The organism is Undibacterium paludis (assembly GCF_022568815.1).
Taxonomy (GTDB): domain Bacteria; phylum Pseudomonadota; class Gammaproteobacteria; order Burkholderiales; family Burkholderiaceae_D; genus Undibacterium.
Window position 1 is genome coordinate 1 of sequence record NZ_JAKZHX010000025.1, and the last position, 42586, is coordinate 42586.

Below are 42586 nucleotides of genomic sequence, written 5' to 3' on the forward strand. Positions count from 1 at the left end.
GAGCTACGGAAACTACTTCCGCAACCCCCATATTTAACGAGTAGGTTTTACATCTTCACCCAGCCTGCGATAGACCTTTTTCGTGATTTCCTGCTCAGTGTGGTCAAGTAATTTACTTGCATCACTAATATCTGCAATTTCCGTTGCAGCTTTGGCGCGCATATCCCTGAATTGAAAATTTGATATCCGGGTGGATAAAGCTGCATTCCCATCTGCTTCAAGCGAACAGCAAACACTGTAGATAAAGACGAATTGGAAGTGGTAAACGGCTACCGTGCTCTTGATACCAGAGGTAAAGCAGGCGTTCTTGCACTGATTGGTGGAATGGCTCCAGTCGAGCCAAAACAAAAAAATGTTTTTCATGGTGGCGTAGGCCAAATTGTCGAGCGCGATGTAACGACGCCTCGGACCTGTTAGTTTGCGCTGGATTATGACCCGGCATTTGCATCCAATTCTGACCCACTCGTTTTAATGTCTTTTAAGGGTTAGGTTGAGGCTAGTTTGGTCTTTTTTTCCTTTACGGTTATTTGGTGTTCGTTTGCTAGCTGAATTGACCCGGTCAGTTTGATCCACCTTCCACTTCCTGGCGAAGGCAGCCATTCGGTCATACGACCCCTCGAATCCCAAATCTTTCAGATCCAAGTGAAGCTGTTTTAAGCTGCGTCGCTGCTTCCGATTTTTACTTGCTTCGGTTTTAAGCCAGCTCGAAAGCTGCAATGCATATTTGTCGATCGCACTGGTTGTTTGTCGCTCAGCATAGGCAGGCTCTGTCACTTAAGAGCGCAGATAGCGTCGAACTGTGTTGCGAGAGATGCCAAGTCGTCTGGAGATCTCCCGTAATGGAATCTGGTCATGAATGTGCCAGCGTCGAATAATACCTAGTAATGCCACGTCAATCACTCCTGCTCCCTACTCATCAAGATAAGTAGGATTGTGTGCTAAACGTGGGTCAATTTTAGATGTAATTTATCCAGCAAAGTGGGTCAATTTTCAGTGCAAATCAACAAGCAATGGTGCCAAAGCGGAGCAGGTTGTCTAAGCGGCGGGAGGGGGCGGCAAGGGTGTAGTCCATGCCGTCTATGGTGACGTGACCGGGCTAGCCAGTCACGCGGGGAGGGGTTGCATAGGGCTTAGTAACTCAGAGGCGTTTACGCGTGCGCGAGGGGGTGTGAGATATTTTATTAAACATGCGTGCGAATAGGCTGAGCGACTCGCACCTACGTGGACTAACAATTTACAGAGAGTTAATTCAAGTTTTACATATTTTCTTTTACAGAATTAAAAAATCTTAGAGCAGTTGACAGCGTAGATAGATCTTCATCGTTAATTCCGGTGGGATCAAAATGCATTACATCATTACGAATCAGCCGAACCTCTTCAAGCGTTTCAATGAAAATTTTCCTGCTAATATTTTGCTTAAAATATTGAGCCCATTTCTCGGTATTTTCGAGCAGACGTTTGTATTCACCAAAAGTAAGATGGTCAACACTCTTAATGTCGCGTGTGGTGTCAATAGGATCTTTCGCATTTTTAATTTCTTCAATCGGATAATATTTTTCGATAATCATTCGAAGAATCGCTTCAATTTGGCCAATTTTCAAAAATGCTTCACTCATTTCGCTAAATTGTATTCCCAGATCAGCAGCAGTAATTATTCCACTAACAGTCTTGTCATGCTTGCGTACCAAAACACACTCTTGATTAATAATTGTCGAAATTGTGTCGAAAAGCGTTGCATTAAACAACACCTCTGCATGAGGAAGCATGCACTCGTCAACCTTTGTTGGCAATGTTCCATGCTTCAATACCCAACTTGTAATGGATTGCCAATTAACCATACCAAATACTCGACGCTCGTCTGCCATGATAGGTAATTGGGAAAAATTATGTTTAATCATCAGCGAGGTTGCATCAAAGATTGACGCACCAGGCGATACCCTGATTGGGGATCTGTTCGCGGCTTCGAGTAGACCAACCTTTAGAATATGTGCATCACGATCTATTGCAACTATATCCGCAACTGCTTCTGAGACGTTTGCTGATACTGGATTTTCATCAATTTTTTGCAACATTACAGTGCCACTGATGTGAGCATCTCGAAAATCGGGTAGCGTACGCAAATGAAGTTTATCTAACGCATCCTGAATTAGTCGTTCGGAATTCCCTCTGCGGCGAACATAACCAGACCACTTTACTAAGTCTCGGACAGATATCCAAATTCCTGCAGAGTTGCCGCCTTCTATCCCAGAGGCCAGAGAGGATAAGTTAGTCTCAAGCCTATTTGCCGACATTAAATTTTCTTGATTTGGAAGAGTCGACTCATCCACACTTGGGGATGGCACCGAACTATCGCTAGAAAACGCGACATCTGACATTTTACGTACTCCTTAATGAGCAAATTTTTGATTTACGACAGCGTTAGATTTTACAATCACGGATTGTTGCATGTGAGGCATTCGTCATTCAGCAAATGCACAGCCCGGGTAGATGCGATTAGTGTAACTTAATTGCACCGACGTACAGCCGTTTTCGACTATTGAAAGCGCTCAATGCAGCAACTGCCCTGGCAAAGGGGAGCCCAGCAGCACGCACCATTCTGTCAATTCTTCAAGCAAGCATTGCCGTTTGACGGGGTGGGTGGTGGTTTTTAGTTTTTCTGTGGCGGCCTGGTGGGCGGCTTCTACGCGCTGGCGTTCTTTGGTGGTCAGGGGGGGGGTTGGCATGGTTGTGTCCTGCTTAATTTTTCAATGAATAACCTTGCGCGTCGAATACATGGCACTTGACGGGTTTTTTGCGCAAGATGCTGCTCACGTCTGTTGCTTCGATGAAGACAGGGTCTTTGCTTTCTTTGATGGATTTGCGCAATACGGCCAGGTCAGGCATGCGGAACTTGTGCTGCTCGGCCAGTTCTGCGACTTCGGGCAGGTTGATGGCGATGCGGCTGGCAAGGCGGCTGTGGTCGAGGATGATGCCTAATTTTCCAGTTGTCTGACGATATCCCAAAACTGATTGACGCTAGTGGGCTGCCTGTGCCCGGGTAGTGGGATCAGTTTGGCTGGTTCAGCAGGCAAGAGTGGAGGTGGGCACGGCGGGAAGGCGAAGTGGTCAAGGTCTGGCACGTTGTGACCGATTTGGTCAGCAATAAAGCGCAGTTGCTCAAAAAGGCCAGCACGTATGGCCGGGCTCTCGGTCTTTTCAATTTCGCGCATACGGTCGCGGCATTGCTGCTGCATGGTGAGTACGTCACGCATTTTGAGCCGTATGGAGCTGTTGCCAGTAAGTTGCGGCATGGGTTCACGCGGGGCGAGTATCGGGATTTGCACAATGCCATCCTTTTTATCCTCTTTAGTCCAATGGTTCCACAGCACGTCGTCGCACTCGTTTTGATAAAGGATGATTTTGTCTTTGAGATCTGGTGTCACTTTATTGGGGCTGATGGTCATTAACCAGGACGCAATTTTTTCGGATATCCTTGAAAGCGGTGACGTTTGAGGAGCTTCTAAAGAAAGCCGAAGAGGATAAACTAATCCCCGTCCGTATTGATTTGAGAAAACCATTGGGAAAATAAAGGACCAGGGCGCTGGCATAATGCCCTGGATAATAAGAACATTGCAGACGCTATTTTTGATCGCCTTATTCATAGTTGCCATGCTTTAAAACTCGAGGGTGAGTCGTTGAGACGAAAAGCTAAGAAACTCGGTAGCTAAAGCTTCAATCCATACAGTTTGGTATTAAACAGGCTTGGGACAGTGGCGCAACCATACGGTGTATGGCTGCGCCATTTTCATTTTTGTATCCAACCGATCACAGCCTGCCAAAATCTCGTTGCATGCACCCTAATTTCATTCTTGATTTATAGATATTTGTTTTTTTTATTTTTATTTTGATGAGTATTGAAAAATTTTATTTCTTTTTTGAGAATTAATCGCAATTAGCCTAAACCTTTCCACAAATCCGTGGATGTATTGTTCAGTTAAAAATAAGTGCAGTTGATGCGTCCTGATCTCGAAGTTTGCTTTTGTAGCAAGCATGAGGCGGGGCGGTATTCCCGGATAATAAAGGATAGGTAAACATGGTAGCGATAGTCAATGGACAAGGTTTAGGCGCAAATCTGAATGTATTTACAGGTCTGGGGCAAAAGAGCCAGTTAAACCGCTCCGTCGTCGGAGGGAATGCTCAGCGCATCTATGTCAATGGCAAGAGCGGTAATCTGGTTGTACAAAACCAGGACCTGCAATTATTCGATCATGGTCTCGACCTTGGCGTGCTACGCACCTACAACAGCAACGGGCAATTCACCGACGACAATGGCGACAACTGGCTGGTCGGCTTCTATGCCAAACGCCTTGATGTAGTCGGGCAGTTGGGTAAGGCTGGCAGCAGTGTCATCAGAACAGAAGCAGATGGTGCACGGGTCAGCTTTTCGTGGGATGAACTGCAACAGAAATACACTGGTCAAAGAGAAGGCGAACATCAAAGTGAAATCATCCTTGATGGTGGCCAGTTGGTTTGGAGTCAGCAAGGCTCGGGTCTGTCGGAGTCCTATGATATTGGGAGTGGCCGCCTGCTTGCCACCATAGACCCGCTTGCCTACCGCGTCAGCTATGAATACGACAGCAAAGGTCTGCTCGCCAAAGCTATCTCGGACAATGGTGTTTCCACCAGCTATCACTATGATGGCAACAATCTCAGCGACATCCAGACCCACTCTCTGGATGCAGCAGGTCAATGGCAAGAGCAAACCAGTGTGCATTACAGCTACGATACTCAAAACCGCCTGTCCGCAGTTACATTGACCAGCAATTCCCCGCAAAGTAGTGTCTACGCCACTCGCTACACCTACGATGGTGACAGCAAGCGCCTCGCGAGCATCAGCCAGGATGACGGTAGTCAACTCAGCTTCACCTACCAGGAAATCGCCGGAGAATACCGCATCACGCAAATTGAAGATGCTCAGCAGCAAGTCACCCGTTTTGCCTACGATTTTGGTAATGGCATTACCACGGTAGAAGACAGCCAGCATCAAAATACCGTATTGAGCTACCGCACCGATGGCAAACTGATTGCCATAGAACAGCCTCTGGAAGGGCAGGGTAGCACCCGCACGGAATTGCAATACGATGACCAGGGTAATCTGCTTAAGGTGATGGGTGATGGCAGCCTGGTCAGTGAAATGCACTATGACGCGCAGGGCAGGCAAACCTCAGGTCTGGATGCTGATGGCAATAGCCTCACTCGCACCTTTGACAGTCTTGGGCAGTTACGTAGCGAAACCATTCATCTGAGCAAAGGCACTGATGATCCATCACAAGCTGCGGAAGACGGCACCACACGTTATTACTATGCTGCCGCAGCTTCCGGCCGTGGCGAAATACTCCGCTTCATCATCGATGCAGCAGGCCATGTCACAGAATATCGCTACAATGCCCAGGGCCAGCGTAGCAGTGCAATTGCTTACACGACGCAGACGCTTGACGTCGCCACTCTGACTGGTGATGAAACAGCTGATGCCATCGACAGTCTTGTGCAAGAACTTGTTCATCTCAAAGGCGCAGATAGCCAGCCAGCATACCGCACAGACATCCTGCGTACTGACCTCAGCTATGACGCGTATGGGCAATTGGCTGGTGTCATTCACTATTCACAGGTGCAAAACGATGCCAGCTTTAGTGGTGCCACAGAAGGCCAGGCAGAGACACGCTATGTCTATGATGCAGAAGGGCGCCTGCTCACCAAAGTTGATCTTGCCAGCGCCCGGCAAACCACTTACTCCCATGATGAGCAGGGACGCGTACTGAGCGTAACAGAAGGTCCACTGGACAGCACCTTCAACCAGCATGATCAAAACCTCAGGCGTTTTAGCATTACCAGTTCTGCAGGGGGGCAGACCAGTCAGATTTACGACAATGATGGTAATCTCGTCAGTGCCGCCAGCCTTGCCGGCGCAATCACTCTACCTGGTGTGCAGGATATTCAGGGTAGCATAGCCCAGCCAGGCGAACAGGATAACTACCAGTTTGTGGTCAAAGAGCGCTCACGCTTTTTCTTTGATGGCGTGCAAGGGGACAAAATTCAATGGAAACTCGACAATGGCGCAAGCACGCTGTTTTCTGACAGAGCGATGGGCGCGACGACAGATCCTTTCCTGGATCTGGATGCGGGTACCTATCACCTGACTGTCAGTGGCCAGCAAGGCCAGACGGGTAATTACAACTTCCGCTTGCTGGGAGAAGCAGCCGCAATTGCTGTGACAGAAAATACAGAAGTGACAGGCAATCTGCAGACAGCTAACCAGGCAGAATTGTATGCGATTGAAGTGCAAGCAGGAGATCGTCTGTACTTTAGTCATGGTACAGTTGTGCCCGGCAATAACTGGAACTGGCGGATTTTTGGGCCAGATGCCATTCTGTTAGGCAGTGGCGCTTCGTGGTCAGATAGTGGGACGCTGATTGCTACCAAACCGGGCAAATACTGGATCAGTATAGAAGCAGCAACGCCAGGCAGCGCAGCAGTGTCATATGCTTTCACCATGTTCAGGCAAACACCCGCGCTTATTCCGGCGAACCTTGCCCAGACCTATCATGTCGCATTGCCCGTACCAGGTGCTGCGACTAATTTCGACTTTGATGTGAGTCAGCCATCATGGTTGAAGTGGGATCAACTGTCCTCTGCTGCAAATATCAATTGGCGCCTGCTTAATGCAAAAGGGCAAGTGCTCTCCAGCGGCAATTCCGCTAGCCTTAATGAAACCAGCCTTGCCCCGTTGAATGTACTTGCAGGACGCTACCGTCTCGAATTTTCTGCTGCAGATAACAATACTGGCGCACTCGACTTCCGCATGCTGGCGATTGCCGAGTCGGCGCCTGTCAGTCTCATCGATGGGCAAACTGTCACTATTGGGTCCGCATCAGGACATGAAGACAATGTCTATCACTTCCATGCTGATGGCAAGACCAGTCTGAACCTGAGCACGCAATTCGACAAAGACAATGCGCGCGGTCAGTATCAGATTACTGATGGCACCGGCTACATCGTTCAACATGGTGAACTGGGGAATGGCGCTTTTGCCAACCTCAGCTTGCCACAAGGTGGAGACTATTATTTGTGGCTTGGTGGTGCACTGAGCAATACAGCCGGATTTGCTGGCACTATGCATGTGCAAAGCTGGAATGTTCAAACGATAGACAGCGGCGAACTGGCCGCTAACGGCATGAGTGAAATCAAGGGCGATATCACTGTGCCCGGACAAGTCATCAAGAATAACTTCCACGTTAGCCAGTCTGGTACCTGGGTGTTTGAAACTGGCAGCAATTTGCCAGAGGCCCAATGGGAATTGAGTGGTCCGAATGGTGTAGTGCTCAATGCGCGTGATCTCAATGCTACCAAGGCAGCAGATGGTATCGCCACCTACCTCACTGCAGGTGATTATCAACTGACATTGAATGCAGGCAAGAACACAGGCGCATATTCCCTGCGTACTACAGCGTTTGCCAGTGCAGCCCCTTTGGTCGGTGCTCAAGCTCTGGCTTTGCCTGAATTGGCGATCGGTGAATCTATACTCTTGCGTACAACTTCTGCACCACAAGACCGTTTTGAGTATCAGCTCGACACCCAAAATGGGGAATTCAACGTCCAGGTTTTTGACCAGTTTGGCCAATACCGCTACAGCAACAATGGTGCAACCGGGCAGTTTACGCAAGCAGCGGCTCAAGGCGATCTTTATATTCGTATTACCCGCGTGGCCGCAGGGCAGGGTGGTGTGCAATTCACCAGCGTGCGCACGCCGGCCAATATAGCTACACCGGCATCAGGTACTCCTATCAGCCTTGGGCAGGCAGTGAGCGTCAGTGCTGCACCGCAAAGCAAGGCCACCTATAGCTTTGACTTAGCGCAAGATGGGTTGTTGTTTTTTGAATATCCATTCGGAGGTGTTAATGATGTCACAGTGACCAGTGCATTGCAGAGTTTTAGCCTGTATGTTCCTATATCAGGAAACAACGGTGCTCCTGTCTGCCTGGGATGGGCACCGGCAGGTCACTATAAAGTCAGTTTCGGTCGCTTTGCCGTCCAAGACTACTCGTTTACCGTAAAGACCGCCCAGTCTGCGCTTCAAGCGCTGCCGGATCAAGTCACGACAGGTACGCTGGCAGCCAATCAAGGCGCTGCTTTATATCGCTTTGATGCCCAGGCTGGTAAAGACTATGCATTGGACAGTCTGGTGAATGACGGGCTTTTGGGATATGAGGTATTCGATAGTTACGGGCATCGCCTCGATAGTGGCACCACCTATACATTGAAGAAACAAAGCTGGTCAGTCAACACTGATCAAAGCTGCTATGTACTTTTGTATAGAGATCCAGAATATCTGGGTAACGCGCAAGACTTCAATTTCAATATTGTCTCTTCTGCCTCGGTCGGCAAGACAGCGATAGGCATGCTCAACGAAGGTGCCGCAGTGAATATCCCTGTTGTCGCACTTGGTGGTGGCAGGAGCCGCCTCATTGATGTTGAAGTTGAGCATGATGGCTGGTGGATAGTGAGCGACCTGGCTGCCAAGGCTGATGGGCAGGAAGGCGTCTGGTCGCTTGACCCGTCTGATGTCAATAGTGTTAATTCTGGCAAGGCATCTGGTCGATATTCGCAAAATTCCACGCCAGTTTACCTGACTGCTGGAAAGCACCAGTTTCTGGTGCAAAACACAGGAGGTATGCCAGACCAGCCAGGTAGAGGAGGCTTCTTTGACTTTAGCCTGGATTTGCGCAAGACAAATACGGTCCTCCTTACTGACAATACAGATACCAGTCTGGGTGCGCTCAGTGAATTGGGCATGGCCCTACTTGAAGCGAATGCAACACCGTCAGACAAGATCATATTGCGTATTCACTCTGCCGATGGGCAACATGCCTACGCGGTGCAAGCCTATGACCGCTTGGGACAGTACCTCAATACTATTTCTGAATTTGATGAAGTCACGGGCGATCAAAAGCTTACTATTACGCAAAGCAATGTGACTGGCTCTGTCTTTATCGCCCTCACAAAACAGATTGATGCCAGTCCGGCAGCATCGTTGACCGTCAATGCGCAGGTTACCGCACTGGATTCGACAGCGCAGCCTCAAGGCCAGGTGCAAGCGGGGCAGTGGACGGTACCAGACATTGATGACGCGAATGGTCGCTATAGCAGCGTCTACAATATCATTGTGGCTGAAGATGGCCTGGTATTTTTGGAGCTCGATAGCCCGACTCCGCCGACTGCCGAAGATTATTACAGCATCAGCCTGACAGGGGTAGATGGACAATATCTGGGCCAATCAAACGGCGCCTATCGCGTTCCTGCCGGAGATTATGCAGTCCATATTCAGCAATATAGCGCAAAGATAGACCGCTTCCGGGTCACCACACTGCATGCAAGCTCTGCCTTGCCAGCGAGCGTACCGACACCTTTACACTTGAATGCCAATCAGACTGATACCCTGTTTTATCAGGATTTGAACGCAGGTGATAATTGGCAGGCTGTGTTTGAACCGGCCAATAGCAATGTGCATTATGAACTCTTCAATACCGAAGGTAACTCCATAGCGGGGGGACAGTATGGTCCTGCAAGTGCCCATATTGAAAAAACAGGACGTTACCTGATAAGGATATCAAATACTGGCCCAGCTGTTGACCTCAGTATCAATGCTGGTCCTGCGATACAAAATATCATACCTGCTGTTGTGCTCAATGTGCTTGCAGACCAGGCCAACAATATTGATGCGGCCTTCAATCTCAATCAGACACAGACATACACTTTTGATATTCCCCAAAGTGGTCCCTGGCTCATATCGACCCTGGCACAAAATTACGGCATCAGTGCCAGATTATCGGGCAGCAACGGCGTCAAACTGGATTTGTATGATTTGTTGAGCAACGGCCCCACTTCTGATAATCCTGTGTTTTTAGAAAAGGGCACCTACACCCTGGTACTCAATAACACCGCTGAACCGGCGGCACATGCCAATATCCGCCTGACGTCTTTGGCAAAACTGGCTGCCATCACCAGTGGAGCGGGTATCGATCTACAGCAAATGCAGGTAGGTGAAACGGCCTGGTATCGTTTGTCAGCCGTGGCTGGGAGTGATGTACTGGCAGGTATCAGCAAGGATGGAACTAGTTATATTCCATCTTCTGACTACTATGTCACTGCCATCAATTTCTTTGATCAAAATGGCTACGTCAATTACCTGTATAACGGATCCAGGCCATTCAGTGTCGGCAAAGCCATGCCGGTCGATGGTGATTTTTACGTCAAGGTCTTGCGCACTTCAAACACAGGTGAGCATTCGACACTGCTGTTATCGGCGGCAGTTAATACAGAAGCCGACCCAACTGCAAAAGCAATACAGGTCGATGCGCCGCAGGACTGGCAGGCGGCTACAAGCCCCCGCTATGATTTTGATCTGACGCAGGATGGCTGGGTCTCGCTGGAATGGCAAGAAGGTAATTACCAGGACTGGACCTTGACCGGGCCTCGTGGCACCGAAGCTCAGGGTCATATAGCACAACAATTTCAAGGCAATCAAAATGACAATGGCCGCTCCGGTGTCTGGAAAGCGCCTGTCAAATGGCTGACAGCAGGGCATTATCAACTCAGTCTTGCCAATGGAAGCGGCGATGCAAAATTTACCGTGGTCAGCGACCAGCAGGTACAGCACATCAGCACTGGTAGCAGTGTTGCGGTCGATCTGCCCGCGGACCAGAACTATGCCTTGTTTGACCTGGACCTGACAGCCAATAATGAAACAGTCTTGCTGGGTCTGGCCGGTGCAGCGGCTGGTAATCATTACCGCATGTATGATGGCAGTGGCAATCTGGTACTGGAAGGTGATCCGGCTTACAACAAGCCTCAGTCATTTACGCCCGTTCATGGCGGACGCTATGTACTGCAAATAGCACGTAATTCTTTTGAAGTTGCAGGTGGTAGCAGCCTGCGATTTGAAGTCAGTCAAGTTTCCCGTGATCCTCTGCCTTTGCCGCTTGGGCAAGTCATCACAAGCCAGTTTGTGAATAACTACCAGAGTATCGATTACTCCTTTAGCGCTGCGGAGGCAGCTGAATTTACACTGTCCAGCCTGACTGGCGGCAGCAGCTATGTTCTCTTTGATGGTTTTGGCCATGCGGTTAGCAACCTCAATGCCAACGCAAATTATAATGGCCAGTACGCCTATAGTCTGCGCGCCGGACAATACACTTTGCGCGTGACCAGCAATGGCTACGCAACGGATTGGCCAGCCGGTTTTTCTTTTGCGACCAAGCTCCTGCAAAACTCTGGGATGCTGGGCCTGGGCGAGACGCAAACCATCAACTGGGATAAGGGTAATCCGGACCAGACGATCAGCATAGCTGGTGTCGCAGGCAAGACTTACTGGATCGATGCAGTCACGCCATTTCAATACGGCACTCAGATACTTTACAAAGTACTCAATTCCAAGGGGCAAACTGTATCCAGTGGTAACGTCAGCCATTATTACCAGCCACCCAACCTTGCTCCAGAAACCGGCATCGCTTTCCAGGCACCGGCAGATGATACCTACAGCATACACATGTATGCCAACGGCTTGAATGGCAGTGTTGACTTCAGGCTGGCAGAAGGTAAAGTCGAGCAGAACAACTACAGCCTGGGCAGCGTACTCTCTACTTCGCTGAATATACCTGCAGACCAGCAAAACTATAGTTTCAGCCTCAGCGAAGCTACCACAGTCTGGTTTGATATCAGCGGTGGTGCTTATAACCTCAGTCTGCAAAGAAGCGATATTGCAGCCAGCATTTTTGCGTTGGACAATAGTACTACTGTCGCACAAAAAGCAGCTTACCGTTTGGAGGCAGGCAGCTATCGCCTGCAAATCGCACCTAACCAGGACGCACCAGGCAGCATCCGCATTGCCACCTCATTGTTCAGTAATGTGCCGGAACTGTCTCTTGGCGAGACCATACCTGTCACGGTAGAGCACAGTAATCAATCCACCGCAATGCGCCTGCATGGCAGTGCTGGCCAAAAACTGCTGATAGATACCCGGCGCCTGACTGATGTAAGCTATGGTCAGCACTGGGAAATTTTCAATGCACAGGGTAAGTCGCTCATCAATGGAACCGAGTATTACGGCGCTGACCAGTCGGTCAGATTCACCTTGCCAGAGGATGGTGATTACCTGTTCGTACTGACAGGTATTTACGATAGCGATACTGCCGCGAGAAGCAGCAGCATCTATGTTGGCAATTACAGCGAAAACACGCTCGATATCAAGCCAGGTGACATGGTCAGTGCTGCCATCGCCAAACCAGGCGATATTAATCACTATCAATTGAACCTGGAACACGACACCACGATCGTGCTGGATACGCTAGGGGGTAATGTCGACCTGGCTATTTATGGTGCACAAGGTCGCTTGCTGAACACTAGTCTCAGCAATAGTGCGGCCTACTCCACAGTGGTCTTGTCGGCGGGGCACTATACGATAGACGTCAACGCTTATGGTGCCAGAACGGCTGATTACCAATTCCGTCTGTTGTCTCTGAAGGATGCTGCTTCCGGGCCAGGTACCCCCGGTAACATAACGGGTGAACTTGGTGCAGGGCGTCAGGTCAGCTTGTTCAAGCTCGATACGGTGGCGGGACAGCAATATAACCTCGATATCACTACACCAAATTCGTATGATCAATACTTTGTCTACGATGTCGTTGATCAGTTCGGGCGCAAGATAGTCAGTGCGGCGCGCACCTATAATGAATCCATCAGTTTCATTGCGCCGGATGTTGGTGCTGCCTATCTGGTGGCGAAACAAGGCAGTGATGCCAGGATCGCGCAACCCATCGCATTTACACTGAAGCAACCGCTTAGTACCGCAGCTGAGCTGGTCTGGAATGCCAGGACTGTGACATCAGTCGCTACCCGTGAGGATCAAGCTCGTTATCACTTCCATCAGGATGCGGCTGGCTGGGTAGAGTTGACTGATATCATCGCCCCTTCAAGTGCAGTCCTGATAGAAATTACGGGGCCTGACGGTAAGGCCATCAAATCTGCCGTGCTGGACGGCTCAGGAAAAGGCAGGCTGAATGCCTACCTGAACGCTGGTGAGTATACGGTCCACGTGAGTGGCAGAAGTGATGGTGTGGATGGCAATGTCCAATTCACGGCAAGACAGGTGCCGGCTGCACAAAGTTTTGAAAGGAATGCTAATACACCACAAGTACTTGCGTTGTCGGATGGGAGTGACAGTTTGTCATTATGGGCACTCAAGATCGCCAGTGGTGATCAGTTGCAATTGTCTGCACAAAGCTGGTCAGGTCTTGGCCACTTGCAGATCATTGCCAGCGATGGCAGTGTACTGAAAGACTGGAATCCAGCCAGCGGCAATCTTGACCTGACGGTCGCAGCAGGTGGAGCTTACCTGATCAGGATAGAGCGTGATAGTCTGGCCAATGTTGCCAGCAATGCCTTCAATATCATAGCGACTGTTACCGGGGCGCAGACACCAGAAGTGCCCACTTCCGTTTTTGCAGCGGCGGGAACGATTGATGGTAATACCAGCCTGGATTTCCCTTTTGAATTGAGCGAAGCGGGTCTCTGGTATTTGGATCGCAATACTCAGCCTGACAGCAATGCCTATTACAACCAGACGGCGCGCATTACCGATGCCAATGGCGTTTCCTTTGCTGTTGACGCGTATGGTCAGGCGCAGTATTTAAAAGCAGGGCGTTATACCCTCAGCCTCAAGCAAAACTATGCCCCAGGCGCCTATGACTTTGCCTTGCGTCAGCTCGATGGCAGTCAAATACCGTATTTGTCAAGTGACCAGACTGTCAGTACGGCGCTCGGCAGCTTTGCCACCGTCGCCTACAAAATGGATGTCCAGGCAGGTGACAATCTGCGTTTCCATGCGCTGACAGGGACAGGTAATTACACTTCACGCACCTGGCGTCTGGTGAATGGTTTTGGACAAGTCCTGCAACAAGGCAGCACTAGCGGTGATTCAGTGGCGTTCGCGGTCAACAAGACAGAGCAAGTGTATCTGTTGCTGGAAAATTCCGGCATGACCAGCAATATTGCCGATAGCAGCATTTCTTTCCAGTTCAGCCATGTGCAAGCGGCGGCGGAAGAGGTTGTGCAACTCGGTCAAACCGTGACGGGTGTATTGAATGCGGGCAGTCCAAGCCGCAGCTATTCCTTCACACTCAATGAAGCGAAAACCATACAATTTGACCGCCTCAACAATATTACCGGTGGTAATGTTTATATCCGCATTCTTGGGCCGTATGATGACGGCGCGCTGCTACAGCAAAACCTGCCTGCTTCTGACAGCAACACGTACTACGCCAATATCCTGACTCTGCAGCCTGGCCGCTATTCCATCACTATTTCCGATACGCTCGATAGCAGCAGCAATTTCGGTTTCAGCTTGCGCGACCTGTCTGCAGCCACACCGCTGGCGAATGCCGAGGTAGTGGAAGGGCGCCTGCCACCTTCTGGCGAAATGAGCTTGTACAGCATAGACGCCAAGGCTGGAGACCGCTTGTATGTTGCATTCCAAAACCTGCTGCCGCGCAGCTATTCTTACGATGCCATCAAAGGAAGCTGGCGGTACAACTATACTGCCAATATTCGCCTGATTGATCCTTATGGACGCATGGTGGCCAATAATGATCTGGCCGATACCGAACTGGTGGCCAGCGTTTCTGGCAGATACACCATAGAAATTGAAGACCAGGACCGTAATGACGACCCTGTTCCCTACACCCTGGCGGTGTATGTCAATCCTAAAACAGATCCACGCACCATAGAGCTTGGTAACGCTGTAGAAGGCATTGATCTGCAGGTCAGCGCGATCAGCGTGGCAGTCGCCAATGCGGGCGACACCCTGCAGTCTGGTAATGAAATCACCATCAACTGGCTCACAAAAAATCAGGGCAATAAACCGACGACAGGCAACTTCAATGAACACATCGTCATCCGCAATGCACTGACTCATAATATCATCCTCCAGGCGGATGTTCCCTATCTGGAAGCTGCATCAGGCAATGGTCAACTGCAACCAGGTGGCACAATAGCAAGAAGCGTCAAGGTCCGCCTGCCTGCCGGGCCTTCTGGTGCCGGTGAGCTTGAAATCACCATTGAAACGAATGCCGACAATGCCCAGGCCGAGACAGGTAATGCAGCTCAGAATGATCTGGCGGTAGCCCGTTTCACCAGCGAATTGGCAGCGTATCCTAACCTGCAGGTCAAAGACCTGAGCATGAGCCCCGCCACCAACTGGCAAGCTGGCGACCATGTGCAAATACAATGGAATACCGCCAATGCTGGTACTGCGGCAGCCAAAGGCACCTGGAATGAGCGTGTAGAACTGATCAATTTGACGACCGGTGCTGTGGTTGCCGATGTTCTCAAGACTTTCAGTGCCCAGGATATTGCCAACGGCGCAGCCGCTGCGCGCACCGCAGAAATCATCTGGCCGAATGGCATCAATGCGATTGGGCGTTTCCGTTTGCGCGTGACTATCGATACCGCCAATCAAATTGCCGAATATGATGCGACAGGTTCCCTGAAGGCCGATAACGTCAAAGAGCTGCCCATTGTTGCTGGCCCTGATTTACAAACACGCCATATTGGCCTGCTGGAGACAGATGCACACGATGGTGATACCGTCACTATCGTGTGGGAAGATGTCAATTCCGGTAGCGTCGCTGCCCCTTCCTCTTATCAGGACAGGGTCATCGTCCGCCAACATAATTCCGATGGTACACAGGGTGCCATCATTATGGACACTGCGGTCAGTTTCCCAGGTGATGCTGGCCAGGCCCTGGCTGCAGGCGCTACCCGCACCCGCTCAGTCAAATTGAATTTGCCAACCGGAATGGCTGGTAGCGGCACATTTGATGTCACTGTAATTGCTGACAGCAACACCTCAGGTGCAGGCAGTATTTTTGAAACCAATATATCGGGTGATGCAGAAACCAACAACATCAGCAGCGGACAGATCACGATTGCGCAGCATAGCTACGCCAATCTCAATGTAAGCAGCTTGCTGGTTCCAGGCAACGTCAATTCTGGTGACGACGTACTGATTACCTGGACTGTCAACAATAGTGGCGATGCAGCCGCCATTGGAAACTGGATAGATCGCATCATCCTTACAGGTGATGGTAGCGCGGGCAGTGCAGGCAATACCAGTGAAATCGTGCTGGCCAATGTGAAACGTACAAGTGCTCTCGATGCCAAGGGCAGCTATACCCAGTCTGCCACTGTGCATATCCCGGCGCGCATGTCCGGCAATTACCGTTTTGCGGTGATTACGGATGTTAACCGTATCGTTGCAGAACCAGATACACGCGCTGACAATCTTCGCCTGTCTGACATTATCAGCATTACTCCAACATATACGGACCTGCAGCCTGTCATCACCAAGGCACCAACAGAAACGCATGCTGGCACCAGTGCGCGCATAGAATGGAAAGTCAGTAACCAGGGTAATCTGGCAACGGATGTTTCGCGCTGGGTAGACCAGGTCTATCTGTCCACTAGCCCCGTCCTCGGAAGTGATGCTATTTCTCTTGGCTCTGTTACCCACGTTGGTGCGCTGGGTATACATGATGACTATACCGCTACGCTGGACTTTAGCTTGCCAGAGAGTTTGACCGGCAACTACTATTTCTTTGTTAAAACCGATGCCTTTGGCAATTCCTATGAGTTGGGTCATACCGACAACAATATTTCTGCCGGGCTTTATCCTGTCACCGTTCTGGCGCAGCCAAAACCGAATCTGGTCGTCAACAAGATCACGACGCAGCCGCAATGGCAGATCGGCAATACCGTTGAACTGAATTACAGTATAAAAAATACTGGTAATGCGCCGCTGTCATCCTGGACGCAGGAACAATTCCGTCTGGTGAACCTGGCTCATCCTGAACAGGTCATTTACCTGGCAGGTGTGGCTGGCAGCTCCAGGCAAGTGCCTGAAGGCGATACCTACACTGGTCAGTTGAATGTCAATGTCAGCAATATGCCTTTGGGTGACTGGCGCCTCGAAATCATTGCCGATGCAGGTAATTACGTCAATGAACTCAATGAAGCAGACAATATCGGCAGCACAGTCATTACAGTAGTGAGCCCGGACCTGACTGCAGACAGCCTGGCCGTCACCGGCAATCTGAAAGGTGGGGAAGAGATCAGCGTACGCTGGATTACCCGCAATCAAGGTGCGGCAGATGCAGGCAAAGTGCGCGACAGCATCTACCTGTCACGCGATGGCCAGCTCAGCGCAGACGATATCAAGCTCGGTGATGTTGACCATGAGGTGATTGCCGCAGGTGGAAGCATCAATGCAGAAATGCTGGTACGTTTGCCAGTGGACAGCAATGGCGCTTATCGCCTCATCGTTGTCACCAATGCCGATGCCCATGTCAATGAAGGCAGCAGCAATACCAATAACCAAAGTGATACTGCTATCCAGGTTGAACTGGATGCTTATGCCGACCTGAGCGTACAATCCATCAGCCATGTGCCGACCGTGATCGCCAATCCAGCGTCCGTCACCATCAACTACAGCGTGACCAATAAGGGCACAGGCTCTGGCAGGACGGGTTCCTGGACCGACATCGTCGTCTATTCCGCCGACGATGTATTTGGCAATGGTGATGACCTGGTGCTAGGCACGGTTGAACATACAGGCGGCCTGGCCGTCGGTGACAGCTACAATGGCAGTGTTACTTACCAGTTCCCTGACGGCTTTAGCCGCCACGGAAAAATCTTTGTCAAGACCGACAAGGACGGCAAAGTATGGGAAAACAATCTCAAGGCGGACAATGTCAAACCGTCTGACATCACACTCGATGTCATGCCCAAACCCTATGCCGACCTGCGTGTCGAAGCAGTGACCACATCCTCGCCAGCGTATAGTGGACGCCCACTCAGCGTCAGCTGGACCGTTGCCAACCGTGGCATGGGTGTGACTGACAGTGGTGAATGGACGGATACCGTCTGGTTAAGCAGCAATCCTGATGGTACGGGTACCCGTTATGACCTGGCGCGCTCCAAGCATCTTGGACAACTGGGCAAGGACGGTAGCTATAACCGCAGTATCGACGTCAATATCCCGAACGGGTTGCAAGGTACTTTCTATGTTAATGTTCACACTGAAGGGCCGTTCGAATTTATCTACAACAACGATAATACGGCGACTTCAATAGCCGTTCCTGTCCAGTTAAGCAATTCGCCTGACCTGTCAGTGACCGATGTCAGCGTTGATCCAAAAGCGCAGGAAGGGGCGCTGACACAGATCAGCTGGACAGTCAAAAATGTGGGGCAGGGCGAAGCTGCCGGCCTGTGGGTCGATACCGTCGAACTGGTGCCTGTGACCGGTTCCGGTCCGGCCATCCTGATTGGCAATTTCAACTACAGCCATGGCCTGGAATCTGGTATCAGCTATACTAGAAAAGAAGAAATCCGCCTGCCGCAACGCATAGAAGGCGTATACCGCGTACGCGTTACCACCAACAGCCAGTTGTTCAGGCAAGCTGACAGCAATAGCCAGATCTATGAATTTGGCAGTGCGCGTGACAACAATGTCAGCCTCTCAGGTGGCCAGGTCGAGGTTGAGCTGACGCCGCGTCCTGATCTGCATGCCGGTCAAATCAATGTGGTCGGTACGCTCAAATCTGGCAATAGCGCGAGTGTCAGCTTCACCGTCACCAACACTGGTGGCGTGCCTACCTCAGGCAAATGGACTGATGCGGTCTACCTTTCCCTGGATGGCGCGATCAATGCCAATTCCATCTTGCTGGGACGCGTAGAAAATACCGCGGCACTGGTTACGGGTGATTCCTATACCAGCCAGATTTCCAATTTCACGATACCGTTGCGTTATCGTGGTGACGCCTACATCATTGTTTCCACCGACGTGGATAACAAGGTTGAGGAATACCCGAACGAAATCAACAATATCACTGTCAAGAAAATCCACATAGACCCAGTTCCTTTTGCTGATCTGGTGACCAGCGATGTTGTCGCACCTACACAGGCCTCGTATGGTGCCACTATCGATGTCGACTATAAGGTCACCAACAAGGGGGAAGCAGCAGCACAGGGTGAAAACAGCACTATCACCGGCTGGACAGATACCGTCTGGCTGACCAGAGACAAAGGCAAACCTTCGCCCATCAAAGGCGACATACTGCTGGGACAATTCACCCACAGCGGCCTGCTTGGTGTCAATGAAAACTATCTTGGCCATCTGTCTGTCAAGCTGCCAGATGATGTCATCTCCGGCCAGTACAACATCACCGTCTGGACTGACACCTATAACGTCATCCCGCAAGACACCCTGGCGTCGAACGTCAATCCGGATGATCCGGCTGCACCTTTGAATGATAACTACAAGGCACGTCCTATCACTGTACTGGGCGTTACCAAGCCCGATCTTGCCGTCACCGATGTCAAGTTCTCACCCGATATTGTGGCAGGGACCGATTTCAACTTCACCTACACGGTGAAGAGCGTTGCCGCGTCCATCAACGACACATGGGTAGACCGTGTCTGGCTGTCTGATAATGCCGATCTCAGCAAGGCCAAGGTCAAATGGCTGCTCGGTGATTACCTGCAAAAACGCAGCCTGGGCAATGGCGAGCAATATACCTTCAGCGATACCGTTCGCCTGGCGCCATCTGTGTCGGGCAGCTTTGTCGTGGTGGAAACCAATACTGCCGACAACCTGAGCGATGTGCCTGAATTCGACCGCAGCAACAATGTGATGGGCAAGGCGGCCGCAGTCAGCAATGCACCAGCAGATCTGCAGGTGACAGCCATCTCCACCCAGGCTGACAATGATTCAGGTGAGCTGACCCCAATTACCTGGACGGTCACCAATAAAGGCGCCGCCGTCTGGAGCGGCACCAAAGCCTGGCTGGACAATGTCTTTATCAGTACCCAGCCGACCTTTGACCCCAAATATGTGTCCCTGATAGGTTCTGTCGTCCATCAAAACACGACGCCGCTGGGCGCGGGAGACAGCTATACCACCACAGCCAATCTGGCATTGCCTGCCGGTGTCGAAGGCAAATACTACATTTATGTGATTACCGATGCTGGCCATCGCTACAATGAAAGTGGCCTGCAACCTGAAAATGAAATCAATGCAGTCAATATTGCCGCAGCGGTTGAGCAATTGCAGGGCGCGCCTACGACCAATACCACTGCACGTGATTTTGTGTACGACACCTCGGTCTTCGAAGGTATCAACAACAAGAATAATATTGGCCAGGGATCCCTCAACATCCACTACAAAGAACCAGACTTGTATGTGGAAGAGATCAAGGTATCCAAGGCCAATCCACAATCCGGTGACGAGATCACGGTGACATGGAAGGTCAAAAACCAGGGCACACGTGCCACCCGTGTATCACAATGGCTGGATGGCCTCTACCTGTCCCGTGATGACGGCCTCGATGATACCGATAACCCATTGGTCGACCGTGGCAGCGCCCTTGAGCGCGGCCTGCGTGTATCCATGGTCAACCTGGTAGATGAAAAAGGCGAGCCACGTTATCTGCAAAAAGGAGAGTCCTACACCCAGTCTGCCACCTTCAGATTGCCTAGCTCCATCAGTGGCAACTTCCACCTGATCGTCAAGACAGATACGGAAGTGACCAACAATTTCAATGAAGCAGAATACAAACCAGTCAGCAGCATCAGGGCTGGTCTCGATGTACTGCAATCAAATTTCCTGTCCGACGCGGCAGTAGGTGAATATGGCAACGATGGCAACAACGTCGCCAGCATAGCCTTGTCCATCAGCCTTGCCACCCCGCCAGATCTGGTTGTCAGCAAGGTTGATATACCTGAGTCCGTCAAGGCAGGCCAGGAATTCAGTGTCAAATACCAGGTCAGGAACCAGGGTGGCCAGACTCCGTCAGACCAGAGCCAGTGGCGTGACCTGATTTACCTGTCCAAAGACCGCAACCTCGATCTCAAGAATGACAAATTCCTTGGCTATGTCGACCATAACAGCGGCCTCGCTGCAGGCGGTAATTATGAAGCATCGCTGAACTTCAAGGCCCCGGCCGACCTGACAGGCAGCTACTACGTCTTCGTCATCACCGACCCCAACAGGGTCATGGGCGCAAACGCGGACAGCAAGGTCTTTGAAAGCGACAAAGAAAACAATGCCACCGCCAGCGACGTGCCCTTGCTGATCGTGACACCGCCACCGGCTGACCTGGTACTGTCCAGCGTCACCCTGCCAACCACAGGCCAGGTTGGCGACAGCGTAGACATCAACTACACCATCGACAACGCCTCTGACAATACAGCCTACGGTAGCTGGACAGATGCTGTCTACCTGTCCTCAGATAATCAATGGGACCTCGGTGACATCTTGCTGGGCAAAGTCGAGCACAATGGCGACCTGGCTGGCCGTGCCAGCTATTCCGGCAAACTGACGACCACCTTGCCACCATTAAAAGATGGCGCATGGCATGTCGTCGTCCGTCCAGATATTTACAACCAGGTATTTGAAGGCCCCATCACGACTGATGCCAGCGGCATTCACCTGCCACAAGGCAAGCTCAATAATCTCAATGCTGCCGGCAATACACTCAATGTGACGGTACCGGCGCTGACCCTGGCGACCCCGTTCAACACCACCCTGTCGACCGGGCAATCGCAATTGTTCAAGGTCAGCGTGGCAGCCCACCAGACCCTGCGCGTCTTGCTTGATTCTGCTGCCAGCAGTGGTGCCAATGAAGTGTTTATCCGCTATGGTGATATCCCTAGCGGCTATAACTACGAAGCTGCCTACAGCATCGCCGTTTCACCCGACCAGCAAGCCATCATTCCTGATACCAAGGCGGGCGACTACTATGTCCTGATCCGTGCCCGCCAGTCTGCGGCAGCCACACCCGTCATGGTCCGTGCTGATCTCATGCCCTTGGCCATCACCAGCATCACCCCTGACATCGGCGGTAGTGGTGACGATGGTCACCGCTGGGTCACCATGGATATCCAGGGTGCACAGTTCAAGGATGGTGCGCTAGTCAAACTGTCACGCCCTGGCGTATTTGAACTGCAGCCAGACCGCTGGCAAGTGCTCGACGCCACCCATATCCGTGCCATCTTCAACCTGCAAAACGTGCCGCATGGCCTGTACGATCTGCAAGTCATCAACCCCGATGGTCAAACCGTTACAGAGAGCTATCGCTACGTCGTTGACCGCATGATAGACCCCGATGTCACCATCGGCATAGGCGGCACCCAGGGCATACAGCCCGGTGGCAGTGCCTCGTATAGCGTGGCCCTGCAAAGCCTGACGAACGTCGATACACCCTATGTGCGCTTCAATCTTGGTGCCAGCAATCTCGGCGTGAACGATGTGCTCTTGAAAGAACTGGGTATCCCGTATGCCACCTATACCTCCAATGTCGGTGGTGCGCCCAATGGCCTGATCACGCCCGATATTGCCAATACCCAGGCTTATGGCATAACGCCAACTGACGGCACAAAACGCCCGGATATCCCGTGGGCGTCCCTTGATGGCAGCGTCAACACCAATGGCTTTAACCTGACGCCTGGCTACGCCTTTGATGTCGCCGCCAATGGCATGGTCAGCGCCAGTTTCAGCATACAGACCTACCCTGGTCTGAATGAATGGCAGGCAGGCGACTTTGAGGGCCTGCGCACCAAGCTGTATCAAATCCATCCAGAATGGAAAGCCGTCGATCTGCTCAAGGATGGCCCAGCCGATCTGGATAAAATAGCCTCCGGCTTGTCCAGGCGCTTCCTGTCCACCAATCCTGATGTTCGCCTCGACAAACAGGAAGTGCTGTCAGAAGCCTTCCGTTTCAACGTCTTTGGTACCGCAACACCTATCTCGCGTGATGAGTTCATCGCCGAGCAAACAGCCTATGCGCTGCAGTTGCGCAATGCCATCCTCACCGACAAGACCGCTGGCACCAGCCTGCAAGTCCTGGCGGCTGACGCCGATCAGTGGACCAAGGGCTGGCTGGCCGCACTGGAGGCGGCAGGCACCCTGCGCCCAGTGGATCAGGCACCGCCCATCCGCAACAGCGCCCAGGTTCTGAGCCTCAACGCCACCCTGGCAACTGGCATCCTGCTGGGCCGTGCTGGTGATCTGTATAAAACCCAGGCCAGCGTATTGTCCTTCTTCAGCAAGGTACAGCAATGGTATGGCGACACCGCAACCTATGTCGGCGATCCCCAGGCCAAAACCACGCCTGTCGAGTATTATGAACAACGCATGACCATCGATGGTGCCGAAGTGTATAGCCCGGTACCCGTTGCCCCAAATCCGGCAGACTACAAGGCCAATGCAGCGCGTGACACGCACTTCATCAACTTCAATGTCTTCACCGGTGGCCGTGCCGAACTGGAATATCTGCGTCATCTCGGCCTGCTCGATGGCAAATTCCGCGCCGTTGGCCCACAGGCGATCAATCTCAGCCAACTCCTGAGCCAGGCGGCCACCCAGGCTTCCCCGGACCAGAAAACCATCGCCATCAGTGGCCCGCAAGTACTGCCAAATAGCCAGGGTATCGCCTATGTGCCAGCACATGTGGATTTGCCATACACCCTGAACTTTGCAAACAATACCGACCATGCGCTGGGGCAGGTCAGGCTGGTTACCAAACTTGACAGCACTCTTGACCCGCGCACCCTGCGTCTGGGTGACCTGAAGCTCGGCGACATCAATGTCCACATTCCTGACAACCGCGCCAACTTCCAGGGCGACATTAACCTGGTCGGCAGCAAAGGATTCATCCTGCGTGTCAGTGCCGGCATTGATGCCGAAACCTCGACAGCCACCTGGCTGCTGCAGGCAATCGACCCCAACACAGGCGAAGTTCTCAACGATCCGCTGCATGGTTTGCTCATCCCGCAAAAGAACGATGGCGACAAGAGCATCAGCGGCTTTGTCAGCTATGTCGTCCAGGCTGGCAACAATGCAGCTACCGGCAGCAAAGTCGACGCCAGCGCCACCATCTGGTTTGATGGCATGCCACCGACAGAAAGTAGCCACATCGGCTACACGCTCGATGCCAGCGCACCGCAAACCAGCCTGACCGTCAACACACTCGCCCCTGACAGCACGGGCGCGCCTGTGTACAACGTCAAATGGCAGGCCATTGATGACGCCAGCGGCGTCAAGTCCGTCACAGTCTATGTTTCTGAAGACGGCGGTGATTTCCACATCTGGCAAAAGCAGCTCATACAGGCACAAGGCCAGGCCGTATTCACAGGCAAGACCGGCCACCAGTATGAATTCCTGGCAGCAGCGACTGACAATGCCGGTAACCGCGAGGCAGCCACCATCAGCAATGCCGTCCTGCCAGACGATGGCGGCGGCGCCAACCTCGGTGCCAACCAGGCATTGCAAGGCACGGCAGAATTGCCCGCCGCCAGCGGCGACCGTACCTATGTCAGCAATGACATCTTTCAGTCAGCGACACAAGCCCTGCCAGGCCAGGTCGCCCCGGCACAAAAGGGTGATCTGCAAAGCGTGATCGCCCCCATGACCCTGCGCGCCTTTGCCGATGGCTTTGGCAGCAGCCAGGGCGAGATCGGCGCCATGGCCATGGTACAGCTGCCAGACGGCAGCATCCTCGCCAGTGCCGGCAGTCAGCGTAACCAGGTATTTGCTTATGGCAAAGATGGCGGCCACAATGTCACGCCTCTGTTCACCCTGAATGAGCCCGTCATCGACATGGCAGTCGACAAACTCGGCCAGTTGTGGGTCATGACCGGCAATGAGCTGTTGCTGCTCGACGCCCATAGTGGGTTGATTATTTCCCGCCAAAGCGGGCCCGGCGGTATCGCCCTGACCCAGGCACTGGCGATTGATCCTGACAGCGACGCCATCTACGTGTCCTCCAGCAATGGCATAGAAATCTATAACCCCAAAGCAGGCAGTGGCAAGGCCTGGACGCACTTCTCCAACAACCGCGTCAACGACCTCGCCTTTGGTACCGATGGCCGTTTGTGGGGCGTGCGCTGGACTGGTGGTGACATCAACACCGCTTCCCCCATCGCCACCACCGACATCATCAGCTTCCCTATGTCAGGCCGCGAACGCGGCAGGGCGCAGCTTGAATACCGCATGGCTGGCATTATCGACAGCATTGCCTTCGGCAAGCCAGGCTCACCCCTGGCAGGCTTGCTGCTGGCCTCCAGCAGCCCGGCCCAGCGCCCAACCACAGATGCCAGCACAACGGCACATACCGCCGGTGTCTGGATGATAGAACTGGCCTCACACCGCGTGCTGCAAGTTGCCAATGGCGGCAGCAAGGGCGAAGCCATTGTCACCACGGCCGATGGCCGCATCCTGGTGGCCCAGACCGGGCATATCGATGAACTCTCACCGATCAAACCACCGCACATCCTCGCCAGCACCATCCCCGATGGCGCCATGCTGCCTTTGCCACTGAACCAGGTCGCGATCAACTTTGATCAAGCCATGTGGACGGACATGACAGGCGATGCTACGGCTGATCTGGCCAGTGTGCTGAACCCGCTCAACTACAGCTTCATTGCGACAGGTGCCAACAGCAACCGCACCCTCAATCCGTCTGCAGTACGCTGGGACGCCACCAGCCGTTCCGTCATCCTGACTCTGCCAGACCTGCCGGCAGGTGGCTGGGCACTGCAAGTGTCCAACACCCTGCGCAGTGCTAGCCAGGTCGCCATGGAGCACGGCTACATCAGCAACTTCACCACGCTGATGAACTTCAGCAGCAATGTCAAACTCAGCTTCAACAACACCCGCGCCAACCATGCCACGGGTGAGATCAGCTATGACATCAGCATCACCAATATCGGCCTTGACGACCTGCATGCACCGATCACCCTGTTGATAGACCCAGGCCAATACTTCGGCGGCGCAGTCAACAACGCCAGCCAGGGCGCGGGCCAGCAAGCCGGCCTCTGGAAAATCGACCTCAGCGCCGCCATGGCAGCCAATGGCAATGAAATTAAGGTCGGCCAGACCCTGGCCAACCAGACCGTCACAGTCAAACCCATGAACGGTCTGGTCAGCACCGATGCCGCAACCGGGCAGATCGTCAAGTTTGATGCAGCACATAATATTTATGCGCTGCCTTATACCAATACGCCGCCTGTGCTTAGTGTGGTGAGTGGAGCGCCTGCGTTGAGCGATTCTGCTATGGCCTCCTTATTGTCGCGTTTGAATTTGGTTGATCAAAATGCATTGACCACTTATCTGAATAGTGCCAATACAACAGATGTCAGCACCAAGGCCGACTTACTTATAGCCTTGCAGTTACCTGCTGACATGCCTGATACAGATGCAAGCAGCCTATTTACGTTCTGGCAGGCAAACGAAGTTGCCGATTTAGGAATAATACCAACTGCAACACCTGGTACACCCTGGACAGCGAACCTGGCAGCTGACGACATGGACGGCGCCCAGTTCTTCTGGGAAATCGTCAATGGCCCAGCAGGTTTGACTCTGACACCTGATGCGGCCGTTAGTGCCCTTGGTGCAGGTCATCGCAATACAGCGACGCTGCATTGGGTGCCAACCGTACGTGATCTGGCCAATACAAAAGTCACTATTCGTGTGCAGGACTCACGTGGCGGATTAGCAATTCGCCAGTTTAATATCCCAGTGTCAGGTGGAAATTATGCGCCAGTCATCAGTGCAACGGAAAATCTTAGCTTGACTGAAGGTCAGGCACTCTCAGTGCCTATTAGTGCTGCGGACGCCAATGGCGATCCTTTAACTGTCACCATACGCAATCTTCCAGCCGGCGCCAGCTATAACAGTGCCACTGGCGTCCTGAGCTGGACCCCAAGCTATGACCAGGCCGGTGACTATAGTGACATCAGCATCGTTGTAACAGATGGCAAGACAACTGCGGTAAAAGGCTTCAATATCCACGTGGCCCAAGGCTATGCGAAACCAATATTGAACAAGGCGGCAGAACAGCAACTGCGTGAAGGGGACAATTTTGCCCTGCAGCTTTCCAGTGTCATATCAGGTGCCAACAGGCGTGCAGGCGATTTACCGGGTATTTATCATCAGGCTGATGGAACCATCGTCAAATTGAGCTACAGCGCATCCTGGTTGCCAGCGGGCGCCAGTCTCAACCCAGACACGGGTTTATTGTCTTGGACACCGAACTTCAACCAGCATGGAAAAATTGAGGTACCCATTAACCTGAGCGCAAGCTATCTTGATGCCACAGGTAAGGAACTGGCAGTAACACGAACGGTGCAGAACTTTAGTTTCAATGTTCTGAACGCCAACGGTGCACCGGTATTTACGCCAACAGAAACCTGGCACCTTATCGAAGGCCAGCCTTTGCAAGTAGGTGTGTTTGCTTTTGACCCAGACAATCCGGATTTTGCACCCAAAATCCGTCTGAGCCCACAAGGTGTGGCTGATGGTGGTGTAGGTACGTCCAGCGTGAAATACATCGTCTCTGGCTTGCCACAAGGTGCCACCTTCGATGAAGACACCCTGCAAATTAACTGGACACCGACATATACACAAGCGGGTACTTACCAGATCGTCGTTACAGCAACAGACGATGGCGACGGCACAGGTATCAAGGCAAGCAGCCAGATCACTATTCCGGTCGTAGTAGAAGATGCTTATCGCGCCCCTGTTCTGGGCAGCATCACCAATGCCTTAGTTGCTGAAGGCAGTACGTTGGACATTCCGATTACAGCCGTCGATCCTAGTGGCCAATCTGTCACCTTGTCGGTCACCGGCCTGCCACGCTTTGCCACCTTCACCCAGACTGGTACAGGCAGCAATGCTCGGGCAGTTCTCCACTTTGCTCCAGGACCCAATACAAGGCAAGACTACAACATCATCATCACTGCAACGAATGATGGCGGTGGTGATGTCAGCAAGGCAATGGCAACTAGCACCAGCTTCGTGTTGTCTGCCACCAGCCTGACCGAACCACCAGTCGTCACCGTCGCACCACGCTCGGTCGCCGTTGCAGGGCAAGAGCTGCGCATTCCTATCAGCATCAGCGACGCTGACCAGGACGCCCTCGCCATTACCGCCCAAGGCTTACCTGCAGGTGCGCAGATAATACGCGACACCCTGTACGGCCAGGCCTGGCTGGTCTGGACACCCACTGCAGATCAAATCGGCGGCCATGACATCAGCCTGGAAGTGACCGACAGTGGCCTGCCGCCAGCCAATAGCGGTATCGCACTGCCAGAAGACTTTGTGGCAAAACCAAATACCGTCATCACCGACCTGCGCATCGTCGTACGTGCGGCCAATAGCGCGCCAGAAGTGCTGGAAGTCAAAGCCAGCGGCGCACAAATGACCGGCACCAGTCTGACAGGCAGCAACATCAATGCCAGCGAAGGCATACCAATGAGTGTCACTCTGCTGGTCCGGGACAGCGATTTCGACGCCATGAACTGGACTGTCAACGGCATGCCAGAAGGCATGAGTATGCAGGCACAACCAGGCAACAATGGTCAGACCAGCCTGATCCTGAGCTGGACGCCCGATATGCTCGCCGCACAAAAGTCCAGCGCAGGCTTGCCGAATGGCAGCTACAAACTGAACATACGTGCCACCGATGGCTCTGCCTATGCCGAGCACCTGCTAAACATCAACGTTGCCAATGTCAACATTGCTCCAAAAATCCAGCAGATGCCGCTGCAATTGGTACGCGAAGGCGATACCTTGTCTTTCGCCTTGCATGACCTGGATATTGATGGCGATATCACTACAGTAAGTTTGCTGCGTGATGAAAATACGCCAGCAGGTGTCTATTTTGATGAGCAAAGCCGTTATTTTGAATGGACTCCAGATAGTGACACAGTCAATAACCTGAACACCAAAGACAAGGCATTTACCTTCCGTTTTGCGGTTAGCGATGGTAAGGCCATTACTACTACCAGTGTTCAGGTACGAGTGCTTGATGCCAATCGTGCCCCGCAAATCTGGGCAGCTAATCATGCAATGGTTGTTGGGCAAGCCTTCACACTGCCAATTGTTCGCGGCGGTAATCCGTCTGCCGTCAACGCAGGTAGCAAGCTCATACGCATTACTGATGCAGATGGTCAGGCGCAAACACAGGCACTGACTGTTGCCTTTGACAACCTGCCTCAAGGCGCCAGTTACGATGCACAAACCGGGCAATTGAATTGGGTGCCAAGTGCAGGGCAAATCGGGGATAGCACAGTAACCGTACGCATCAGTGATGGTCAGACTACCGTGACGCAAAGTTTCACCTTGCGTGTCGTTGCAGATGCTACTGCCAATCAACCAGACGTACTGGTTGACCTGACTCCATCAACGCCAGTCTTGCCTGGGCAAACCGTGCTGGCGACTGTTCGTGCTTCAAGTTACACCGACATTAGCCAGATACATGCGCAGATGCGTACCCAGACAGCAGACCACACAGGCTGGAACAGCTGGGTTGACGTCAGCCTTGATGCCAGCGGTCGCGTAAAACTCAGTCCGGCCCAAGCTGGGCTGGTTGAATTGCAAGTGACAGCAATCGACGTAGATGGCTTTAGCAAGGTTTACACCAAAACCCTGTTTGTACGTGATCCGCAAGACACCAGCGCACCCGTAGTGAGCTGGGGCGGTGCACTGCAAGGCAATAACAGCGCACCGGTCAGCATGACTCAGGCCAAACTCATACAGGCGCGCATCAGTGATGCCCAGCTCATGGGCTGGCAATTACAAATCGCGCCAGCAAGCGCGAACGCAGCTATCCAGACAAACACAAGCCTGTGGACCACCCTGTCCAGCGCAGATACATCAGCCCAGTCGCTTGATGCGCAATTAGACCTGACAACGCTAGACCCTGCTCAATTCGTCAATGGTGTTTACCAGTTACGTTTGGTTGCTTGGGATTTGTCAGGTAAAACGACAGAAATCAATAGCCGCATCATCATAGATTCTGCGCAAAAAACACTGTCACAAGCAAATGCGAGCGATGCTGTTTTCCAGTTGGGTCAGCATAATTTCGCCCTCAACCGCAGCCTGAACCAGGTAGCAGGGCAGAGCACAGTGAATGACCTTGGTAACTGGTCTTTGGACATACTCGACACCCACCTGAGCCATGATCAGCTCAATACTGACCTTAACGGCGCAGCCTCACCTTGGCGAGAAGGCGCACGCGTGTGGCTGCAAATGCCTGGCGAAACTGGAGTGGCAAACTCAGCGAATCAATTTATCAGCTTTACTCTGGGTACCAGCGTCGAAACCCTCCAGTCGGGCAATGTTGTTGCCAATGCCCCTCGTGTATTGCATCCCGTATTTAGTAATGCTCAGGGCTGGACATTGCAAGCCACGACTCTTGCCATACAAAATGGCTTGATAGGTGGACCTGTCACTTTACAACGTCAAGGCCAACAGTTATTTGATCAAATAACTGGCCTCCCGTGGCAACCTCAGGCTTATACACTGATCAGTCCCGATGGCACACGTTATCAACTAGACGTGAATGGCAAGATTCAGCGCATTGACTTTAAAGATGGTCAGCAATGGCAGGTCAGCGACTCAGGTATAGCCTTGATTTCTGCTGGCAGCAACGATAGCGACAGAATAACGTTCACACGCAATCCTCAGGGACAAATCACGCAAGTGAGTGGAACTACATTAGCAGGGCGCACAAGCATAGGCTACCAATACGATAGCGATGCAAGACTGATACTTGCCCGCAGCCTCGGTAGCGCTGATCGTGGTCAGCAAATTGGTTACCATGACGACGGTAAAATTGTTACAGCTCCTGTCACGGCCAGCCTGGGATCATCCATCAACTGGACGGCAGGTGCAGGACAGACCAGCAATAACTGGACAGGCGCCCTCAATGGCGGCACTGTCAATCTCAGCTATATCGTTCGTGAGAGCGAAATTGCGTCCACCGTCAGAACACCAGGCGGAAGTGGGCACCTCATATTGGCAATAGAAACCGAAGGTAATGATGTTCAACTCAGCGTGAGTGATGCTACCGTTCTTGGTAGTAGCCATGCCAATGGCAAAACCACCACGCTGGTGCGTATTACGCAAGCAGGTATGAAACTGCTGACATTAAATGGTTCTGGTAACGCATCAGTGCATGTTTCAGTTGCGGGCGATCTGAATCATGATGGTAATGTTGATGGACTCGATAGTGCGTTATACGCCCAGGCGACTTCTGTCAATGGCAGCAATACTGTCAATGCAGACATTAATGGCGATGGCCAGGTTAACGCGGCGGACCGCCAGATACTTGAAACCATGTTTGATTGGAAGGTCAATCAAACTCCGGTTGCCACAGCACAATCTGCAGTAGCGTTCTCAACACACGTAGGCATGCCTACGACCATCAGCCTGGCATCCATTGCGCAGGATTATGAGGGCGACCAGATTTTCTGGCACATAACAGGGTCCGCTAACGGTACAGCAGTCATGAGCGCAGATGGCCAGTCCATCGTGTTCAATCCTGCCCTTGGTTACTCTGGTCCTGCAACAATTTCGCTGCAGGCAGATGACGGCTTTGCTGTTAGCGCCCCTATCACCGTCAAAGTCAATGTGAGCGCAGCACCCTTGCGCAACATCTACGTAACCCGTTTGCCGTCCATGAAATTGGGCAGCGCAAATGTATTGCAAGTATATGGCGATTTTGCGGATGAATCAGACGTGCTGCTGACGGGTAATCTGGTGACTTTGCGATCCTCCGATACCAATATTGTTGATATTGATGCCAATGGTATTCTGCGCGCCAAATCAAGGGGCACCGCCGTCATCAGCATCTCATCAGGCGGGTTAACTACACAAAATGTCATCACGGTGGGCAGCAGCCCTCAAGCACCAAGCCTCGACCGTTATGGCAACGAAATCAATGTTTACCCTGTTACTATTGATTTACCAACCGGGGTAGGGCAACGTCAGATTGACGTTCATACACTTTCTGATAGAACACTGGGTACTGATATCCGCTTCGCTGCAGCAGGAACCAGATATTTTATTAGCGATCCCTCAATTGCTGATATTTCACCAGATGGTTTGATTACAGCAAAGGCGAGTGGAGTTGCAACCATCACAGTCATTAGTGGTGGACTGCAAGGAACGTTGGCATTACGTGTCCGGCCAGCAAATGTTGGCCCAACAGTCGCAACAGTTGATCATGGCGTGGTGACGCAAGATGTTGATGGCAACACCTTGATGATAGGGGCGAATGCACTTTTCAAAGATACTGTTGCGTCGATTAAAACGCTGAATTTGAGCGACATCGATATGCCATTCCCTGCGCCTGATGTACTCAATGCGGTGGGTGCCGTTACTATTGATTTACGTGGTCAAGTTACCAATGTGCCTATTCAACTTGCAGTGAAAGTCAAAGGCCCTGTCGACCCACAAACTGGTCAGCCAACAACTTTAGCGGTGGGTACCCCCGTCATGTTTTGGCAAGAGGGTACGATCAATGATGAAAATGGTGTTAGCCACAAAACATGGTGGTTGATGGACGATGGTGTAATTGGTAGTGACGGTTTGGCACATACCGCAAGTCAGCCATACGAAGGGGTTTCCGCACAAGGCAAAATAATGGTGACCAGTTCGCGTGAGGTCAATTATCAGACGGGTGCCGAAAAAATTGGTGCCGCTTTCATGGATTTCACCGCGATTTGGAGTATGGCTGCTCATGCTGCTGTGACACCGTCAGAAACGATGACAAATTCCGCTTTGAGTCTTTTTGCGGGATTGAGGCCAACTGCGATGAGATTCACCATCGAAGGCTCGTATCAATTACAAATACCCAAAGAAGCTTTCGTGCCAAATTCTAATGTGGCTATACCTTTGCCACCGAGTTTGCCATTGAATAAGCCAGCAATTACCAACTTGGAATACAACCCAGAAACACGACTGCTAAAAGTAAGTGGAGTGAATTTTATTCCGCCTGGGCAAGCTGCAGGGAATGTCAAACTGAAACTGTGGCTGGTTCCAACAGGTGATCAACTGGATAAAGTGACAGAGCCAGGCACAGATCCTGTAAACGGTTTAATTTGGCAGCCATTTGAAGTTGTACCTCAAGGCGATGGCATGATTCAAATTACGTTGCCAAAAGGTGTGGCGCTTTCACAGCATGATATATATCTTGAGCGCTCGCCCGTCGCATCTTTGCCACCGGGTTGGTACAAAAATATAGAGCAAGATTTTACAAAAGAAGTACCACCAGGTGAGGATGGCGGAGCATCAGGCTCCATGTATGGTCTTGGAGTAATCTTCGCTCCAACCCGCGGCAATAATGCCTATGCAAGCACACTTGCCACGAACGAAGCCCAGACTGTCTTGCAGACAGCTGAGCAAATCTGGATCAATGCTGGTGTTCCAGCAGAAACTTTTAAGGATGTTGTACTTGAAATTCAGAACTATGATGGCAATCAACTGGGATCTACAAATGGAACCAAAATAAAAGTTTCTGCTAACGGTGCAGGTTGGGGCTGGTACACCAATACAGAATTAGGCTCAGACGCCAACTACCTGGATGACGTTGGTTTGAATGGTTATTTGGCAGCACCTGGCGGGCAGGCTGATGGTAAGGTTGATTTGCTTACCACCATGCTTCAACAGCTTGGAAAAATAGCCTTTGTAGGTGGGGATGGCAGTGATAGCAATATCATGAATGAAGAACTGCAGATAGGTACGCGTCGATTGCCAGGACGCAATGATCGCCCTAATACCGCCAAAGCAGACAAACCCGGCAAGCCTGATAAGCCGGGGCAACCAACATCGCCTGAAAAAATGACCCAGGCAGCGTTGCGTGACATGTTCAATAACACTCACGCAGTACTCGCACCTGTGTACAGCAAACTGGTAGGTGCAGCGCCTAAAACCGCAACCAAAGACATACTTGTAACCACAACAAGTGGTATTGATATCTTCCAGCCAGCAACTACTTTCAACCCAGGTGAAAATCCACAACCAGTTTTCCTGAAAAAACTGGAAAAAGATAATCTTGGTAATCCACTCGAAGTCAGCGGCTCTTATACCCAGCAAATTGTCTTCAATGATGACAGTACCTTGGCCTTCATCGCAGGCAGGCACGGTAAAATCTATGTGCTTGACACTGAAACACAAGATATAGTTGCCACCTACGTTGTCAAGGGTGGCGGAGCACCGATCAGTAGTTTGGTGGTCAACGACGGCTGGCTTTACGTTGCTCAGGGCAGTAATTATGGAAATGCTGGCGGTGCCTTGAACCGCATTAATATCGACACATCAGGCAATCAATTCCTTAAGTTGCAACAGACAATTAGTCTGCCTAGTGTCAGTGCGCCATTGGGTTTCCTGGGCATGGCAGTTAATAGCGGGCGTTACTTGGCCCTTACTGCACCAACCTCATCCATACCGCTTGTGAATACATTTGGTATGTCACCAGGTAATGTGGTTGTACTTGATTTGTCTGGTGTTTCAGATATTGGCGATGTCAGTGCTTCATACATTAATATTGTAAAAAGCTCCGAATACCCTAACAATTATTGGGGCAAAGGGCCATTGTTTGTGTCCAGTGGAGAAAAACGTGGACAATTCCTGGTATCCAACTCCAAAGACGTACATCATGGTCTCGCAGGCATTACTTTTGCCACAGACGCAGATACAGGAAACCTCAGTTTCAAAGCCACTATCGTTGACCCCGAACTGACGCCCAAATTGTCAGATCAGTTCTGGCTTGAGCGTAAAGATCAGCAGAATATTCAGCGTGCCGCAGATGTCATTATTCTTAACTACGAGGGCAAGCAATATGCGTTGGTAGCTGACTACAACTTCATCTTCAATGATATTCACTTTGATGGTGATCATAATTTCGCCAGGGATAAGCAAATAGGCGGGAAAATTGGTGTGATAGAAAATCCGTTTGGTAAAGACGGCGATCCAGTCTATCTTGGCGCAACCACACCTACGCCAGGTGTCGCATTCAATCAATTAACGCTAGACCAGAATGGCATGTTGTACGCAAATGCCTGGGTCGAAGATACATCAGGTCACTACACAAATAATCGCGGCTCCGACCTGATGTACAGCTCATTATTTGTATGGAATGCGAGCCAACTGGTTCAGGCAGCATTGAATGCAAAAGAAGCCGGGCGCAAGCTGTCAGTGCCTATTGATCGTCTCAGGGCACTCGATCCAGATCAAATTGAGGAAGTGAAACCAGCGCGCTATGATCAGGAAAAAAATGGCACGCTTTTTGGTTTCATCTATGACGTCGCTTCTTATTCGGACAGTAAAGTACCGTCAATTACTTTGCAGAATGTCCCTTACTTAAAAGAACTGGCACCCAGTGTCTATACTGAAGTCAATAAGATTGCTGAGCAAGCTAAAGAACCTGTACCTGATACCAAAATCAGAACGAATGGCACCTGGAATACTTTTCAGATGCGTATGATGGCGCAAATGTCATATTTCGGTAATGGGCTGAGACTTTCAAGGGACAAACTCTTTGGAAAAAACAATCCTGATGCCGAAGCAAAAATGAAAAAGGCTCAAGAGACGCTTGCCAATGTGGACTACGATTATAAAAATGGCAGTGTGGTTGGCAAAATTTTCGCCAACGTCGCCGGTGCCAGTGAGTCGCTAGTTACGGGCTTTGTTTCTATGGGGGTGGCCAGTATCGGGGTCGCCAATCGCGTTGTTGGTGGTATAGAAGGGTTGATAACAGGCGTTGCCCCATCATTGCCAGCACTGACTGAACTTGAGCAAAGATTGGATAATCACGAGGTGCTCGGCGTCTTTAATCACCTTGCGAAAGGCATTATTGAATCTATTCCTGGTGTGATTGCTGCCAGAACTGCTTACGGTGTCTCCTCACAACTGATCCAGGGTAATTACGATGATGCTCTGTCAGCAGGCATACAAGGACTCTTTGCTTACAAAACCATGAGCTTGATGCAGGGTCGGACAAAACTGACAGAGAGTGTGCGTAACCGCGAACTTCAACTTGCCTTGAAGGAAATGGCAAAAGATTTTGAACAAATGAAACGTGGCACGTTTAAAGAATCTGCCATGCGCGACATTGAATTTGATCCAGAAGGAGCCAAAAGCTATCTTATGGAGGCAACAAAGAGGGACGCGGAAGGGAAAATTAAAGAATCAGCTAAAGAGACGAAAATCGTGGCGGAGAGCGACTTCGTTAAAGAGTGCGATGGTATTCTGGAAATTAATAAAGATGGCTCTGTTGAATACAAGGCATGCTTCGTTCCTGGCACTCTGGTACACACTAAACACGGCCTCATGCAGATAGAAAATGTTCGCATAGGTGACTTTGTTTTGTCGCAGCCGGAACAACGTGGCTCACTGGCTTATCGAAGGGTAATAACTACGTTCGTGCACGAAGAAAGAGAAGTATATTTCGTGCAGTTTATAAGGGCAGATGACGGTAGTATTGGTTACGTGATTGCTACCGGTACGCACCCATTTTGGGTCGACGGGCAAGGCTGGATTGTGGCCGAAGCTCTTACACCTGATAGTGAGTTAGAACTGGCAGATGGATCTGTTGCTTTAGTGCAAAGTTCAAGCAAAGTGCATCATACACAGCTCAGCAATATTGTTGTTGCTAAGCATAGTGTAACTGGGGAAAGCACAGTATTAGATGTAAATGACGATGTCATAAGCATGTCGAATACATCGTCGTTTAAAGAAATACCTCTGGCTTTGGGAGGTGCGTATAAAACGCGAGTTCACAATTTCGAAGTTGAAGGTTTTCATACATACTATGTTGGTGATATCGGTGTATGGGTACACAACGATGACTACTCATCGGCTGGCCCCGTTGATGGGGCGTTTGATAGAGCTGGCAAGGAAGATTTCAAGCCTGGTGGACAGGAACAATTATTTAAAGATTTAGAAGAGCTCAGGGGAAATGAGAAAAAGAATATGGAGGATATTCTTAAGAAACTTCCATCTGAGTACAAAACACATGCTGATTTTGGAGATTTAGCTAAGGAGAATAATGGTACGACTGCAAAAGGCTACTTGGAAGCGATGGGTATCCTAGCTTACGAAAAGACTCTTTCTGACTCAAAAATGCTTCCAAAAGAATCCAACTTTGAACGTCCGGCCAAAGATTCGCCCGGGCGCAGAGAGGACTACGTGAGCAAGAGCGATAGAGACCTCATCATTGATGTTAAAACTCCTGCACCTACTTCTTATAACCCGGCTTCGATATTTCAGAATCTTGAGTCAGTATTTGGAGAGTTAGTTCAGAAATTAGATGGTGATAAAAAAGTTACGGTGGTAATTGATACTGCTTTCATGAATGCGGTTGAACTAGCTCAATTCAAACAAGGCTTATTAGATCCAGGGTCTATGTATCTCGATATCATGGATGCTCAGGGACGTCCTCGAAATTATGGCTTAACTCCTGAAGAGGCAACGAGAGTTAAGTATGTATCGAGCGTTCCAGATACCTTTGAATATAATAAATATAAAGAGAATCAAAAGGTATTTTTTGAAGGAGAAATTCAAGACATTTCGTTAATTAAAGATGTGAGAATGAATGATGTGGTAACCATGGCGCGTAACTATTGGATTAGCAACGGCGCTAATGCAATCAAAATTAATGATGTTAATATTGAAATTCAAAGTCTAGAGAAAAATGTAGTTGCTCAAACATCTTCTGATTCTGTTTTATTGTCAGCCAGTGGAGCTGGTTGGGGTTGGTATGTCGATCCAGATCCTGCAGGCAATACGGACTTCACCGCAACTAGCATCCCCAATGAATTCACCGCCAAACCAGGCAGCCCAGCGGAAGGCAAGCTGGACCTGTTAACCGTCATGATCCACGAGCTGGGTCACGTACTCGGTTTGGGTGACACCAGCGACGAAACCGAAGCCATGGACGGCATCATTGCTCCCGGCATACGCCGCTTGCCTAGCGCCAGCGACATTGCCAAACTGCGTGCGCAACTGGCTGCCAATCCGGCAGGCAATGCTAATGGCGAGCCAGTAGTCTGGCAAACCATGACCAACCCTGCGCCAGTGAGCACTGTTGCCCAGTTCAGGCCAGCGCAAGCCGTAGCCACGTTCAGCAACAATCTGAACACAGGCTGGCAAACCGCAGGTAGTGTGGCTACCACTCCGCAAGGTGGCGTGACCTTAGGCGAAAGCACATCCGCCAACGCCCACCTGTCGCAGTCCTTCATGCTGCAACCCGGTGACCGTTACCTGTCCTTCACCATCAGCAGCCAGGACCTGCAAAGTAATGGCCTGGTGGATGGTGAAGAAGTTGGCCCTAAAGACGCCTTCGAAGTCGCCTTGCTCAACGCCAACACCGGTGCCGCTCTTGTGGGTACAGATGGTTTAAGCCATAGTGACGCCTTGCTCAACATCCAGACTGATGGTACAGAACGTCTGGCCAATACCGTGCGCAAAGTCATGCACCCAGATGGCAGTGCCACCTACTACATTGACCTGCAACAAGGCATGGCCAATGGTGCCACCATTGCGGCAACGCCTGCTTTGCTGTCCTTCGACCTGCTCGGTTTTGGTGTTGGCAACAGCCATGTCAGCCTGCGCGACATCCAGCTCATCAGCAAGCCTGTCGCCTTTGATGACACCATCATCAGCAATGAAGACCAGACCGTCGTCCTCAACCCCTTGAGCAACGACCTGTTCGGCACACCTGCGGCAGTACCACAACTGCACATTACTACCCAGCCTGCCCATGGCAGCCTGGTCGTCAATGCAGATGGCAGCATCAGCTACACCCCGGCAGCCTTGTTCCATGGTGAAGACAGCTTCCAGTACAGCTACACGGTCGCAGGTGTAGATGTAGGGCAGGGCACAGGTTCCGCTGCTGACATCGCCGCCAACACCAGCAACATCGCCACCGTGCATTTGACCATCAACCACGTCAACCACGCACCAAGCGTTGTTGCTGGTGATCTTGATGCCAACGTCACAGCAGGCAAAGCCTATGGCTTTGACCCGCTGTTGGCCCCAGCCGCAACAGATGTCGACCAGGACAAACTCAGCGCTGTCATCGACACCCAGCCTGCCCATGGCAATTTGGTCGTCAATGCTGACGGCACCTGGGTCTACACCGCAGACAGCACTTACAGCGGCGAAGACAGTCTCGTTTATCATATCAATGATGGCACTGCCAACTCAGCCAGCGTCACTGTCCACTTCCACGTCCAGGCGGCCAACATCGCCCCCGTGGCCACTAACGCCAGCCTGCAACTGCAAGAAGACGGCAGCATCACCATACGCCTGGCAGACTATGGTATAGATGCCCAGCATGACGCCCTGAGTGTGCGCATCAGCGCCCAGCCAGCCCACGGCAAACTCAGCCTCAATGCCGACGGCAGCTACACCTACGTGCCAGATGCACTGTTCCACGGTGACGACAGCCTGCGCTTCATCCTCAACGATGGCCAGCTTGACTCACAAGAAGCCACTATCAGCCTGCATGTAACGCACGTCAACCATGCCACGGTCGTCAACAGCCGCAGCATCAGCCTGGCAGAAGACACACCAACCGTACTGAACCTGCTGAGCACCGCAACAGATGTCGATGGTGACGCTTTAACAGTCCGCATCACGATACAACCGGCCCACGGCACAGTGGTCAAAAATGCAGACAACACCTGGACTTACACCCCAGCGGCCAACTACAACGGCAGCGACAGCTTCGCCTACGTGGTTAATGATGGGGCTGTTGATTCCAACGTCGCCACTGTCAGCCTGAACGTGACGCCTGTTAATGACGCTCCTGTATTGCTCAACCAGTCTCGTACATTGGCAGAAGACACAGCAACAGTGCTGAACCTGCTGAGCACCGCAACAGATGTTGATGGCGATGTATTGACAGTCCGCATCACGACCCAGCCAGCGCACGGCACATTGGTCAAAAATGTAGATGGCACCTGGACTTACACCCCAGCCGCCAACTACAACGGCAGCGACAGCTTCGCCTACGTGGTCAATGACGGGGCTGTCGATTCCAATGTCGCCATCGTCAACCTGAACGTGACACCAGTCAATGATGTGCCACTACTGGCAAATCAGTCCCGTACTTTGGCAGAAGACAGCACAGCAGTTCTGAACCTGCTGTCTACTGCCAATGATGTTGATGGCGATGTACTGACTGTGCGCATCACCACCCAGCCGACACATGGCACCGTGGTCAAGAACGTAGACGGCACCTGGACTTACACCCCGGCGGCCAACTACAACGGCAGCGATAGCTTTGCCTATGTCGTCAATGATGGCACTGTTGATTCTAACATCGCCACCATCAGCCTGAACGTCACAGCAGTCAACGACGCACCAACGCTGAGCAACCAAAGCGTCAGCCTGCTTGAAGACAGCCCAACAAGGTTCAACCTGCTGACTGCAGCCAGCGATGTCGATGGTGATACCCTGACTGTCCGCATCACCACCCAGCCAGCACACGGCACCGTGGTCAAAAATGCAGACGGCACCTGGACTTACACTCCAGCAGCCAACTACAATGGCAGCGACAGCTTTGCTTACGTCGTCAATGACGGCACGCTTGACTCCAACATCGCTACCGTTAGCATCAACGTCGTTGCCGTCAACGATGCCCCAGTCCTCACAGGCCAAAGCATCAGCATGAATAGCGGCAGCAACAAAGTCATCAACCTGCTGGCCAACGCCAGTGATGTGGATACTGGCGATGTCTTGACAGTACGCGTCACCACCCAGCCAGCCCATGGCAGTCTGGTCAAAAACGCAGACAACACCTGGACATATACCCCCGTCGCCAACTACAGCGGCAGCGACAGTTTCAGCTATGTTGTCAATGATGGCAGCGTTGATTCCAACATTGCCACCGTCAGCATCAGCGTAGCTGCCGTGACCCAGTCAGGCATCAATGCTGATCTGGGCATAGCTGGCAAATTCAACGTCTTTGCCTTCAATGACTTCACAGGTACAGAAAGTGACGTTCAGGGGGCTGTTGCCGTTGGCCATAACTTCAACGTCAGCAACTACAGCGTCAATGATTTGAACCTGCCTTACAACGGCCTGTCCCTCATCGTTGGCAATGACCTAGTCGATCACAACGGTGGCATTAATGGCACAGCCACTTACGGTAACCACCAGGACGCCTATGGCCAGAAGATTGATGACCACGTCATCCAGGGCACCCCGCCATTTGCCTTTGCTGATGTCCAGGCACAACTGACCACCCTCAGCACCAATCTGGCCAAGCAGCCTGTCACCGGCACCGTCGTCCTGCAATACGGCGGCCTCACCTTCACTGGTGACGGTACATCTGCAGTACAAGTCTTCACCGTCAGTGGTGCCGACTTTGCCAGCGCTGGTTACACCCATCTGGAGAACATCCAGCCAGGCCAAAGCATTATCGTCAATATCATGGGCGACACCGGCTTTGATGGCGGTGTCACAGACGCCTTTGATGGTTATAACACCCTGTTCAACCTCAGCACGGCAACCACTTTCAGCATCAACACCAGCATCTACGGCAACATCCTTGCCCCAGGTGCCAGTGTCAATGGTGGTACGGGCTCCATCAATGGCAATGTCATTGTCAATAACTGGAACTCAGGCGTACAAATCAACGCCTACCACTACTTCACCCCGGCCACCACTAACGCACCTGGCACAACGCCACCTGCCAACCATGCGCCCGTGGCCACCAACAGCAGTGCCAGCCTTGATGAGGACGGCACCGTTACATTAAACCTGCTCAGCAACGCCAGCGATGCCGACAGCAGCGATGTACTCACAGTCCGCATCACCAACCAGCCCGCCCACGGCACAGTAACTAAAAACGCCAACGGCAGCTGGACCTATACCCCGGTCGCCAACTACAACGGCAGCGACAGCTTCAGCTATGTTGTCAACGACGGCAAGGCTGATTCCAACGTCGCCACCGTCAGCCTCAACATCAAGGCTGTTAATGACGCCCCCGTGGTCAGCAACCAAAGCATCACCGTTGACAATGCCACCAGCATCCTCATCAAGGCACAGGGTACAGACATTGACGGCGACAGCCTCACCAGCAAACTCATCAGCACCGCTGGCCATGGCACCGTCACCCTCAATGCCGATGGCAGCTTCACCTACAAAGCCACCGCAGGCTATGTAGGCAGTGACAGCTTCAGCTACAAAGTCAACGACGGCAAGGTCGATTCCAACCTCGCCACTGTCAGCATCACCGTCACCGCCGTTGCCCCACCGGCACTCACCAGTGCTGACCTTGGCCTGGCAGGGCAGTTCAACGCCTTCATCTTCAATGACTACACCGCCACAGGTGGCGAAGTCGCCGGTACCATGGCTGTAGGCCACAACTTCAATGTCTCCGCCTTTAGTATGGACACCACCCAAAAGAACTACCAGGGTGCGTCACTGATTGTCGGTAACCAGCTCACCTTCAATGGTGGCTCCACCCATGGCAAGGCCACCTATGGCAGCAGCAAGAACGTCAACAACCTCCAGCAAGGTGACACCGTCGTCAAAGCCGCACCGCCATTCAGCTTTGCTGACAACAAAACCCAGTTGACAGACTTGTCCACCAGCCTGGCAGCACAAACCGCCAATGGCAAGACCAGCATCCAGTACAACGGCATC

9 protein-coding genes are annotated in these 42586 nt (G+C 51.7%); 2 read left to right on the plus strand and 7 right to left on the minus strand.

Going from position 1 to position 42586, the window contains the following annotated elements:
- Positions 1-33: 33 nt before the first annotated feature.
- The 7 genes from LZ463_RS27680 to LZ463_RS27705 all read right to left on the minus strand — a co-directional run bounded on the left by LZ463_RS27680 (position 34) and on the right by LZ463_RS27705 (position 3641).
- Positions 34-363 (minus strand): site-specific integrase, encoded by a 330-nt coding sequence (locus tag LZ463_RS27680; protein WP_241459559.1) that lies wholly within the window; start codon positions 361-363, stop codon positions 34-36.
- A gap of 105 nt (positions 364-468) precedes the next feature.
- Positions 469-774 (minus strand): hypothetical protein, encoded by a 306-nt coding sequence (locus tag LZ463_RS29315; RefSeq protein WP_489686159.1) that lies wholly within the window; start codon positions 772-774, stop codon positions 469-471.
- The gene (locus LZ463_RS29320) at positions 775-900 is read right to left on the minus strand and encodes a winged helix-turn-helix transcriptional regulator (protein WP_489686160.1); all 126 of its coding nucleotides are present in this window, start codon (positions 898-900) and stop codon (positions 775-777) included.
- 356 nt (positions 901-1256) lie between these two features.
- A complete protein-coding gene (locus LZ463_RS27690) occupies positions 1257-2375 on the minus strand; it encodes a CBS domain-containing anti-phage protein (protein WP_241459560.1) in 1119 nt (372 codons plus the stop codon).
- A 171-nt stretch (positions 2376-2546) separates the two neighbouring features.
- Positions 2547-2723 carry a hypothetical protein gene (locus LZ463_RS27695; protein WP_241459561.1) on the minus strand — a complete coding sequence of 59 codons (177 nt, stop codon included), beginning with the start codon at positions 2721-2723 and terminating at the stop codon, positions 2547-2549.
- 13 nt (positions 2724-2736) lie between these two features.
- Entirely contained in the window at positions 2737-3003 is a 267-nt protein-coding gene (locus tag LZ463_RS27700) for a hypothetical protein (protein WP_241459562.1), read from the minus strand.
- The gene (locus tag LZ463_RS27705; RefSeq protein WP_241459563.1) at positions 2973-3641 is read right to left on the minus strand and encodes a phage antirepressor N-terminal domain-containing protein; all 669 of its coding nucleotides are present in this window, start codon (positions 3639-3641) and stop codon (positions 2973-2975) included. Before LZ463_RS27705 ends, LZ463_RS27700 begins: the two co-directional genes overlap by 31 nt.
- Here LZ463_RS27705 and LZ463_RS29325 point away from each other — a divergent pair.
- Positions 3621-3707, plus strand: coding sequence for a hypothetical protein (locus LZ463_RS29325; RefSeq protein WP_489686161.1), 87 nt, complete (start codon positions 3621-3623; stop codon positions 3705-3707). The two genes, LZ463_RS27705 and LZ463_RS29325, sit on opposite strands and share 21 nt — an antisense overlap.
- 365 nt (positions 3708-4072) lie before the next feature.
- The coding region (locus LZ463_RS27710; RefSeq protein ID WP_241459564.1) for a tandem-95 repeat protein at positions 4073-42586 on the plus strand (38514 nt) is incomplete at its 3' end.

What these genes read in the sequence shown, in the direction of transcription:
- LZ463_RS27680 (WP_241459559.1), bottom strand. Translation starts at nt 363, where the DNA reads ATGAAAAACATTTTTTTGTTTTGGCTCGACTGGAGCCATTCCACCAAT.
- LZ463_RS27690 (WP_241459560.1), bottom strand. Translation starts at nt 2,375, where the DNA reads ATGTCAGATGTCGCGTTTTCTAGCGATAGTTCGGTGCCATCCCCAAGT.
- LZ463_RS27695 (WP_241459561.1), bottom strand. Translation starts at nt 2,723, where the DNA reads ATGCCAACCCCCCCCCTGACCACCAAAGAACGCCAGCGCGTAGAAGCC.
- LZ463_RS27705 (WP_241459563.1), bottom strand. Translation starts at nt 3,641, where the DNA reads ATGAATAAGGCGATCAAAAATAGCGTCTGCAATGTTCTTATTATCCAG.